Annotated in this window: 41 protein-coding genes, 2 tRNA genes, 3 rRNA genes and 1 CRISPR repeat array (1 of these 47 cut by a window edge); of the genes, 21 read left to right on the forward strand and 25 right to left on the reverse strand. The window is 59.3% G+C overall.

Going from position 1 to position 57,671, the window contains the following annotated elements; translation table 11 throughout:
• Positions 1-258: direct repeats of the CRISPR family, unit length 33 nt; unit sequence GTCGCTGCCCGCAGGGGCAGCGTGGATTGAAAC (it extends 4,544 nt beyond the left edge of the window).
• A gap of 108 nt (positions 259-366) precedes the next feature.
• From rrf to PW792_14155, 5 genes are all read right to left on the reverse strand, one after another.
• A 5S ribosomal RNA gene (gene rrf, locus PW792_14135) occupies positions 367-483 on the reverse strand.
• Between the two features lie 164 nt (positions 484-647).
• Positions 648-3,593, reverse strand: a 23S ribosomal RNA gene (locus PW792_14140).
• Between the two features lie 347 nt (positions 3,594-3,940).
• Positions 3,941-4,016: transfer RNA gene (locus PW792_14145), tRNA-Ala, on the reverse strand.
• Between the two features lie 35 nt (positions 4,017-4,051).
• Positions 4,052-4,128 (reverse strand) — tRNA-Ile (locus PW792_14150).
• 286 nt (positions 4,129-4,414) lie between these two features.
• Positions 4,415-5,918, reverse strand: a 16S ribosomal RNA gene (locus PW792_14155).
• Together the 16S, 23S and 5S rRNA genes with 2 tRNA genes alongside form the textbook arrangement of a ribosomal RNA operon.
• A 1,026-nt stretch (positions 5,919-6,944) precedes the next feature.
• Here PW792_14155 and PW792_14160 point away from each other — a divergent pair.
• The 5 genes from PW792_14160 to PW792_14180 all read left to right on the forward strand — a co-directional run bounded on the left by PW792_14160 (position 6,945) and on the right by PW792_14180 (position 21,841).
• The gene (locus PW792_14160) at positions 6,945-8,861 is read left to right on the forward strand and encodes a hypothetical protein (protein MDE1163064.1); all 1,917 of its coding nucleotides are present in this window, start codon (positions 6,945-6,947) and stop codon (positions 8,859-8,861) included.
• Complete coding sequence (locus PW792_14165) at positions 8,858-11,254, forward strand: VIT domain-containing protein (GenBank protein ID MDE1163065.1); 2,397 nt, start codon at positions 8,858-8,860, stop codon at positions 11,252-11,254. Before PW792_14160 ends, PW792_14165 begins: the two co-directional genes overlap by 4 nt.
• Positions 11,238-18,665 (forward strand): hypothetical protein, encoded by a 7,428-nt coding sequence (locus PW792_14170; GenBank protein MDE1163066.1) that lies wholly within the window; start codon positions 11,238-11,240, stop codon positions 18,663-18,665. Before PW792_14165 ends, PW792_14170 begins: the two co-directional genes overlap by 17 nt.
• Positions 18,662-20,422 carry a hypothetical protein gene (locus PW792_14175; GenBank protein ID MDE1163067.1) on the forward strand — a complete coding sequence of 587 codons (1,761 nt, stop codon included), beginning with the start codon at positions 18,662-18,664 and terminating at the stop codon, positions 20,420-20,422. Before PW792_14170 ends, PW792_14175 begins: the two co-directional genes overlap by 4 nt.
• 156 nt (positions 20,423-20,578) lie before the next feature.
• Positions 20,579-21,841 carry an APC family permease gene (locus tag PW792_14180; GenBank protein ID MDE1163068.1) on the forward strand — a complete coding sequence of 421 codons (1,263 nt, stop codon included), beginning with the start codon at positions 20,579-20,581 and terminating at the stop codon, positions 21,839-21,841.
• Positions 21,842-21,904: 63 nt separating this feature from the next.
• Here PW792_14180 and PW792_14185 read toward each other — a convergent pair whose 3' ends face one another.
• Complete coding sequence (locus PW792_14185) at positions 21,905-22,435, reverse strand: inorganic diphosphatase (GenBank protein MDE1163069.1); 531 nt, start codon at positions 22,433-22,435, stop codon at positions 21,905-21,907.
• A 214-nt stretch (positions 22,436-22,649) separates the two neighbouring features.
• On the opposite strand from PW792_14185, the gene PW792_14190 reads away from it, so the two are divergent.
• The 8 genes from PW792_14190 to mqnC all read left to right on the forward strand — a co-directional run bounded on the left by PW792_14190 (position 22,650) and on the right by mqnC (position 31,199).
• Positions 22,650-23,372 (forward strand): outer membrane beta-barrel protein, encoded by a 723-nt coding sequence (locus PW792_14190; protein MDE1163070.1) that lies wholly within the window; start codon positions 22,650-22,652, stop codon positions 23,370-23,372.
• An 81-nt stretch (positions 23,373-23,453) separates the two neighbouring features.
• Positions 23,454-24,494, forward strand: coding sequence for a uroporphyrinogen decarboxylase (gene hemE / locus PW792_14195; protein MDE1163071.1), 1,041 nt, complete (start codon positions 23,454-23,456; stop codon positions 24,492-24,494).
• 176 nt (positions 24,495-24,670) lie between these two features.
• The gene (locus PW792_14200; protein ID MDE1163072.1) at positions 24,671-25,444 is read left to right on the forward strand and encodes a hypothetical protein; all 774 of its coding nucleotides are present in this window, start codon (positions 24,671-24,673) and stop codon (positions 25,442-25,444) included.
• A 79-nt stretch (positions 25,445-25,523) separates the two neighbouring features.
• Positions 25,524-26,525, forward strand: coding sequence for a ferrochelatase (locus PW792_14205; GenBank protein ID MDE1163073.1), 1,002 nt, complete (start codon positions 25,524-25,526; stop codon positions 26,523-26,525).
• A 93-nt stretch (positions 26,526-26,618) separates the two neighbouring features.
• Positions 26,619-28,100, forward strand: a complete 1,482-nt coding sequence (gene hemG, locus PW792_14210; protein ID MDE1163074.1) for a protoporphyrinogen oxidase — start codon at positions 26,619-26,621, stop codon at positions 28,098-28,100.
• A 530-nt stretch (positions 28,101-28,630) separates the two neighbouring features.
• Positions 28,631-29,269 carry a PadR family transcriptional regulator gene (locus PW792_14215; GenBank protein ID MDE1163075.1) on the forward strand — a complete coding sequence of 213 codons (639 nt, stop codon included), beginning with the start codon at positions 28,631-28,633 and terminating at the stop codon, positions 29,267-29,269.
• Positions 29,270-29,446: 177 nt separating this feature from the next.
• Positions 29,447-30,130 carry a hypothetical protein gene (locus PW792_14220; protein MDE1163076.1) on the forward strand — a complete coding sequence of 228 codons (684 nt, stop codon included), beginning with the start codon at positions 29,447-29,449 and terminating at the stop codon, positions 30,128-30,130.
• A 22-nt stretch (positions 30,131-30,152) separates the two neighbouring features.
• A complete protein-coding gene (gene mqnC, locus PW792_14225; GenBank protein MDE1163077.1) occupies positions 30,153-31,199 on the forward strand; it encodes a dehypoxanthine futalosine cyclase in 1,047 nt (348 codons plus the stop codon).
• Between the two features lie 76 nt (positions 31,200-31,275).
• Here the strand turns inward: mqnC and PW792_14230 are convergent, their stop codons facing one another.
• The 4 genes from PW792_14230 to PW792_14245 form a co-directional block, all read right to left on the reverse strand.
• Positions 31,276-31,692, reverse strand: a complete 417-nt coding sequence (locus PW792_14230; GenBank protein MDE1163078.1) for a type II toxin-antitoxin system VapC family toxin — start codon at positions 31,690-31,692, stop codon at positions 31,276-31,278.
• Entirely contained in the window at positions 31,693-31,944 is a 252-nt protein-coding gene (locus PW792_14235) for a type II toxin-antitoxin system Phd/YefM family antitoxin (protein ID MDE1163079.1), read from the reverse strand.
• 46 nt (positions 31,945-31,990) lie between these two features.
• Positions 31,991-33,490 carry a glycosyltransferase family 2 protein gene (locus tag PW792_14240; GenBank protein MDE1163080.1) on the reverse strand — a complete coding sequence of 500 codons (1,500 nt, stop codon included), beginning with the start codon at positions 33,488-33,490 and terminating at the stop codon, positions 31,991-31,993.
• Positions 33,491-33,757: 267 nt separating this feature from the next.
• Positions 33,758-34,273 (reverse strand): hypothetical protein, encoded by a 516-nt coding sequence (locus PW792_14245; GenBank protein ID MDE1163081.1) that lies wholly within the window; start codon positions 34,271-34,273, stop codon positions 33,758-33,760.
• Positions 34,274-34,421: 148 nt separating this feature from the next.
• Between PW792_14245 and PW792_14250 the strand changes: the two genes are divergently transcribed.
• Positions 34,422-35,063, forward strand: a complete 642-nt coding sequence (locus tag PW792_14250) for a trimeric intracellular cation channel family protein (GenBank protein MDE1163082.1) — start codon at positions 34,422-34,424, stop codon at positions 35,061-35,063.
• 69 nt (positions 35,064-35,132) lie between these two features.
• Here the strand turns inward: PW792_14250 and PW792_14255 are convergent, their stop codons facing one another.
• Complete coding sequence (locus PW792_14255) at positions 35,133-36,128, reverse strand: hypothetical protein (GenBank protein ID MDE1163083.1); 996 nt, start codon at positions 36,126-36,128, stop codon at positions 35,133-35,135.
• Between the two features lie 235 nt (positions 36,129-36,363).
• Between PW792_14255 and PW792_14260 the strand changes: the two genes are divergently transcribed.
• The 3 genes from PW792_14260 (at position 36,364) to PW792_14270 (ending at position 38,427) form a co-directional block, all read left to right on the forward strand.
• Positions 36,364-37,371 (forward strand): hypothetical protein, encoded by a 1,008-nt coding sequence (locus tag PW792_14260; GenBank protein ID MDE1163084.1) that lies wholly within the window; start codon positions 36,364-36,366, stop codon positions 37,369-37,371.
• Between the two features lie 82 nt (positions 37,372-37,453).
• Positions 37,454-38,143 carry a YggS family pyridoxal phosphate-dependent enzyme gene (locus PW792_14265; GenBank protein MDE1163085.1) on the forward strand — a complete coding sequence of 230 codons (690 nt, stop codon included), beginning with the start codon at positions 37,454-37,456 and terminating at the stop codon, positions 38,141-38,143.
• Positions 38,140-38,427, forward strand: coding sequence for a DUF167 domain-containing protein (locus tag PW792_14270; GenBank protein MDE1163086.1), 288 nt, complete (start codon positions 38,140-38,142; stop codon positions 38,425-38,427). The genes PW792_14265 and PW792_14270 overlap by 4 nt, the downstream gene beginning before the upstream one ends.
• Here the strand turns inward: PW792_14270 and PW792_14275 are convergent.
• The 3 genes from PW792_14275 to PW792_14285 all read right to left on the reverse strand — a co-directional run bounded on the left by PW792_14275 (position 38,424) and on the right by PW792_14285 (position 40,651).
• Complete coding sequence (locus PW792_14275; protein ID MDE1163087.1) at positions 38,424-38,648, reverse strand: hypothetical protein; 225 nt, start codon at positions 38,646-38,648, stop codon at positions 38,424-38,426. The two genes, PW792_14270 and PW792_14275, sit on opposite strands and share 4 nt — an antisense overlap.
• 9 nt (positions 38,649-38,657) lie before the next feature.
• Entirely contained in the window at positions 38,658-39,932 is a 1,275-nt protein-coding gene (locus tag PW792_14280) for a glycoside hydrolase family 28 protein (GenBank protein MDE1163088.1), read from the reverse strand.
• 98 nt (positions 39,933-40,030) lie between these two features.
• The gene (locus tag PW792_14285; GenBank protein ID MDE1163089.1) at positions 40,031-40,651 is read right to left on the reverse strand and encodes a TetR/AcrR family transcriptional regulator; all 621 of its coding nucleotides are present in this window, start codon (positions 40,649-40,651) and stop codon (positions 40,031-40,033) included.
• 69 nt (positions 40,652-40,720) lie between these two features.
• Here PW792_14285 and PW792_14290 point away from each other — a divergent pair, with 69 nt between their 5' ends.
• Positions 40,721-42,379 carry a DHA2 family efflux MFS transporter permease subunit gene (locus PW792_14290; protein MDE1163090.1) on the forward strand — a complete coding sequence of 553 codons (1,659 nt, stop codon included), beginning with the start codon at positions 40,721-40,723 and terminating at the stop codon, positions 42,377-42,379.
• Between the two features lie 106 nt (positions 42,380-42,485).
• Here the strand turns inward: PW792_14290 and guaA are convergent, their stop codons facing one another.
• The 7 genes from guaA to PW792_14325 all read right to left on the reverse strand — a co-directional run bounded on the left by guaA (position 42,486) and on the right by PW792_14325 (position 51,817).
• Complete coding sequence (gene guaA / locus PW792_14295) at positions 42,486-44,057, reverse strand: glutamine-hydrolyzing GMP synthase (GenBank protein MDE1163091.1); 1,572 nt, start codon at positions 44,055-44,057, stop codon at positions 42,486-42,488.
• Between the two features lie 171 nt (positions 44,058-44,228).
• Complete coding sequence (locus PW792_14300; protein MDE1163092.1) at positions 44,229-44,399, reverse strand: hypothetical protein; 171 nt, start codon at positions 44,397-44,399, stop codon at positions 44,229-44,231.
• Between the two features lie 46 nt (positions 44,400-44,445).
• Positions 44,446-45,372: a hypothetical protein gene (locus PW792_14305; GenBank protein ID MDE1163093.1), complete on the reverse strand. Its 927-nt coding sequence runs from the start codon at positions 45,370-45,372 to the stop codon at positions 44,446-44,448.
• 7 nt (positions 45,373-45,379) lie between these two features.
• Entirely contained in the window at positions 45,380-47,947 is a 2,568-nt protein-coding gene (gene leuS, locus PW792_14310; GenBank protein MDE1163094.1) for a leucine--tRNA ligase, read from the reverse strand.
• Between the two features lie 115 nt (positions 47,948-48,062).
• Positions 48,063-48,836 (reverse strand): hypothetical protein, encoded by a 774-nt coding sequence (locus PW792_14315; protein ID MDE1163095.1) that lies wholly within the window; start codon positions 48,834-48,836, stop codon positions 48,063-48,065.
• A 148-nt stretch (positions 48,837-48,984) separates the two neighbouring features.
• Positions 48,985-50,925: a CocE/NonD family hydrolase gene (locus PW792_14320; GenBank protein ID MDE1163096.1), complete on the reverse strand. Its 1,941-nt coding sequence runs from the start codon at positions 50,923-50,925 to the stop codon at positions 48,985-48,987.
• Positions 50,926-50,956: 31 nt separating this feature from the next.
• On the reverse strand, positions 50,957-51,817 hold the full coding sequence (locus PW792_14325) for a deoxyribonuclease IV (protein MDE1163097.1): 861 nt from the start codon (positions 51,815-51,817) through the stop codon (positions 50,957-50,959).
• A gap of 135 nt (positions 51,818-51,952) precedes the next feature.
• On the opposite strand from PW792_14325, the gene PW792_14330 reads away from it, so the two are divergent.
• The 3 genes from PW792_14330 to PW792_14340 all read left to right on the forward strand — a co-directional run bounded on the left by PW792_14330 (position 51,953) and on the right by PW792_14340 (position 54,309).
• Positions 51,953-52,468 carry a hypothetical protein gene (locus tag PW792_14330; protein MDE1163098.1) on the forward strand — a complete coding sequence of 172 codons (516 nt, stop codon included), beginning with the start codon at positions 51,953-51,955 and terminating at the stop codon, positions 52,466-52,468.
• Between the two features lie 114 nt (positions 52,469-52,582).
• Positions 52,583-53,023: a DUF6526 family protein gene (locus PW792_14335; GenBank protein ID MDE1163099.1), complete on the forward strand. Its 441-nt coding sequence runs from the start codon at positions 52,583-52,585 to the stop codon at positions 53,021-53,023.
• A 191-nt stretch (positions 53,024-53,214) separates the two neighbouring features.
• Positions 53,215-54,309, forward strand: a complete 1,095-nt coding sequence (locus PW792_14340; protein ID MDE1163100.1) for a hypothetical protein — start codon at positions 53,215-53,217, stop codon at positions 54,307-54,309.
• Between the two features lie 146 nt (positions 54,310-54,455).
• Here PW792_14340 and PW792_14345 read toward each other — a convergent pair whose 3' ends face one another.
• The 4 genes from PW792_14345 to PW792_14360 all read right to left on the reverse strand — a co-directional run bounded on the left by PW792_14345 (position 54,456) and on the right by PW792_14360 (position 57,381).
• On the reverse strand, positions 54,456-55,319 hold the full coding sequence (locus tag PW792_14345; GenBank protein ID MDE1163101.1) for an SDR family NAD(P)-dependent oxidoreductase: 864 nt from the start codon (positions 55,317-55,319) through the stop codon (positions 54,456-54,458).
• An 88-nt stretch (positions 55,320-55,407) separates the two neighbouring features.
• Positions 55,408-55,974, reverse strand: coding sequence for a TetR/AcrR family transcriptional regulator (locus tag PW792_14350; protein ID MDE1163102.1), 567 nt, complete (start codon positions 55,972-55,974; stop codon positions 55,408-55,410).
• Positions 55,975-56,050: 76 nt separating this feature from the next.
• On the reverse strand, positions 56,051-56,467 hold the full coding sequence (locus PW792_14355) for a secondary thiamine-phosphate synthase enzyme YjbQ (GenBank protein MDE1163103.1): 417 nt from the start codon (positions 56,465-56,467) through the stop codon (positions 56,051-56,053).
• Between the two features lie 71 nt (positions 56,468-56,538).
• On the reverse strand, positions 56,539-57,381 hold the full coding sequence (locus PW792_14360; GenBank protein ID MDE1163104.1) for an alpha/beta hydrolase: 843 nt from the start codon (positions 57,379-57,381) through the stop codon (positions 56,539-56,541).
• Positions 57,382-57,671 lie beyond the last annotated feature (290 nt).

The following is a 57,671-nucleotide window of genomic DNA, read 5'->3' on the forward strand; positions in this document are numbered from 1 at the left end:
AGTATTCGCGCACGCAGATCGCCGTCGCTGCCCGCAGGGGCAGCGTGGATTGAAACAAGCGGGCCGACCTGCGCCAGCACTTGCGCCGTACCGTCGCTGCCCGCAGGGGCAGCATGGATTGAAACCTGTGGGCTGGCCTGCAGGCAGAAGCCCGCGAAAGTCGCTGCCCGCAGGGGCAGCGTGGATTGAAACGAAGAGAACGGCGCGGATAAGAGTAAAGCCCAAGTCGCTGCCCGTGAGGGCAGCGACCTGACCGCCGCGAATCGCTAATGATAGTGAGGAGAAGGGCTCTACAGTTCAGTGTGGCGTGGTGGGGGATTTCAGGCGCAGAAAAGCCCACTCCGAGGAGTGGGCTTTTGATTTTAATGCCGGCGATCACCTAATCTCCCACACACTTACGCGTGCAGTACCATCGGCCCAACGAGGCTTAACTTCCGTGTTCGAGATGGGAACGGGTGGGACCCTCGCGGTAAACTCACCGGCAAACTTAGAAAGAGCAGCGGAAACCCGCGCGGTCTTTCACAACTGAATAGATTGAGCAGACATTTACCTAATTTTTTGCGTATTAGCTATATCTCTATAACTACAAAGCTTGTCATTGTTGAATGTCTCAGAGCAGCAGCGTTATGCTGCGCAGAGTAAATTCTATGGACAAGCCGAACGGGCGATTAGTACTGGTAAGCTGCATACATTGCTGCACTTCCACCTCCAGCCTATCAACCTGGTAGTCTTCCAGGGCCCTTCATTTCCCTTACGGGTTGGGAGATCTCATCTTAGAGCGTGCTTCCCGCTTATATGCATTCAGCGGTTATCACAACCGAACTTCGCTACCCAGCCGTGCCATTGGCATGACAACTGGAACACAAGAGGTTCGTCCATCCCGGTCCTCTCGTACTAAGGACAGCCCTCTTCAAATCTCCTACGCCCACAGCAGATAGAGACCGAACTGTCTCGCGACGTTCTGAACCCAGCTCACGTACCGCTTTAATAGGCGAACAGCCTAACCCTTGGAACCTTCTACAGCTCCAGGATGCGATGAGCCGACATCGAGGTGCCAAACCATTGCGTCGATATGAACTCTTGGCAATGATCAGCCTGTTATCCCCGGCGTACCTTTTATCCGTTGAGCGATGGCCCTTCCATACAGAACCACCGGATCACTAAGGCCTGCTTTCGCATCTGCTCGACTTGTAAGTCTCGCAGTTAACCACACTTATGCCTTTGCACTCGACGGTCGATTTCCAAACGACCTGAGTGTAGCTTCGCGCGCCTCCGTTACAATTTAGGAGGCGACCGCCCCAGTCAAACTACCCGTCTTACAATGTCCCTCTTCCAGATAATGGAAGTAGGTTAGGATCACAACAATCGCAGGGTGGTATCTCACCGTTGGCTCCTTCAAGTCCGAGAACCTGAGTCTCAAAGCCTCCCACCTATCCTGCGCAGCAATTGCCGTAACCCACTGTAAAAGTATAGTAAAGGTGCACGGGGTCTTTTCGTCTAGCTGCGGGTAACCGGCATCTTCACCGGTACTACAAGTTCGCCGAGCAACTCGTTAAGACAGTCGAACGATCGTTACTCCATTCGTGCAGGTCGGAACTTACCCGACAAGGAATTTCGCTACCTTAGGACCGTTATAGTTACGGCCGCCGTTCACCGGGGCTTCAGTTCGCAGCTTCGGCTTGCGCCTAACCGCTCCCTTTAACCTTCCGGCACCGGGCAGGAGTCAGCCCCTATACGTCGTTTTAGACTTTGCAGAGACCTGTGTTTTTGTTAAACAGTCGCCGTTCGCATTTCACTGCGGCCCACCAGAGGTGGGCGACCCTTCTCCCGAAGTTACGGGTCTAATTTGCCGAGTTCCTTAACAAGCCTTCACTCGAGCGCCTTTGGATATTCTCCTCGTCTACCTGTGTCGGTTTGAGGTACGATTCCCAACGTTTCTCCTTAGAGGTTTTTCTTGGCACCATGAAATCATCTGCTTTCCCCAATACAGGGTACTGTTTTACGTCTCACGGTTAAGAATCTCCGGATTTGCCTAGAGACTCCCGCTTCACACGTATCAAACCACATAGCCATATGTGGTCCAGATTATCCTTATGCGTCACCCCATCGTAATAACGACTCGTTGGGAGGTCCGGAATATTAACCGGATGTCCATCGCTTACGCCTTTCGGCCTCAGCTTAGGATTTCGCCTAACCCTGAGCAGATTAACTTTACTCAGGAAACCTTAGACTTTCGGCGGGGAGGGTTCGCACCTCCCTTATCGCTACTTATGCCGGCAGGGTCTCTTCTCTAACCTCCACGTATCTTCTCAGTTACGCTTCAATGATGTGAGAATGCTCTCCTACCACGCACACATGAATGTGTGCATCCGCTGCTTCGGTATACTGTTTTAGCCCCGTTGTATTGTCGGCACCGGACCTCTTGACCAGTGAGCTATTACGCTTTCTTTAAAGGATGGCTGCTTCTAAGCCAACCTCCTGGCTGTCTGAGAGTTCCGACTTCCTTTCCCACTTAACAGTAATTTGGGGACCTTAGCAGGCGGTCTGGACTGTTTTCCTCTCGACTGTGAAGCTTAGCCCCCACAGTCTGACTGCCGTGTATGTTGTGATTGGCATTCGAAGTTTGGTTAGATTCAGTAAGCCGGAAAGCCCCCTAGTCTATCCATGTCTCTACCACCAATCCAATTCGCACGACGCTAGCCCTAAAGCTATTTCGGAGAGAACGAGCTATAACGGAATTTGATTAGCCTTTCACCCCTACCCTCAGCTCATCCGAGCTTTTTTCAACAAACACCGGTTCGGTCCTCCATTAGGTGTTACCCCAACTTCAACCTGGCCAAGGGTAGATCATCCCGCTTCGCGTCTATTCCTGCCAACTTAACGCCCTATTCAGACTCGCTTTCGCTGCGGCTCGCTCACGCTTAACCTTGCTGACAAGAATAACTAGCCGGCTCATTATGCAATAGGCACGCGGTCAGACATTCCTCCTTACGGAGGCATAGTCCTCCCACTGCTTGTAGGCACACGGTTTCAGGTACTATTTCACTCCCCTCTCGGGGTTCTTTTCGCCTTTCCCTCACGGTACTGGTTCACTATCGGTCAGAAACGAGTATTTAGCCTTACGGGATGGTCCCCGTGGATTCAAGCAGGGTTTCTCGTGCCCCGCCTTACTCAGGTACCAGCTTCGAGTCCAGATCAATTTCGCCTACGCGCCTGTCACGCTCTATGGGACCGCTTTCCAACGGTCTTCAGCTATCGACTGGATTGGTAACTCTACTATTGCTGGCCCTACAACCCCCGAGATACCGAAATATCACGGGTTTGGGCTATTCCGAGTTCGCTCGCCACTACTATCGGAATCGAGGTTTCTTTCTACTCCTAGAGGTACTGAGATGGTTCACTTCCCTCCGTTCGCTTGCGCTCACCTATGTATTCAGTGAGGCATAACATGGGTTTACCATGCTGGGTTTCCCCATTCGGAAATCTCCGGATCAACACCTGTGTGCGGTTCCCCGAAGCTTATCGCAGCTTGCCACGTCCTTCATCGCCTGTTTCTGCCAAGGCATCCACCGTGCGCCCTTAGTAGCTTGACCATAGAATTTACTCACACACAGCCTTTCGGCCGCTGCAAGCAAACTATGTTTATAATTAGTCCGCCTTTGTTAGTCACCCCTTCGGAGGATTAGCCCGAAGGAACTAACGAAAATTATCTAAAGACACTCAACTATGATTGAATCAATCAGTTGCTAGCGCTGAACCTACCAACGCATACTGATTGCTCAGCCTTGTAGTTATATTTACCCAATCTATTCAGTTGTCAAAAATCGTCGGGTATCGCAGATGCAATACCTACGCGCCCTGAGGCGCGCCTGAGCCAAGCTCAAGAACCAACATCCGAAGATGCTCGATCTTGTTCTTGTCACAAAACCTTTAGAGAGAATGGTGGAGCTGACCGGGATCGAACCGATGACATCCTGCTTGCAAAGCAGGCGCTCTCCCAACTGAGCTACAGCCCCATTCCTGAATCAGTATACCTGATTCGTACGAGATATGGTGGGCCTGGATAGATTCGAACTATCGACCTCACCCTTATCAGGGGTGCGCTCTAGCCAACTGAGCTACAGGCCCGGCTCGCTAAAAGCTTTCGCCTTAGCAGCTTGCTCTGCAGCCAGGGTTCGAAAACCACTGGCGCTTGAGCTCTCTCGAAGGTTTTCGAGGACACAGTTGAACGTGCGAACAAGCTACGCTTATTCTGACCATCGGTTTTGATGATACGTAGACTAAAAGAAGGTTGAGTTCAGACTCTGTATCAGATCCGAAGATCCTCAACAGGTGCCTGGCCTCGTTATCGACTCAGCTTTCGCTGCCTGCAATCGCAGGACGTCGAATCACTTACCAGGATGGTCTCTTTTAGAAAGGAGGTGATCCAGCCGCAGGTTCTCCTACGGCTACCTTGTTACGACTTCACCCCAATCATGAATTACACCTTGGGCGGCTGCTCCTCTTGCGAGTTAGCGCACCGACTTCTAGTACAACCCACTTTCGTGATGTGACGGGCGGTGTGTACAAGGCCCGGGAACGTATTCACCGTGGCATGCTGATCCACGATTACTAGCGATTCCAGCTTCATGGAGTCGAGTTGCAGACTCCAATCCGAACTGAGGCCGACTTTTTCCGATTAGCTCCCCCTCGCGGGTTTGCAGCGGTTTGTATCGGCCATTGTAGCACGTGTGTAGCCCTGGACATAAAGGCCATGAGGACTTGACGTCATCCCCGCCTTCCTCCCCGTTATCCGAGGCGGTTCCGCTAGAGTGCTCAACTAAATGGTAGCAACTAGAGGTAAGGGTTGCGCTCGTTGCGGGACTTAACCCAACATCTCACGACACGAGCTGACGACAGCCATGCAGCACCTATATACAGACCCATTGCTGGGAGACCCTATTTCTAGGGGTGTCCTGTACATTTCGAGCCCAGGTAAGGTTCTTCGCGTTGCGTCGAATTAAACCACATGCTCCACCGCTTGTGCGGGCCCCCGTCAATTCCTTTGAGTTTCAGCCTTGCGACCGTACTCCCCAGGCGGATTGCTTATCGCGTTAGCTTCGACACAGCAGGATTGGGTACCCGCTACATCAAGCAATCATCGTTTAGGGCTAGGACTACCAGGGTATCTAATCCTGTTTGCTCCCCTAGCTTTCGCGCCTCAGCGTCAGTAATGGTCCAGTGAGCCGCTTTCGCCTCAGGTGTTCCTTCCGATATCTACGCATTTCACCGCTACACCGGAAATTCCACTCACCTCTCCCATACTCAAGCCCGACAGTTTTCGATGCAGGCTATGGGTTGAGCCCATAGATTTCACACCAAACTTGTCAAACCGCCTACGCGCCCTTTACGCCCAATAATTCCGAACAACGCTTGCCCCCCTCGTATTACCGCGGCTGCTGGCACGAAGTTAGCCGGGGCTTCTTCTATAGGTACCGTCATTATCTTCCCTATCGAAAGGAGTTTACATACCAAGATATTTCATCCTCCACGCGGCGTTGCTGCGTCAGGGTTTCCCCCATTGCGCAAAATTCCCCACTGCTGCCTCCCGTAGGAGTCTGGACCGTGTTTCAGTTCCAGTGTGTCCGTGCGCCCTCTCAGGCCGGATACAGATCATCGTCTTGGTGGGCCATTACCCCGCCAACTAACTAATCTGCCGCGAACTCCTCTTTAAGCGCATTGCTGCTTTGACCCGTAGGTATTATGCGGTATTAGCCTCGGTTTCCCGAAGTTATTCCCCACTCAAAGGTAGATGATTCACGTGTTACTCACCCGTGCGCCACTTTACTTAGGAACCGAAGTCCCCTTTCTCGTGCGACTTGCATGTGTTAGGCACGCCGCCAGCGTTGATTCTGAGCCAGGATCAAACTCTCGTTTAATCTTGGTGTGCACAGCCTTTAGGACGGAGGTCCGAAGGTTTCTGTGCGCCTCTACTCGCTCGAAAAGGAGTAGAGGTTAAAACTAGTGAGATTGACTCAACCAAAGTTACGTCATCTCACGACTGGCACGTTCAACCATGTTGTCAAAGATCCTAAGTACTCTCGCCTAAGCGGGCACTTTTGGATCAAGGACGAAGTCGGGCAAAGCCACTGACTCGTGTCCTCGAACTTGATGCGCTGTATTGTTGACAGTGGGAGAGGATTTTAGCGTTTCAGCAGGTCAACTTCACCGCTTCGCCTTACCTCGTCGCTTCGTCTTGCGCGAACTTCTTAAGAGTATCGAACTCTCATTCGCTTGTCAACCGCTTGTTTTTCTCGTCTTTTAACCCATACTCCGGGCCAGCTCCTGCTGGTTTCAACCCGGCCCTCAAGGCCTTCCAACTCGATCTCGCGCTAAAAGCAGCGAAAAAGCAATCAACACACGCAACGCTTCTACAACCTAAAGACCATACAGCCACAAAATGACTGCGGAGCACTAAGCCCCTTTCTAAATTACAGTGCTTGGGTTTGAACGGCTGGCTAAACTTCAGCTCTTACTTTCCGTAAAACGCTTGGACTGCGCTCCGACCGGCTCTCGTCTCACAAGACTCGAACGCGAAGCTTGGTGCAACTTCCTAAGAGTACAGCAGACTTTCGTTTCTTGCAAGTCCCTGTATTCCTTCGCACCGAGGTTGACTTGATGTCGCCATCGCCTCAACCACTTGAATGACAATAACAAACACCTACGCCGGTCGCAACCATGAACCTGTGGAAGACGCGGTCAACACCCTATAAACACTGGATGAAATTGTTCCTTCCCGTCACATTTTCCCTGTCGGACAGCGATTCCAGGCTCAAAATTCAGCAGCTTTCGTCTGCAAACTAGACGCCTCTATATAGAGAGGGTCCCTCGTCTCGCTATCGAAGCCAGCCCTATGGCTGGGCATGGTAAGTTTGGTTCCAGTTGTCCGGGAGCAGCTTTTCCTTGTGCGCAAGATAGCCTTTTATCTGTCCGCGGCGTTCCTCCTTGTAGCCCTTGTCCTGGGCAGCATGCTGTTTCGCCGTGTGAACTCAACGCTACGGGCCTCCCGCTCACGGGCAGCACTAAAAGATGATCTGCCGTTCAGCCTGCGTCCCTTTACTCATTCAACGGCTCCGGCATTTGAGCAAACAGGCTTCTCTTCTACAGCGACGGCCGTTGTGGAACTCTCCGGCAAACTCTATATAGCCAGCCCCTCCGGTCTGGCCGTTTACGACACGCCCTCGGCCCCCCCAAGGCAGCTTCGTCTTGGGATCGATTTGCCTCCAGAGCGAATCACTGGCCTGGCCGTAGCGCACCTTCGGGGCCACCCTGCTTCGCAGGTGCTTGGCATTACGAGTGGCGCAGGGCTGCTACTCTTCGACACGAACGCTCCTCCTCAACAGCTACTTGCTGCAGATCCGAGCTCTCGCACCCTGACAGCTATCCTTCCACTCGCCACTGGTGATCTTCTGCTCGGCACGCAACACGCTGGCGTTTTACTCTTCGACGGCACGCACCTGCGACGCGTCTCCCCCGCTACCAGCCATCTTGACGTTACGGCCCTGGCCGGCAATGAGACAGAGTTCTGGATCGGCACGCGCAACCAGGGGCTACTCCACTGGCACTCAGGACAACTCACCACACTCAATAAGGATGGCGGCCTGCCTGACAACACCATCCTCTCTATGGCGGATACTCCGCGGGGACTCTTCGTCGGCACTCCGCTTGGCGTCGCAGAGATCATCGGCGACCATGTGAGCCGCCAGCTTGCACGAGGCCTCTTCGCTTCTACCCTCTCCGTCAATCAGAACTCGCTGGTCATCGGCAGCCCCGAGCAAAGCCTGCTCACGGTCCCCCTGGCGGCACATGCTGTCGTTACCGGAACGCCGCTAGAGGCAGCCACTCTACTTCCGACGCCGGACGCGGCCTTCGCGGTTAGTCAAGGCAAACTCCTGCGCGCGACCAGCGCGGGGCTCTGGCAAACGGTGCTCACTCTTCCCCCGGGAGGCCTGAGCGACAGCGACGTCACCGCCCTGAACTTCTCCACCGATGGCCGCCTGTGGATCGGCTACTTTGACCACGGCCTTGATGTGCTGGAGCTCAGCACGCAACGTGTACAGCATCTAGAGAACGATCACCTCTTCTGCATCAACCGCATCGTCAACGATCCCAGCCGCAGGACGGTGGACGTAGCGACAGCGAACGGGCTTGTGCTGCTCGATGCAGCAGCCCGCCCTCAGCAGGTGCTTACGCGGCAGGACGGCCTCGCCTCCGACCAGATCACCGACATTGCCTTCTCCGCCGATGGGCTCACGCTGGCGACTCCTTCAGGCCTTACGGTGCTGACACCCTCTGGAGCGCAAACGCTTTCGAGCTTCAACGGTCTGGCGAACAACCACGTCTACGCGCTCTCCGCCGATCCGGCGAGCACGTTGCTGCTGGCTGGCACGCTGGCGGGAGTCTCCGTCGTCGACCACATGAACATCGCCTCTACGCTTTCGTTGCAAAACTCTGCACTGCCGCGGAACTGGATCACGGCCATCGTCCGAACCAGTGCAGCTGAAGCTCCTCCACGCTGGCTCGTTGGTACCTACGGCGGCAGCGTGGTCGAGGTGGATGCGCAGGGGCATGTGACGAAAGCCAACACGCCTGCACCCGATGCCGTCATCAACCCCAATGCCATGCTCGCAACGCCAACCCATCTATTTGCAGGAACGTTGAGCCAGGGACTGCTCGCTTACAACCGCAGCACGCAGCACTGGACGCAGATTACCAACGGCTTACCTTCGCTGAACGTCACCGCTTTTGCATCTCATGGTGGCGAACTCTATATCGGAACCACGAACGGCATCGTCCACGTGCCGGAGCAGGACCTTCCATGAACCGTTTCCCTTGCGCACTTCTCTGCCTCGGCCTCGCCACACTTGCCTCGACCGCAAGCGCGCAGTCCGGCGTGCTGCTTCCACTGGACCGCGAGACCTCTGACCCTACGGTGCTTTCCCTTGAAGAGATGAACGTCGACATCACCATCGACGACGGGGACGCTCGCGTCTACATCACGCAGATCTTCTCCAACCACACGAATCGTCCACAGGAAGGCAACTATACCTTCGCCCTGCCGACCGGCAGCACGGTCTCCGACTTTGCGGTGTGGGACGGAGCTGTCCGAATCCCCGCCGTCATCCTCGAACGGCAACGCGCCAGCGAGCTGTACAAAGAGCTGAGCAGCCAGGCTATCGACCCGGGGCTGCTCCAGGCAGGCGAGCGCGATGGGTCTGATCCCAAGGCCTCTTCCACGTTCACAGCGCGCATCTCGCCGGTTCCGGCCTACGCCACCAAGCGGGTCGAACTTGAGTACCACCAGAAGCTTTCCGTCGATCGGCTTGCCGAGTACTTTGCACTGCCGCTTGCGCCAGCACAGTACGGCCAGCAGACTGCCGCTCACTTTCAGATCCATCTCCGTCTGCACTCAACGATCGCGTTCCAGAACCTCAGCTTCCCCAGCAAGATCTTCCCCCTGAAACTCACCAAACAGGATGCACACGATGCCGTCGGTGAGTTCTCCGGGACAGCGCTTCCATTAAGTGAAGATTTTACCGCTAGCTGGAAGCTCGATGCCTCTGCCGCAAATGCGCTGACGATTACGACCTTCCGCAATCCACATGCAGCGCTGCCCTCTCCCGGAGACAGCGCACCCGGCAAGGCAGAATCAGCGCCGGGCTTCTTTCTCGCGCAAACGCTGCTTGCGCCGACTGCGGCGACATCAGCGGTCACAACGCCGCGAAACATCGTCCTGCTCTTCGACAACTCGCTCTCCATGCAGTGGGACAAGCTTGAGCGCAGCTACGGTGCACTCGAAGCTACGCTGTTGAGCCTGACTCCGGCTGACCACTTTTCCCTGCTGCTGTTCAACCAGGATGTGACGAGTTACAAGCCGCAACCTGTTGCCGCGACGCCCGAGGCCGTTGCACAGGCGCTTTCTTTCGTGAAGTCCAATCGTCTGCGCGCGGGTACGGACCTCAGCAAAGCGTTGACGGCGGCACTGGCCCAGGCCACGGGGCCGAACGCCAGCCTCTATCTTTTCTCCGACGGCAACTCTGACCGCGGAGCCAGTGTCCTGACGCGAAAGATTGCAGCCGCTTATAACGACGCGTGGACACACTCCGCGGCGCATCCGCGCACAAACATCTTTGCCGTAGGAGATGATGCCAACCTGCCGTTGCTGCGTCTGCTTGCAAAGCATGACGGCTTGCTCGAGAACGTTCTTTCTTCTGAGCCGATACAGCCGAAACTCTCCGCGTTTCTCGCGCACAGCGTCACGCATCCTGTTTCAGGACTGACGCTTTCCGCATCCCCGGCGAACGCCATCCACACGGTGTATCCGCTCAGCGAGCAGGTGTACGAAGGCTCGCGAGCAGCGTGGGTAGGAGATTATCTGCAACCCAAGAAGCATGTGGAGTTCCTGGCACAAGCAGTCAACGGGTTGCACGCAGCGGTAAAAGCCAACCTTCCGGCGGAGTCTGCAGAGCACCCTGAGCTGCCAAGGCTCTGGGCCCAGGCCCGGGTCGATGCCCTGCTCGCGCAGATCGCTCGTGATGGCGAAACTCGCGCAGCCATTGACGAGATCATCGCGCTCTCGCGCCGCTATAAGTTCGTAACGCCTTACACCTCCTTCCTCGCAGCGCCGCGCTCGCTGCTCAGGCCACGCATCATCCGTCCAGGCGACCCAGTGCTCCGCATCCATACGGACCCCGCGATCACCTCCGTCATCGCACTCTTTCCCTTCGGACTCACGCAACCGCTCCGCCACCTGGCCAGCGAGGACCAGCAGAAAGGCCCCGACGCGGATCGCCTCTGGGAGACACGCTTTCTAGCGCCCGCCGATATGCACGATGGCACGTATGCGGTGCGGCTCATCCTGCGCGACAGCCAGGGCAATACCTACTCTGAGCAGAAGAGCTTCGTGATCGCGGCGACTCCGCCGGCAGTTCGCATTCACCTGAGTCAGACGAAGCTTCACATGGGCCAGCTTGTCCCGCTGCAGGCCGACGCCACAGCCTCCACACGGCTGCTCATTGCCCGCCTTACCCATAACGGCGCTGCAGGAACGCTTGCGACAGCAGAGCTTCGGTGGAGCCCGCACGCGAAGACCAACGCCGGAGAGATTCGCATTCCCTCGACGCTTGCACCCGGCACCTACACGCTCTCCGTAACGGCAGAAGATGTTGCCCACAACGTTGGCTCCCAGGAGGTGCACGTTGAACTCCTTCCCTAAGCCCTTCCTTCGCAAAACAACCAGAAGCAAGATCACTCGCGCGGCATTGCTTGCCTCCGCGACAGCGCTGGCGGCAACGGCAGTCGTTGCTCATGCCGATTTTCCAGCGTGGATGCAATCTGTCGTTTCGGCTTCCGCCATCGAAGACGCGCTCTTCCGCGCCATGCAGATTCCACACGCGCGCACGCTGTATCCGCGCCCTCCTGCAGAGGCCAAAAAACATCTCGACTCCTTACTCTCTTCCAAGTCCAACGAGGCAGAGCTCTACGCTCTACGCGCGCACACCGAGGAGCAGGCTCTGGACTTTTCCGGGGCGGAACGCGACTGGAAAGCTTTCGTCGAGCACTCCGCCAGCGGCCAGGCGAAGATGTCTGCTCGCTTCGAACTGGCCAGCTACTACGAACGCCGCAATCAAGCCGAGCCGCAGATTGCCGCACTGGAGGCAGCAGCGTCAGAGCCGTCGCCGGCAACAGAGAGCTTTCAGAAAGCCGATACACAAGCCGCGTGGCACGCCTACGAACGCGCCCTCAGCGCAGCCCGCACGCAAGGACTCGGCGACGATGCCCTTATCGCGATCCATCGCGCACGCATCGCGCGCTACCCGCAGGAGCCCGCTGCCCGCGCAGCCTTGCTCAAAGAACTGCTGCGAGCGCAACGCTTCGCCGACGCGCAACAACTCATCGACGAGTACAAAACGGCTTTCCCCGCAGACACGTCCTTCCCTCTGCGTGCCTCGGCGTTGCTGGCCTTTGACCAGAACACTCCAGACGCGACTCAGCGAGCGCTGGCCCTCTTTGATCAGAGCTTCGCGCCGCTATGGGATGCCACGCTGGTTCAGTCATACAGCGATCTCCTGACCGCGACCCACCACACGCATGCCGCCATCGCAGACGCACGCGCGCGCCTGCTGAAGAACCCTGACGACCTTCGCTCCGCCGCGCTGCTCTTCGATCTCTTTGCGCAGAGTGGAAAGCTCGACACGGCCATCAACACGCTGGCGCAGTACGCCTCCTCCAAGCAGCAGCGCAAAGCCGCCTGGACGCCCGACGAGCTTTACACCTTTGCCACTCTTCTGGACCGCGCCCATCAGCCAGCCGACGCCGCCCGCTTTGCCTATGCGCTGGCATCCTCGCAGGGCAAGCTAAGCGGCAACTCCGCCACGCCTGAAGAAGCAGGTCTCGCAGCCCTGATTCACCTTCTGCTCGCGAACTCCGAAACGCCTATCGCCCTTGGCTCCGGCAATCTTTCCATCCTTTTCGATATTGCGCAGACCGACCGCGGCCCCGGCTATCTGAACGGCGTACTTTCGCTCTGGATGAACTCCGTGAGCCCGGCGTCGGAGTTCCGCAGCGAAGAGGCACAGGCTGTGCCTTACTTCCATCGCGCCAAGGCAGCGGAGCTGCTGCAGGTCCTGGACACGCGCTTCCCGCAATCTTCACAACGTGCCGAGCTGCACGCTGCTCTGATCCACGCCCTGCAGATCTACAGTCAGGACGATGCCGTTCTGCAGCAAGGCAAGCAGTTTCTGGAAGACTTCCCGCAATCCCCTGCACGGCTGGAGATTGCGCTGACGCTCGCGGACATCGATGCTCGCAAGAATGACACGAAGAGCGAGTTCGCGCTCTACGACAAGCTTCTCGCTGAACTCGGAGCCAAGCTCAATGGATACCCGCTGACTGCGGCAAGCAGCGCGTCGCAGACGTCTTCGACAGCAGACGCAAGCCCCATCGAGACACCTCCCGCACAGGGGATCAATCTCTCCGCGCTTCAGCTGGAACAGTCACTGAACGTTCCTGTCGCCACACCTGCAGCCGTGGCCATCGGCCAGCAGTACAAGAGTGTGCTCGACCGATACCTGTCACGTCTGACATCAGCAGGACAGATCGCAGCGGCGCTCGAGTTACTGCGCCACGAGTTGGACCGCAACCCCAATGATCCCCAGATGTACGAACGCCTGGCAGAGTTCCTGCAACAGAACAATCTTGCCGATCAGCAGGAAGCGGTTTACCAGCAAGCGATCTCGCGCTTTGGAGGAACGGGTTTTTATGACAAGCTGGCACGCTTCTACCTGCGCCAGCGCAAGCAAACCGAGTTCGACGCGCTCAGCCGCCGGGTCGTCGATATCTTCCGTGGCACAGAGCTTGAGAGCTACTTCGCGAACGTCAATCGCACGTGGCCGCAGGAGTATCTGGAACTCAACATCTACGCACACGAGCGCTTTCCGCACGATCTCGTCTTCGTCCGTAACCTGCTCAACGCCTATCAGACAAGGGACACCGCCGACTCCACCGCATACGAGGTGCTTCTGCGCCAACACTGGCAGGACACCAACGACCTGCACAATGCCTTCTTCGAAATGCTGAGCCATAGCGGTCGCATGGACGACGAGCGCAGCCAGTTGCAGGCCCTTCTGCCCAACGCGAAAGCTGCATCCGAAAACCCTGCCGCCGCACGGGAACTCGCCGAGATACAACTGTGGCAATCGCACTTCGAGACCGCAGCTCCACTGCTCAGCCAGCTTGCAGACCAGTACCCCGCAGACATTTCCGTCGGAGAACAGGCCGTGAGCGTCTTCCGCTCACTGGCGTATCTTGATCCGCAGCAAGTCCAGCGCGCTGCAACGATCGCACAGCATCTCGTTCTTGCTGAACCAACAAACCTAGACCGCCTGGCCACCGTCGGCGACATTTTTGCGGACTCCACGAACCCCAGCCTTGGGCTCGACCCGGCAAAACAGATTGCCCAGGCAGCGCCGTTCTGGCAACGCATGCCCTCGATCCAGCCGGGCATACCTGACGGCTACCTGCAAGCCGCCACCATCTTCTGGGACTACTTCCAGTTTGACGACGCTCTTGGACAAATCAACGCCGCGCGAGCCCACTTCCACTCCCCTTCGCTTTACGCCTATCAAGCTGGAGCAATCTATGAAAACCAGCATGACGAGAGCAAGGCAGTTGCCGAATATGTAGCAGCAGTCACCGCTCCTGACGCCACAGAAACGAACAGCGCAGAAGCGCGTCAACGCCTGCTCACTCTAGCCAATCGACCTGTCACCGCAGCACTGATAGAAAGCCTTACAGCACAGGCAGTGGCTTCGAATCCGACGCTGGCAAGCTTGTCCTTGCGCGCTGATGTTCTCACCGCAAAAGGCCACGCCGAAGAGATTGCAGAACCTACCACCCGAGCCATTGCGCAGGCTAAAACCTCAGCACAGCTCGCAGAACTCGCTTCCTTCGCCGCGGACCACACGCTCCCTGCACTTCAAGTTGACGCGCTGCAACGCGAAGCCAGCCTCACCACCGACCCAGCCGAGCGAATCGTGTTGCAGTATCAGGTTGCAGGTCTCTACGTTGACCAGCACGACACAGCAGCAGCACAACGAGTCATCGACACCACGTATGCAACGAACTCCAAACTCATCGGCGTTGTCCGCTCCACCGTCGATTTTGATTGGAACCACGGTCAGCAGGCACGCGCGGTCTCCATTCTGCTGGAAGCTTCCCACGCCGCCAATGCCACGCTGGCCCATGACTTTCTCCTCGAAGCGATCGACAAGTCCAACCACAGTGGCGACTACGCAGGAGCTCGCAAACTACTGCAGCCGCTGCTGGCTGCAGATCGTTTCAATCCGCTATATCTGAATTTGCAAGCGCAGAGCTTCTCTCTTGCCCATGACGACGCCGGGGTTCGCGATCTCTACGTTCAGACCTTGCAGGCGTTGAAGGAGTCCACGTTTGCGGCTCCGGAAAAGCGGAACAAGACCGCTCTCTTCCGCCAGAGCCTTATCCCTGCGCTAAGCAATCTCAAGGATTACCCCGCGGCAATGGAGCAGCACATCGCGCTGCTCTCTGCGTTCCCGGAGGATGCGTCGACGCTGCAGAACGCGATCTCCTATGCGCGTGAACACCATCGCGAAGAACAGTTCCTCAACTTCCTGAAGCAAACTACCGTAGCCTCACCGCGTGACTCCCGCTTCTTCATCGACCTTGCGCAGGTTGACGTTGCGTTCGGCGATAACACCGGCGCACTGGACGCGTACAGCAAAGCGATTGCGATCCGTGCAGACCGCTCAGATCTCTTCATCGCACGCGCAGAGCTTGAAGAACGCTCGCAGAACTACGACGCGGCCTGCGCCGACTACGAGCGCATCTTCCATCTCACCTATAACGATCCGCAGTGGATGGAGAAGTCCGCTCTCGCGCGTGCCCGACAGGGTAAGCCTGACCTGGCCGTAACAGCGTTGAAGGCCGCCTACCTTGACGGACGCAAACCGACAGCCGCAGCAAACTTCACCGTCGCCCGGCAGCTTGCTGACTGGAATCTCCTTCCCCAGGCCAATACCTTCGCCGCAAAAGCAGTAGAACTGGCTGGCGACGATCTTGTCGCCGGTTGGCAGTACAACAGCGATGCTCTCTTCTACGTCACGCTGCTGGCCCGCCAACGCAGAGCGGCAGAGGCCATCGCCACCGTCACGCACCTGCGCGACAACACGATCTCGGCTTCGTCGTTCTCTCCTCACCTGCTTGCCGAGCAAGCCGGGAAGCAAGGCATTGCAGCCGTTGCAAACGCAGAGTGGCGCCGCCGTCAACTCGAGGCGCGTAAGCAGGCTGCGATCAGTACATACGCTGCCTCCATTCGCACAGTCGCCGAAGTTGCCGCTCGCCTCTATACGCCGGAGGAGCAAACGACCTTCGCTACCTGGCTTGATGGCGAGTACAAGAAAACCGACACCGACGCCCGTGTGCACATCTGGATCCCCGCCGCAGCAGCAGCCAACTTTAAGGGCCGCGAAGCTGCGTGGAGACGCGACATTCTGCTTCATGCCGGAGGCGATACCGCCGCAGCGCAACTCAGCCAGTACAACGACCTCGAAGTCTCGCGCATGAACTTTGCGTCACTCGCCGAAACGCTCGATACGTACGCCGCGCAGCTCTCCCCCAGGGATCAGCCCTCCGTGCTGTCCCTTGCCGCCAAGGCGTGGAAGCAGGCCGCAAATCCTCAACGAGAGGCCGCAGACCTTCAGACGTTGGTGGTTCGCCACAATGAGCAGGCGATGCAAGAGCGTCTCTTCGAGCTTTATCTCCACGGCGACACCTCCGCGCTTATCGCGCTGGCAGGAAGCTCGAACCGCGGGCTGGCCGATGCGGTGACAAACTTCACGTTGGCCCATGGCGAAGCCAAACTCACCATGCAGGCGCTTGCTGCTATTCCGAACCGTAACCCGGTGTGGCACTCCGCCACCAGAGCCCTCGCAGGCATGTATCTCGACCAGGATCCTGCGGCAACGACAGCATCGTTCGACGCCGCACTCGGTTCACAGAGCATCGAAGCCCAGTTGGCGCATCATCCTGACAAGCAGCAGCAGTTGGTGGGCGAGCCGTGGTTCAACTACAGTTCGCGCTTCGGCCTCTTCCTTGCGCTCAAGCCGCAACCCGCGCATGAGTCAGAGGACTTTATCCCTGCAGTTCTCGAACAGGCCCCATCTGACCCTGCCAGCTATAACGCTTTGGCAGGGACGTATCTTGAGGCGCACAACCTTGCCGCCGCCATCACGGAGTACCGTCATGCGCTCGAGTTAGCTCCCGAAGACCCAACGCCGCTCGCCTCCATCGCCAGAGCCCAGATGGAAGCTGGCCACCGCGATGAGGCATTGAGTACGTATCGAGAGGCGCTGAGCTTGCTACGCGCTCTCGTCGACACTCATACGGTTCCAGAAGCGTTCTGGACGACCTTCGCAAGCATCGCTTCAGACGCTGACGCCTACAAGCTTGGCAATGATCTGCGGCCGAGTATGAATGCAGTGCTCGTCGCCTATCTCCGCAAGAATGGCACCTATCGCGCGGAGGAGCTGCTCCAATCCGCCTGGGATTCGAGCTCCAGCCAGGATTCGCAGAGCGCCATGACATGGATACTGGCGCTCATTCATGAGATTCCGGCAGACGAGCGCTACACCGAGCTCGACTGGGTCAACGCCACGCTGCCGCTATCGAACGCGCAAAAGGATTTGCTCTTCCGCACGCAGCTTGCGTTACTCCGCTCTACCAACGCCTCCTCTCAGTCGTATCAACTGCAGACGCTTCTGCATACGTACGCCCTCTGGCTGCTGAAGCAGCACCGTACGGCGGATGCGGCTACACTTCTCCAAACTGTCGCGGCTGCGAAGCGTAACGACGACAACATTGCAGACGCTTTCCTTCTGCTGGCCGCACAACAATCCAATCTGCCCGCACTCCTTGAACGCTTCCTCACCTCGCCTGCAGACGCGCCCTCTCTGAGCACGCTATCGAGCACCGCAAATACGCTTCGGCTACAGAAGGACTACGCGAACGGCCGCCTGCTGCTCGAGTTTGTCTTCGCACGCAAGCTTGAACAAGGGGAGATCGAAGATGCGGACTACCTCGCACTCGCGCAATCCCGCCTGGACAACAACGATCTTCCGGCGGCCCTTTCGCTCCTGCATACCTTCACTGACCAGGGCGACTTCTACGCGAACCTCGATCAGGCGGCCTCTCTGCTAGAGCGTTCTAACCGGCCTGCCGAGGCGATAGCGTTCCTGAAGCCGCTCGCACAAGGCTCTCCGTGGAACGCCGCGACACAAATACGTCTGGCGAACGCGCTCAAAGCCTCCCACTCTAACGAAGCAGAGACGACGCTCACCGCCGTCGCCGCCAACCAGCAGTCTCCTTACGAGCTTCGAGCGGAAGCCGCGCTTTCTCTCAGCAGCCTTTCCAAGGCGAAGCACTTTGAGGCCGCCGAGCTTACATGGCTCGCCTCCTCCAACCGCTCTGCCGCAGAGCTGCCCGCAAACTTCGTTTACGCGCGTTTTATCTCAACGCAAACTGCCGCACCGGACAAGGTCATCTCCGTACTGCGCGAGACCATCCTCTCCGCCCCCGCTTCGATAGGCGAAGCCATCCGGCTACGGCTCTTCCAGGCCTACGCAAGCTCCGGGCATAACTCCGCAGCGCGAACAGCCATTGAACCGGTGCTGAGCGCTCATCCTTCGCTGCTGACAACGTCAACGACAAGCGACTCGGACGACAGTACCGCCAACGAAGACACCACGACCGCCGCTCCAGCGAGCCCAACGCTCGCTGCGCTCGCCAACCCCTTTAGCTTCGAGTCGCAAATCACGTCACCAGCCGCTCAAGCAGAACTACTTCTTACGCTGGCTGAGGTCGATCGCCAAACCTCGCAACCAAGCCTCGCGATCCGCGACCTGCAGGCAGCACTGGAGCTTCCCCTGAGCGCAGCAAGAGCCAGCAAAATTCGTGCACAGATTGACGAGCTGCAAGCAGCCGAAGAGCTCAAAAACCTGAACATCGAACGGCGTCCGGTCATCCAGCCGTCCGTCACGCAAACCGCCTCCGTTCGCCCCCGCCTGACCGCACTTCCCGAGGTCCGCCAATGACGCCTCTACGCCGCATCACGCTCTTCGCCCTGCTGCTCGCAGCGGCTGCCGGAATCGGCTACGCCGCGTTCCAACTCACGGTTGCGCCCGCTCCTTCGCTGACGAGCTACGCACCTTCCGGAGCGCTGCTCACGATCGAGTCGCCAGACTTCTCTTCCCTGCTCCACGCCTGGAACCACTCTGCCGAACAGCAGCGCTGGCTGAAGAGCAGTGATTACGAGTCCTTCTCTCGTTCGCGTCTCTTCGATAGGCTTTCCGACGCTCAACAGCAGTTCGCCACCGTCGCGGGCCTTCCCCCGGACACACAGTTCCTTCAGGCTGTCGCGGGTTCGCAAAGCCTCTTCGCCTGGTACGACATTGGCAAGCTGCAGTTTCTGTACATCACACGCATGCCGCCAGGAGGAGCCGAGCACACGCCGTTGCTCGCACTCCGCGACAAGTTCCAGCAGCGTCAGGCGGGTGGCGTCACCTTCTACGTCCGCTCCTCTGCGGATGCCGCATCCGGGGACACAAGCGACGCCTCCTCCGATACAGGTGCTGCGAGCACCGATGAGCACACTGTCGCGTTTGCCGTTCGAGGAGAGTACCTTCTGCTTGCCACCCGCGAGGACCTGCTGGCATCAGCCCTTGAGCAGATGGCGCACCCCTCAGCCCACACGCTCGCCAGTGATCCCTGGTACGCCGAAGCAGTCGCCGAAGCCAAAGAAAAACCGGGCGATCTGCGCCTTGTGCTCAACTTGAAATCCGTAACGCACTCACCCTACTTCCAGAGCTACTGGGTGCAGCGGAACATCACCGAGATGCGCCGTTACAAAGCCAGCGTCAGCGATCTTTATCGCGGCGATGGAGTCTTCCGGGAAGAGCGTTTTCTTCTCAAAGCGCAGGACACGCAAAGCACGCAGGATGTCGACCTATCCCCGGTAATGCACTTTCTTCCTGTCGGCGTGGTGTATCGCGCGGTAGCGGCACCCACTACCGCCCAGGTGCTCGCGGAGCTCAATGACAAGCTGCTGAAGCGTGGCGCAGCCAACATCGAAGACACGCATATCGCGCCCGTCGCGGCACAGAGTGTTCCGATGGCCGGTGACGCGAACGACTTCGACAACCGCATCGACGCGCCGGAAGCCCAGTTCTCGCAGCCAGACGCCACAACGCTGCAGCCGTTGCTCGACCACGATACGCCCGTTGCGATGCTCTCCCTCTCTTCCGCCGCAGCACTCGGGGAGCGCAAGCAAGGCCTCTTTCAGACAGTGCAAACCGGCGTCGTTCTCAGCATGAACAAGCCCTGCGATGCAGAAGCCTGGAAGCACGCCCTGACCACAACGCTCGCTCCACGCATCTCCGCCAATGAAGAGTCCTTGCATTGGAGCGCGCAATCCAAAGACAGCGCACAGTGGTTTCATCTCGACGGCCCGTTACCGCTCGCCTTCGCAGCCCAGGGCAACAACTGCCTCATCGCCTCCGACGACGCCTCTTTGCTGGCAATGCTCTCCGCTCCCTCCGGCTCCCATCCTGAGGCGGTTACGGCCAGCGTTGCAGCAGGTTTCTCCCACGAAGCGCAGAAAACGCCCTTGCGTAAACTTCTCGCGCGTCTCGACGGCAGCAACGGCTCAGGCGGTCAACCGTCCTTCTTCTCAGGCAACATGGTCAGCCTTAGCAAGACCTTCTCCACCCTGCAGAACGAGACGTTCACGGAATCGCAAAGCTCTCCGACACTGACGCGCCAGACCGTCACCTACGTATGGCGAAAGCCTTGATGCAGGATTGCTCCTAAATTTTCTCCGCACGAGACGCGATTTCCATTACATTCAACAATCGCGTCTCAAATTATTTCGGAGGACATTTCAATACCCAAGACCAACCGCACCAGCCGCAAGCTCCGCCTGTTCCCCCTCGTCGCCGCCACGTATTTCATGGTTTCCGGCGGCCCTTATGGCCTTGAAGACATCATCGGTCTCGCAGGCTTTCGCTGGGCGCTTCTGCTACTCGCCATCGTCCCGATCTTCTGGAGCCTGCCCACCGCGCTGATGGTCGGCGAACTGGCCTCCGCCATTCCCGACGAAGGCGGCTTCTACATCTGGGTCACGCGCGGACTCGGTCGCTTCTGGGGCTTCCAGGAAGCCTGGCTCTCCCTTGCAGCCAGCGTCTTCGATATGGCGATCTACCCTACGACCTTCGCTCTCTATCTAGGCCACCTCTACCCCTCGCTCACGGCGGGGTATCGCGGCCTTGCGCTCAAACTCGCCATCGTCGCCATCGCCACACTCTGGAACCTACGCGGAGCCGCCGCGGTCGGAGAAGGCTCTGTCGGCATGATGTGCGTTTCGCTCGCGCCGTTCGTTCTGCTCGTCGCTGCAGCGCTCTGGAAGACGCTACACGGTGGCGTTCACCTCAGCGCAGCAGGCAGCCCGGTGCTGCAACACGACCTGCTCGCCGCCGTTCCCATCACGCTCTGGAATTACATGGGATGGGACAACGCCTCCACCATCGCGCAGGAAGTGGAAGAACCGCAGCGCAACTATCCGCGTGCCATGTTTACTTCGGCGATCGCAACGATGTGCGTGTACATGATTCCACTGGCGGCCATGTGGGCCGTGGGCATCCCGGCAGAACGCTTCTCCACGGGCGCCTGGACCGATGCCGCCAGCCTGCTCGCGGGCCCCGCTCTTGCCTTCGCGGTCGTGCTTGCCGGTTCGCTCGACGGCCTCGGAACCTTCAACGCACTGACGCTGACGCTGACCCGCCTGCCCTACGCCATGGCCGAAGACGGCCTGCTGCCTCGCGTTCTCACTCGCCGCCTGAAGAACGGCGTGCCGTGGGTCAGCGTCCTCGCCTGTGCGACCGGCTGGGCGCTGGCGCTGGGGCTCACCTTCGAGCGCCTCATCACCATTGACCTTGTCCTCTACGGCGCGGCGCTTCTGCTCGAGTTCGCCGCGCTCATCGCTCTTCGCCTGCGCGAGCCAAACCTTCTACGCCCGTTCCGTATTCCAGGAGGCTTCCCCGCCGCCTGCCTCCTCGGCGTTGGCCCGCTCGCGCTCATCCTCTTTGCGCTGTACTCCGCCCGCGAGGAAAAGCTCGCAGGCATCCCAGCTCTCCTCTTTGCGCTGCTTGTCGCTCTGGCCGGGACCGCAACCTACGCCCTCTTCGAGCAGCCCTGGCGGAGACGAAAAGCCTGATCCAAACACAAACAAAGACGCCCACGAATCGCTCGTGGGCGTCTTTGTTGCAGTTGAAACCGCTTACTTCTTGTTCTTCTCGATGAAAGCCTTCTGGCTCTTCACCACCAGTTCGCGAGCGAACTGCGCGTCGCGCCAGCCCTTTACTTCCACGGTCTTGCCTTCAAGGTCCTTGTAGATCGAGAAGAAGTGGGTGATCTCCTTCAGAATGTGCGGGTAGATGTCCGAGTAATCGTAGACGTCCTTGTAGCGGGGATTCGCGGAACCCACGCACAGAACCTTCTCGTCGCCTTCGCCGCCGTCGATCATTTCGAGCGCGCCGATCGGACGAACTTCCTGCAGGCAGCCCGGGAAGCTGGGTGTATCCACCAGCACAAGAACGTCCAACGGATCGCCATCATCGCCCAGCGTCGAGGGGATAAAACCGTAGTCGCCCGGGTAATGCACCGGCGAAAACAGGTTGCGGTCCAGCTTGAAGACGTGCAGTTCCTTGTCGTACTCGTACTTGGTTACACCATCGGCCGGAATCTCAATCACGGCATTGACAAGTTCAGGAGCCTTCGATCCGACGGGCAATTCAAGGTAATTCGGCATAGCTGCGGATTCCGTTCTTCTTAAATAAGGTCTTTTTGCAGTCCCTTGCACGAGCAAAACAACGCTTCAAGGCAACGAGAGGCAACCCGCATAGTCTACATGGGCTTTTCTTCCCACGAAACCCGGGTGATGTTTCAGGCAGCCGAATAGCGCCTTTTAGGAATCCTATGCGATTGAAGGCATTCCAGAATTATCAGGAAGTCAGGTCGCCCCTATGAAGAAAAGAACGCTCCCCTCCACGGTCGCTCTCCTCCTCGCCGCGCCTTTTGCACTTGCCTGCTCCTGCTTGCCAGCCCATGCGCAGAGCGTCTTCACCGCGGAAAAAGGCGCAGACATCTTCGTCTTTGGCGGATACACCTATCTCAAACCCGATTACGGCCCGGACTCCGTACACAATAACGGCATCACGCTCGGCGCGGACTTCACGCGTTACTTCAGGTGGCCCGTCACCCCCTCGATTGAGGTGCGCTACACCCACGCGTCAGGCCCTGTGGTGAACGAGCACACCTTCTCCGGCGGCCTCAAGGTCGGCAAAACCTACCGGACACGCTTCCACCCGTACGCCGACATCCTCGCCGGTCTCGGAGGAGTTCACTACGTCACGCCTCCCGTACCCGATTACCCCGACGACACCGCCCTCGCCATCACATACGGCGGCGGAGTCGATATCGACGTTCTCGACAACTGGGCCGTCAAGGCTGACTTCCAATCCCAGCACTGGAATCTAGGGAAGAACGCCACCATCAAGCCAGATGGTGAGGATTACACGCTCTCGCCCCTTGCCTTCACGATTGGCGTCAGCTATCGCATCCCGTTCCATTCCCGGGTTGGTTCCGGCGAACACCATGCTCGCGCAGAAAGAGCCCAGCGGTCGAAAGCAGTCCCGCCCGCTCCTGCAGAACCAGCACCTGCTCCAAACACCCAGCAGAATCCATAAACGACCTCGAGACTGCCATGATGCGATAGCCTAAGGGGGATGGCCGGTTGCGTCCTACACGCAGCGAGCCTCCTTTTACCTATGTCTTCTTCACGATTCGTCCGCGCCTGCCTGCACCTCCCTGTCGACCGCACGCCCTTCTGGTTTCTTCGCCAGGCCGGCCGCTACATGCCTGAGTACATGGCCGTGCGCAAGAACCACACGCTGCTCGAGATCTGCCGCACCCCCGAGATCGCCGCCGAGGTGACCATCACCGCTGCCGAACGGCTCGGCGTCGACGCCGCGATCATCTTTGCCGACCTTCTGCTGCCGCTCACGCCCATGGGCCTCGACTTCGAGTTCGTCAACGGCGAAGGCCCGGTTGTCCACCAGCCCATCCGCACCCGCGAACAGATCGAGAAGCTGGACACCACCCGCGCCGCCGAACTGATCTACGTCGCGCAGGCTATCGAAAAGGTCGCCAAGCACTTTGCCGCTCCGCGTGCCGATGGCGACCAGCTCGGCATTATTGGCTTCATCGGCGCCCCCTTCACGCTTGCAAGCTACATGATCGAAGGCGGCGGCTCGCGCAACTACATCGAAGCCAAGAAGCTCATGTACGCCACCGATGGCGGCTGGCAGCTGCTGATGGAAAAACTCATCACCGTTCTCGTCGAGTACGCGCAGCAACAGGTGGACGCCGGTGCCGACGTCATCCAGATCTTCGACTCCTGGGCAGGCGCACTCTCCGTCAGCGACTACCGAGACTACTGCCTCGCCGCGACTACTGAACTCGTGCGCCGCGTCCAGGCGATGGGCGTTCCGGTCATCTACTTCGGCGTCGACACCGCCTCCCTGCTGCCCACCATGAAGCAGACCGGCGCGGACGTGCTCGGCCTCGACTGGCGCACCCCGCTCGACGAAGCCCGCAAGACGCTCGGCCCGAACATCGCCGTCCAGGGCAACCTCGACCCCATCACGCTCTTCGCGCCACAGGAAGTCATCGAAAGCCGCGTGAAGGAAATCCTCGCGCTGAACGCGGGTCACCCCGGCCACATCTTCAACCTCGGCCACGGCATCGTCCCTGCGACGCCCGTCGATAACGTCATCTTCGTCGGCGAGTTGATCAAAAAGCTTGGTTAGACGCATTGAATTGTTCGTAGTGAGTCGCTTGCTGGCAAAATTCAGTAACTTCCTTCAAGAACAACAAATCACTCGTCTTACTTAGAAATATTTGCATCCCGGCAGTGCGTTTTGCATGGTCTTTCGTCCTAAACAGCGGAAGGCCATCCACAACCCATGCTTCACGGAGATGCAAAATGCACCCACTCAACACACGACGTACTCTCGTCGTCGGCATAGGCACCACACTGCTCTGCAGCCTGCCTCTGCTCGCCCAAGCGAAGAACCAACCAGGGACTCCATGCAGACCGTTCACCACGCCCTCAGAATGCGCGCAGTGGCGAGTCGATCATGAGGTAACGAAGACAATCTTCCTCACAAACGCCACACAGCAAAACGATGAGAACGAAATCATCGTGGCCCTTCGCAACATGATGGATCCGAGCATCAAGATCTATCTCGTCGTCAACCGTGGCGCGATCGTGCTGCACGCTCTGCCCGAAGAGATTGCCGAGGCTGAGAAGCTCGTGGCCGACCTCAGCAAACCGCACAAGCAGTTTCGCCTGACGTACACGGTCAACACGCTTGAAGGAAAGAACCGCAGTTCGAGCGAGGTGTATACCCTCGTCGCAGCGGACGGACAACGCAGCACGGAGAAGCAAGGCAATAAAGTGCCCGTCATTACTGGCTCGAAAGACGGAGAGATGCAGTACACCTATCTCGACGTGGGTCACGCACTGGATGCAACGATCTCCGCCGATAACGGCAATGTCATTTCCCTGCGCACAAAGGTCGAGGTCTCTTCCGCCGGGCCAACGGCCTCCATGCCGACGGAGCCGACGATCCACCAGACCGTGATCGAAGGCAATATGCTGTTGACGCCCGGCAAGCCCCTCATGCTCGGCTCTGCAGAGGTCGAAGGTACGCATCAGCACATCGAAATCGAAGTGCTTGCTACCCCCATCGACTAACCGCAATCGGTCAGCGGTGCGATTTGCAACCCTGCAAGTCGCACTGCTTTCCCCCATGTGAGCGGTACGATAGAGATTGATGTCTCACGCGATTCTTCTCCTTGCTCACGGCACTCCCGACACACTCGACCAAATGGCCGAGTACCTTGCCCACGTCACCAACGGCCGTCCCATGCCGCAGCATGTCGTTGAGGAACTGCAGCATCGCTACGGCGAGATCGGCCTGCGTAACGAGCCGCTACCCGAAGGCCCGCCGCTCACTCGCTGGACGCTGCTGCAAGGCAAGCTGCTTGAGCAGAAACTCGGCACGCGCGTCTACGTCGGTATGCGCAACTGGCATCCCTTCATCGCCGATGTCGTCGAGCAGATGAAGCAGGACGGCGTCACCAGCGCCACCGTCCTCTGCCTCGCGCCGCAGAACTCGCGCACCTCCACCGGTCTCTACCGTCGCGCGCTCGACAAGGCCCTCGACGGAGCCTTCCCCTACACCTTCATCGCGGGTTGGGCTACGGAGCCAAAGCTCGTTGAAGCCTTCGCCGCAAAGCTCTCGCCGGCGCTTGATGCTGCCCGCGCACAGCATCCCGGCAATGTGCCTGTGCTCTTCACCGCGCACTCCGTTCCTTGCCGCACCATTCGCGCCGCCACCGAAGAGCAGGCCGCAGAAGGATCCAACCGCCCCGGCGCGCACACTCCCGCCGAAGGCCTGCAGAACTACGGCGCCGCCACCGAAGGTGACCCTTACCCCATCGAGTGCAAAGCCACCGCAGCAGCCGTCGCCGCCCGCCTCGGGCTCACAGACGACGAGTGGTTCTTTGCCTTTCAGTCGCAAGGCATCGCAGGCGCTCCGTGGATCGGCCCAACGGTGGAAGACACGCTCACCGCGCTCGCCGAGGCCGGCCACAAAGCCGTTGTGCTCCAACCCATCGGCTTCCTCTGCGACCACGTCGAAATTCTCTACGACATCGACGTCAACTTCCGCGAGTTCGGCAACACAAAGGGTATCGCCGTCAGTCGTCCCGAAAGCCTCAACGATTCTCCTGTCCTGATCGAAGCCATCACCAAGGTGCTCGCCAGCCGATAGCTTGCAGGCATCTAGCTTGCAGGCATTGCGAAAGCACCTTCGCTGTGCGCCTCGTCACATCACGAACGACAGCACCTCCGTACACTGGAACCCATGAAGAGTGTTGCTATCCTCGGAGGCGGAATTTCCGGCCTCGTTGCCGCCTACGAATGCCAGAAGCTCGGCCTCGACTGGCATCTCTACGAAGCCTCCGACCGCCTCGGCGGCATACTCCAGACCACGCTCCTCGATACTTCCGAAGGCCGTTTCGTCATCGAAGGCGGACCTGACGGCTGGGTGACCGAGAAGCCCTGGATGCGTGAACTCGTCGCCGAGCTAGGCCTCGAAAGCGAACTCATCTCTTCGAAGGACGCCACGCGCAAGACCTACATCCTGAAAGACGGCACGCTCCAGCCGATCCCCGATGGCATGCGCATGATGGTGCCCACTAACCTCGCCGCGCTCGAAGACTCACCGCTCTTCACTGCCGAAGGTCGTCGCGCCTACGCCGAAGAGATCACGCGAGCGGAAGAGCTCAAGGCCTCCGCGCCACAGCACGACGAATCCGTCGCCGACTTCGTCCGCCGCCACTTTGGTAACGAGGTTCTCGACACACTCGCCGCTCCGCTGCTCTCCGGTGTCTTCGGTGGCGACGTCCATAAGCTGAGCGTTCGCGCCGTCATGCCGCAGTTCGTCGCCATGGAGCGCGAGCACGGCTCGCTCATCACGGCCCTGCAGCAGAAGCAGCAGCAAACGCAGCTCCGCAGCACCGGGGTGCAGTTCTCCAACAGCCTCTTCACCAGCCTCCGCAACGGCATGGGCTCGCTCGTCGATGCACTCGTCGCCACGCTCCCCGCCGAGCGCCTGCACCTCAACCGTCGTATCGACGGTCTCCAACTCGCTGACGAAGAAGAGTGGACGCTCTTCTGGCAGGATGGTACTCGCCAGCAGGCGACCACCTGCGAACAGCTGATCGTCGCCACCTCGCTCGACAGCGCACGCAAGCTTCTCGCGCCGCTCGATCGTGTGCAAACTACGTTGCTGCCCAGCGCAGGAAGCTTCTCTTCCCTCATGCCCACAGCCGCCAGCTCCGCCGTGCTCGCCGCGTTCACCTGGCCCGCAGAGCTCGCGCAGCAGTTTGACGTCCCCAGCGGCTTCGGCTTCCTGGTTCCACCGCAACTAAGCCCGAAGCCCTACACGCTGAATCCAGCACCCTCTCTTCTTGCCTGCACGTTTGTCGATCAGAAGTATCCCGAGCGCGTCCCCGAAGGCGCACGCATCCTCCGGGCCTTCTTCGGTGGAGACGCTGCGGCAAACCTCATGTCTGCGTCAGACACAGCCGTAGCCACCGCCGCGCTCGCGCAACTCCGCAGCATCCTCGGCCCGCTCCCCGAGCCGACGCATACGGAGGTTCGCCGCGTTCCACGCTCGCTCCCGCAGTACGAAGTCGGTCACCTCGAACGCATCGCACAGCTCGACGAGCTTATCGCCGCCTGCCCCGGCCTGCATGTACTCGGCAACAGCTACCGCGGCGTCGGGCTCCCGGACCTCATCCGCGACGCACGCGCCACTGTCCGCAGCCTCGGCAACAACTAAGAGCACTCGCAGCTACGCACGAACTCAGGCCAGTGCCGCAGCAAACCTCGGGCTCTCCATGGCTCGAGTCGCCTCCTGCAGCAAGACACACGCCATGCAACAGCTCTCAGAAACCGGTTGACTGCCTCGCGAGCCGTCCGAACACGGTCAGCCGACGCTCCCAGGCTGCGCCTGCGCCACAAGCCGAGCTTCGGGCGTCCAACGCTTCTGGTTTCGACCGCAGGCACTGCCGCCGAAGAGCTTGACTGCCGCAGATTCAGGTCGATCTGCTCGCCCGCTTCATCGTCAAAAACAAGCAGTGGAGCGCCTGCCTGGCCGAAGGCCTCTGCCCGACAAGAGTTCTGACCTTTTGCCCCCGTAGCCACCCGACTATAGCCCTGACATGCCGTCACCAATCTGAAATCAGTGTTTGCCATTCTCAATTTTTCCCTGACAAAACAAGAAACGATCGCAGGAACCAACTTGCATCTTTTTCGTTTTCGATATATCTAAGATATATCTTTCGAAGTATCGAAAGAGGAGGTACAACAATGTTTCATCCATTCTTTACTGATGACGCCCCCCGCCGGCGGCACGAGCGCGGCGAAGGCCGCCGCGGCTTTGGCGGGCGCGGCGAAGGCAGCCCCGAAGGCTTCGGCTTCGGCAAACTCTCCGAGCGTGGTGAGCGCGGCATGCGCCACCCCTTTGGACACAAAGGTGGCGGGGGCCGCGAGCGCATGTTCGACTCCGGCGATCTGCAACTCGTCATCCTCAAACTGCTCGCCGAGCGCCCGTCGTACGGCTACGAACTCATCAAGGCCCTCGAAGAACGACTCGCAGGCGGTTACGCGCCCAGCCCGGGGGTCGTTTACCCCACGCTGACCATGCTCGAAGAGCGCGGCTTCGCCGAGGTGCAGCGCACTGAAGGTAACCGCAAGGTCTACGGTATTACCACCGAAGGCGAGGCCGAGCTCACGGCTAACAGCACTCGTGTCACGGCCATCTTCGAGCGTCTGGAGAACCGCGGTCGTCGCTTCGGTCGCGAACGCTCCCCCGAGCTGATGCGCGCCATGGGCGACCTGCGCGAGTCCATCGGCGCCCGCATGATGCGTGACAACCTGACGCCGGAGCAGGCGGCAAAGATCGCCGAAATCATCCATCAGGCCGCCCGCAACATCGACAGCCTTTAACCCGTATGGAGCGCAGGTGGCGCCGCCTGTACTCCGTGCGCTCAGCTTTCCCGTCCATCGTTGCAGCAATACTTCGCGCTCGACCGCCTCAGGGCCGGGCGCGCGGTCGTCTAAAGCAGCAACCTCGGGCATCACCCAACCCTCGCGCCCGCCTCACCGTAAAGGCTTCCCGGCACGATGGCTCGCTCGATTCTTCGCATACTTCCCCGCATATTCCGCGTCTTCGCTTTCGCTTTTCTCGTTCTGCCCACGTTTCAGGCGTTTTCCCAGGCGACGTCCGCTGGCCGCGAAATCCCCGCGTCACACGTCGACGTCTTCCTGGCCGGAACGCTCACGCATACGGGCTTCGTAGGCTCGAACAAGGCGCTCACGGGCGGTGCCAGCCTCTCTTTCCGGCACATCTTCACCTTCGAGCCAGCCCTTGAAGTGCGGGCCACGACCTCGCTATTTAACAGCGATACCGTTGCCCGCGAGCGCAGCTTCCTCGTCGGTCCCGTGCTGCGCCGCCGTATCGGCCGCTTCGAGCCCTACGGCGACTTCCTCTGGGGCCGCGGCACCATCAGCTACCCCAGCGACTACAGTTACGACGACACCATCTACGCCCGCACCGCCGACTCCATGCATGAGTTCGGTGGCGGCATAGGTTACCGCCTCAACGACCTCTGGTCGCTCAAGTTCGACATTCAGCAGCAGCTTTGGAGCGTTCCCGTCATCACCAGCGGCCACGCCTACGCGCGCTCGGCCTCCTTCGGCATCACCCGGCGCTTCGATCTGCACCATCACGAGAAAGAGCGCGTCGATAAGAACGATCCGAAGTGGCACAAACTCTGCGACGACCACCCTCTGCTCTGCCAGAAGTAGTCGGCAGCGGTAAACTATCTGCATGGGCATTACCCGTCAGCAAGCGCTCGATTGTTTCGCCTCCGACGACCTCATCGGCATTGGCATGGAAGCCGATGCTCTCCGCCGCAAACTGCACCCGGACGGCGTCGTCAGCTACATCATCGACCGCAACATCAACTACACGAACTTCTGCACGGAGTACTGCACTTTCTGCGCGTTCTATCGTCCGCTCAAGGGCAAACTCGCCAGCGAAGGCTACATCCTCGAGTTCGACACCATCTATGACAAGGTTCGCGAGACCGTTGAGATGGGTGGCACCGGCGTGCTCATGCAGGGTGGCATCCACCCCGACCTCAAGATCGATTGGTTCGAACGCCTCTTCACCGGCATCAAGACGCGCTTCCCGCAGATCTGGCTGCATTGCCTGTCCGCGTCAGAGATTCTCGCGATTGCCGAGTACTCCGAGCTTGATCTCCGCACCACGATCGCTCGCCTCCGCGACGCGGGCCTCGACTCCATCCCTGGCGGCGGCGCAGAGATTCTTGACGACGAGGTTCGCGCCCGCATCGCTCGCCTGAAGTGCCGCACTGAAGACTGGCTCAGCGTGCATCGCACCGCGCACTCGCTCGGCATGCGCACTACCGCGACCATGATGTTCGGCGTCGGCGAGAACATGGAACACCGCGTCAATCATTTCGAGGTCGTCCGCCAGCTTCAGGAAGAAACCGGCGGCTTCACCGCCTTTATCCCCTGGAGCTTCCAGCCGAACAACACGGCGCTCGGCGGCCGCGGCTGGGACGAAGCCACCTCAGTCGAGTACTTGAAGACACTCGCGATCAGCCGCATGTACCTCGACAACATCGAGAACGTGCAGGCAAGCTGGGTAACGCAGGGCCTCAAGGTGCTGCAAATGGGCCTCCGCTTCGGCGGCAACGACGTCGGCTCCGTGATGCTTGAGGAGAACGTCGTGAAGGCTGCGGGCACATCCAACTGCACGACCGAAGAAGAGCTTCGCCGCATCATCCGCGACGCAGGCTTCAGGCCGGTACAGCGCGATACACTCTACCGCACGATGTTCCTGAACTAGTTCAGAGCAGAGACAAAACAAATGAGGATGCCAGCCCGGCGTCCCCTTTTGCTTTTGGGCGTGGAATAAGATTTCGTTAACGACTCCAAGGATTGATCACACGGACTGGAAGATCTGCCACATCGCTTTCATTCCTAGTCACAAAAACAAGCCCTTGGACCGATGCGGTGGCCGCAAGAAGAGTATCTACAATCGGTCGCGAACGCTGAGCTGACCACGTGCCCCACAGACGAGCTATCCGTTGATCAATTCCAAGGATACGGCTCGCAAATTGCGATTCCAGACCATCGATCCAATGGTTTAGCTCAGCGGACTTCGCAGGATTGGTTCTCTCGATCTTCAACGCGCCCTTCCTGAGCTCGCCTACAGTCAAAACACTGAGGTAGATGCTTTCGAGTGGCAGCGACTGAAGAAAGGAAATCACTTCCTTCGCAGGTTGGGCTCTCGATCGTTCAGAGATCACGTTTGTATCGAGAAGATAAATTACGCCCATCTACAGCTCAATCTCGCGACCGAAGTCTACATCGCGATCCACGTCAAAATCGTCTATTTGCGGCATAGACAGCAGATAATCACGCAGATCAAGCTTCGTCTTCTCGGCCTGCAAACCACGGTATTGCTCAATCGAGATCACAACCGCCTTCTCAGCACCATGCTTGGTGATGATCTGCGGTCCCTTGCTTTCGGCATCCTCGAGAAGTTCGCTCAAGTGCGCCTTCGCTTCTTGCACCTGCCAGGTAGCCATACGCGCCTCCTCTGACCAGAATTTCACCGTTCTAGTCAGAACGCAACTAAATTCCCACCGGATACGGCTTCTCGTGCATCTCATCCCCGTGGCTGCCCCGGCGTTCAAACAAACCCTGGAACAGGCTTAGCAGGCCGGTGTACCAGTAGCCCAGCACGAACAACAGCAGGAACGGCACAGTGAAGTAGTTCTCCGTCGAAATTGCGTACCAGACCGTCATCGTGAAGTAGCAGCCGATGGCGATCTCGATCCACGGGATGATGCCGAGGCGCTTGCGGTACTTTTTCGCCTGCGACTTCTCGCCCTTCTTCTCCACGCGGTACTTCGGCGTTCGCGCAAACGCGCTCTTGATGCCGAACAACGCCTCCAGTACGGCCTTCGTGTTCGTGATCGTCAGGCCCACGCCCAGCGACATCAGGAACGGCACATAGAGGAAGGTCTTCCACCATGTCTTCGGGAAGAGCTCCTTCTGGCTGACGAGGTAGAACGTCGAGACCGACGCCGTGGACGCCAGGAAGAGTGGCAGATCGATCAGCACCATTTGCAGCGGCCCCTGCCATGAGCGGATGATCATCGCGGGCATCAGCAACGTCGACAGCACAATCATCAACGGATAGCTGATGTTTGCTGTCAGGTGATACCAGGCCTCAAGCTTCTGATGCTTGCTGATGTCGGACTTCAGAATCGTGGGCAGTGACTTCTTCGAGACCTGAATCAGGCCCTTTGCCCAACGAGCCTGCTGCGTCTTAAACGCCGTCATCTCGATCGGCAACTCGGCTGGGCACTCCACGTCCTGCAGATACTTGAACTTCCAGCCCTTCAACTGTGCGCGATAGCTAAGGTCGGTGTCCTCGGTAAGCGTGTCGTGCTCCCAGCCACCGGCCTCGTCAATCGCCTGACGGTTCCACATACCCGCCGTGCCGTTGAAGTTGAAGAAGACCCCTGCGCGCGAGCGACCGCCGTGCTCCAGCACGAAGTGGCCATCGAGCAAAATCGCCTCCACCTGCGTCAGGAAGCTGTAATCGCGGTTCAGATGCGTCCACCGCGTCTGCACCATGCCCACCTTCGGCTCGGCAAAGTGGTGCACCACGTCCATCAGCCAGGTTGTCGGAGGCACAAAGTCGGCATCGAAGATCGCGACAAGTTCGCCGCGCGAGGTCTTTAGACCGTTCTCCAGCGCACCCGCCTTGTAGCCGTAGCGGTTGGTGCGATGGATATAAAGAATCGGCTGCGGCTCCAGCCCTTCCGTGCCTGCCGCATAGCGAGCGACTACCGCAGCGGCGACTTCCTTCGTCTCGTCGGTCGAGTCGTCCAACACCTGAATCTCGTAGCGGTCGCGGGGATAGTCCATCCGGCAGCACGCGTCGATAAGACGGTCGATCACATACTGCTCGTTGTAAATCGGAAGCTGCACCGTGATGAACGGAAGCTCTTCCTCGGTGTACCGCATCGGCGGCTCGCCGGACTTCTGTTCCTTGCGCTTGTTGCGGTAATACAGCCACACCAACTGGTAGCGGTGAATGCCGTAAAACGCCAGAATCACCATCACGATGAAGTACGGAACCAGCAGCGCGATATCGAACGCGTTCCACCGATACTCGCCGTGGAAGTTATAGATCTGCGACGTGTAATGGGTCTTCCAGTAGTACTTCAGGCCATGCGGATTGGCGAAGAACAGAGCGGCGGCGGTGATGAGGTTGAGCAGGGCGTCGGCTCCGGGAAGAGATCTAGGGGACGTTCTGTATTTTACAAGCGCAAAGAGGCCGGGGACGCATATATCAGCGTCCCCGGCCTCAACGTGGTCAGCCTTCGCTTAGTAGCCCGGCCCAGCGGCCAAATCCAGCACATCCGCCACCAGACGCGTGAGCGGGTTGTAGGTCACAACGTAGCCGTCGTAGTAGCCATAGCGATAGCCCGGGGGCAGCGGAGCGTAGCCCGAGTAGTAGCCCGGGGGAACCGGACGAATCGCATAGCCACGCGGAATGCGATATCCGCGATAGAAATTCGGGCGTCCGGCGCGTCCACGCCACCGCATCGCTTCGCGGCCGTAGTAGTTGTTCCAGTGGCCACGGTCGTTATTCCAGTTGCCGCCAGGACGTCCTCCGGGGCCTCCTCCAGGACGACCACCACCACCAGGACGTCCACCGCCGCCACCGCCCGGATGGCCTTGACCACCGCCCTGATGACCGCCGCCATTGTTTCCGCCGCCCTGATGTCCGCCGCCACCGCCATGATCGTTATGCTGCGGGCCCTGTGCCAGCAAAGTCGATGCTCCAAGCATCATGCCGGCTGAAAGAACCAGGGCTGAAAGTTTCGTGCACGTCTTCATGCGTTGCTCCTTGTCGTTCTGCTGAACGGTCGTGCTGTTGGCCGCGTTCACCGGGGAAAAGGCCTCCCGATTTCTTCGCAGTGAGTGACATCCTACCCGTCCACCATTTCTCTGTCACTCACAAGCTTTCGGATACCATGGAAAACTCATGTCTCTCGCCGCGCCACGCATCCGCTCCTCGCACGTCCTTCTGCTCTTCGATCTGCTCGCCACGCTGCTGGTGGCGCTCGAGGGCAGCAGCGCAGGCGTGCTCGCGCATCTGGACTTCTTCGGTGTCCTCGTCGTCGCGTTCGTCTCTGCGCTCGGCGGCGGTATCGTACGCGATCTGCTCATCGCCGCCACGCCACCAAACGCGATCCGCGACTGGCGTTACGGCGCCACGGCCCTGCTCGGCGGAGCCATCACCCTCATCAGCTTCCAGACACTGCAGGCCTTCCCCCACACCCTGCTCATCACGCTCGACGCCGCAGGCCTCGCGCTCTTTGCCGTCGCCGGTGCGGACAAAGCCCTCGAATATGGCGTACCGCCGCTGATTGCTGTGCTCATGGGAGCGACCACCGGTTGCGGCGGCGGAGTCATTCGCGATCTCCTACTCAACCGCGTCCCGGCGGTGCTCAACTCCGACGTCTACGCCACAGCCGCGCTCGCCGGAGCAATCATCGCCGTCCTCATGATTCGGAACGGGTTGCCGCGCGGCTGGTCCATGGCGTCAGGAGCCATTCTCTGCTTCGCTCTGCGAATGACAGCCGTTGCTCGTGGCTGGAGCCTGCCGCACGTCGCTGGTTACTGAGTGGCCCAACGCCAGCAAACGCAAAAAGCCCGCCATCACTGGCGGGCTTTTCCATTGATAGAACGAGACTTAGAAGCGAATACCGAACTTCACAGGAATGTACGTCGTCTCCAGCGAGTTTTGCGGGAAGCGGTTCCACGTCGGATTATTATCCAACGAATCGTACGAGTCCGTACGTCCGTCAGCACCTGGGCGGAAGTTGTTGAAGGTGTGCACGATGCGGCCTTCCGCATAGAGCTTCGTGTTCGAGAAGTGCGACAGCTTGTACGTCAAACCGAAACCACCGCTCGCACCAATCGAGTTGCTCGTGTAGTTCTGAATCGTCTGGTTCGCCGTGTACGAGTAGCAGTAGTAGTAGCAGTCCTCTGCAGCGACAGGAACGAAGAAGCTCGTTTCCTTATGGTAAAAACCTGCACCCATCACGAAGTATGCCCCAACCTTTTCCTTCTGGTAGAAGGTATAGCGTGGGTTCACCGTGAACGACCAGATGTGCGTGTTGCCGTCGATGCCATAACCGTTCGTCGGATCGCCGGTGAAGGAGTACGAGTACGCATTCAGCGAGTTCCCCGTCTGGCCGAAGTTGTCGTAGTCAAACTGCAGGTCAACGGCGAGCTTCGAGGTGAAGTTGCGAGTCACACCGGCCTGGAAAGCCCAGCTCGTCTTCAGGAAGTTCGACTCGTCCGTAATCGGGGCCGTAAAGCCAACACCGGCGAAGAAGCCCCAGCGCGGCGTGCCGTCCGTATTGCGGTTCGAACCGCGGTAGCGCGGGCGACCCGTGCGGCTGCCATACTGCATCGCGTTCATTCCAGGCAGGAAATCCGAATGGATGTTCGCAGCGACTTCGTTGTCCGCAGAGCTCGAAGAGAACGTCGCTTCTTCAGCGCTGTAGGTCTTCGGCTGCGCCATGTCCAGTGTCGTCAGCTTGCTGGAGGTGGCAGTCGCTGTTGCAGCGGCTCCCTCAGTGGTTGCGCTCTGTGCCATGCCGATGCCTGCGCCCGCGCAAAGCATTCCGACAACAGCAACAGTCTTCACGGCCAATCCTGTAAAAAACGTCTCAGTACGCATTCTTCTTGACTCCTTTGGGCGGTGTTCCCCGCCTGCCTTAACCCCACTGCGGACACAATGTCGCGCCGCAGTCGTGCGTCAGCTAAAGCTTATCTAATGAGACGAGCCAGATGGACATCTGGATGCACCCCGAAATATCGGCTTGTTCGTAATACGAGCGACCCTGCGAGCATCTATGCTCTTAGAGGCTGTGCCTGCTATCCGGAATCAGACCGTTACACGAAAGGTTCCCCCTTTGCGTTTTTTCTCGTCAGCGGTCCGCACGATCGCCCTATGTACCACCGTGGCTGGGTCTTCGGCTTTTCTGCACGCCGAAAGCGCCTCCCCTGCCGCGATGCCCGTGCCTTCTGTCGCGACCTTTCCTGTTCCTCAGTCTGATAGCGCGTGGCTGATGCCTGCAGCGTTCAGCACGTCGGCTGGCAGCGACTCTTCCCTGCCCGACGATCCCTCTGTCGCGCTGTTTGGCGACCCCGATGGACAACAGTCGGCCGATAAGCCGACTAAAAAGGTTGATCCGAACCACTCGCTGACCTGCGAAGGCTGCGATGTGGACGCCAACGGCAACCCGATCCCGCTAAACCGTCAGCAACCGCACCGCATTCTCGGTTTCATGCCAAACTTTCGTTCGGTATCGGCTGGCGCAAAGGTGCACCCCCCGGGATGGGGCTATAACTTCCACGTAGCCACACGCCAGGCGTTCGACTACTCGTCGTTCATGTTCCTCGTTCTCACCTCTGTCACCGCCGAAGGCATGGATTCCCATCCTGCTCTGGGCAAAGGCGTTCCGGGCTTCTGGGCATATACCTGGCGTGGCTTCCTTGATAAAACGGACGGCACCTATCTTTCGGCGTGGCTCCTGCCCTCGCTGCTGCACGAGGACACTCGCTACTATCCGCTCGGCGCAGGCCACTCTGTCCTGACTCGTACGATGTACGTGATCTCGCGCCAGGCCGTGGCCAAGACCTACGGCGGCCATGACACACCAAATATCGCAGGCCTGGGCGGCAAGGTGCTGACGCAGGTCATCTCACGCACCTACTATCCGTCGAGTGCTGCTGGATTCAGCACTCTGGCAACGAAGTTTGGCTACTCCGTAATGCGCGACGTCGGCTTCTCCGCCGTACGCGAGTTCTATCCCGACATCGCGGCGCACTACGTACGCAGGCATCGCGAAAAGGCCGCAGCCATGGCCGCTCGCGACGCGGCAGACGCAGCCGGATCGCATCCCACCACACAGCCGTAAAAAGCTGATCGAAGCACCCAAGGTACGGCTCCGGCCGTACCTTTCTTCTGCCTTCTCAACGACACGAACTAAGATCGAAGCTGTGAGCCTTATCGCTGCCAACCTCGAACGCGTTCGCAACCAGATTGCCGACGCCTGCGCCAAAGCCGGTCGCCCTGCCAGCGACGTCAACCTCATGGCCGTCTCCAAAACGCACCCCGCGGAAGCCGCACTCGAAGCCATTGCGGCCGGGCAGCGGCTCTTCGGCGAAAACCGCGTGCAGGAGTTCGCCAGCAAGCGCGACGCGCTCGCCGCCACCGACGCTCAGTTTCACCTCATAGGCCCATTGCAGAGCAACAAGACGACCCGTGCCGCAGAGATCTTCCACGCCTTCGACGCGCTTGACTCTTTGCGCATCGCCGAACGCCTGGACGCCACCTGCGCCACGCTCGACAAGAAGCTTCCCATCCTCATCGAGGTGAAGCTTTCGCACGAAGACACCAAGCATGGCCTTGCACCGGAAGAGCTCCCCGCGCTGCTCGACGCTGTCGCTGCGCTGCCGCAACTCGAGCTTCGCGGTCTGATGACCGTCCCGCCGTTCAGCGATGATCCCGAAGAGGCTCGCCCATACTTCGCGCAACTGCGCGCACTCCGCGATCAGAACATCGAACGGCATCCCACGCTGCTCGAACTCTCCATGGGAATGAGCCACGACTTCGCAGTCGCCGTGCAGGAAGGCTCCACCACTGTTCGGGTGGGCACAGCCATCTTCGGCAAACGCGAGTACGCATGAGTTCTGCAGAAAGCTGCACCCTCGCGTTGCGCATCCAGCCCGGAGCGAAACGCACAGCGGTGCTTGGGCTTTATGGTGAAGAGACAATTCGCATTGCGCTGAACGCTCCGCCGGTCGACGGCAAAGCCAACGAGGCGCTGATTCGCTTTCTGGCCGAAACGCTTGCTCTCACACGTTCCGCCGTTGAAATCCTCAGCGGCCAAACCGCACGGACAAAGCTTGTTCGCCTGACGGGAGTTTCGCTGACCGCAGTGCGCGACCGCCTACTTGCCAACAGTCGCTAGTCGTCGTTCTTGCCGCCAACCCACAGCGTAGCCAGGCCTACGACCATCGCTGCGGCACCGCCTCCGAACAATCCTGCCATCAGCGCGGCCAACTGCACCTGCGCCGGTGGAGCCTTCCTTGCCTGTGCTCGATGCGTTGTCCACGAAAGCGTCCACCACCCGACGCCGAAGAACGCTACCAACACCAGCAAAATCCGCCACACCGGCCCACGTGAAGTCATTCGTCTCCCTTACCTGCTTTGCCCCATCTTTGTGATCGTTGCGGTCGGGGCCTTCACAACGCCTTCGCCACCACCAGCAACCGTCACAGTTACATCATCGAACAAAGCATTGGCATACGCCACTCGCATCGGCTTCTCCGAAGAAATGTGCACGTGCTTCAGCACAATGTTCTTGATGGGAGCCTCAGGCAGACCGACGATGCCGCCACCCTCCTCCGAACCCGTCGCCGTCACATCGTCAAACACGATGTCGTGGAAGAACGGCGTCAAGCGTCCCACGGCTTCGGTTTTCACTTCGCCCTGCGGAAACGCCTTCGGATAGTACGCGCTGACGAGGATCGGCATCTTCACGTCCTCCATCTTCACGTGCTTGAAGACAATGTGCGAAACATCGGCGCCGCGGTCCCGATTGGCCTTAATTCGCAGGCCATTCCCCGTGCCCTTGAAGGTGATGTTTTCCGCCACAATATTCTGCGCGCCACCGGCAATCTCGCTGCCGATCGACAGCCCGTGCCCGTGCAGGAACGTGCAGTCGCGAATCACTACATTCTTCGTCGGCGCATCCGGTCCCGGCGAGTTCACCATGCCGCTCTTGATCGCAATATTGTCATCGCCAACGTCAGCCAGCACACGCTCAATCAGCACATTCGTCGAGCTAAACGGATCAATCGCATCCGTATTCGGCGAGTGCGGATCAGCTAGAACCTTCACATCGCGAATCACAATGTTATTCGAGTAGTACGGAACAATCTGCCAGTACGCCATGTTCTGCACTGTCACGTTTTCGATGAGGATTCCGTCGCAGTGGTCAAATACCAATCCGCGCGGACGCGTGTTCTCGCTGCCCAGCAACCCTGCATCTTTCGTTCCACGCACGGATTCCCACCAGGTCTTGCCGTTGCCATCGATCACGCCGCCGCCATTGATCGTGATGTGCTTCGCGCCTTCGGCGGAGAGAAACGCCTGGTAGCCAGGGGCCTTGAACTCGCGCTTCTTCGGATAATCCGCGTGGTCCGGCGAGCCCAACAGCGTTGCCCCCTTCTCGACATCGAGCGTGATGTTGGACTTCAGCATAAGAGGAGCCGAAAGAAACGTGCCGCCAGCAATCTTCACCGTGCCGCCTTTGGCTGCCGCACAGCTATCAATCGCCTTCTGAATGGCCGCCGTATCCTTGGTCACGCCATCGCCCTTGGCTCCAAACGTGCGCACATCGCATACTTTCTGCGCCTGAGCCACGCCTGCTGCCATCGCTATTACTGCCGCTGCTGTCACTACACGCTTCATACCCGTTACGCCTCCTGAAAGCTGTCAGACAGCCATGCTACACGCGAGGCCGCGTCTTTGGCTTCAAAAGACAGAGGAACAGCAACTTTGGCAAGCAGCTATCGTTTGGCGAGTTTGGCGTTCACACCGATATAAGGGAGCACCATCGCCAGAATGGCTTCGGCATCCTGCTCGGAGCTGCGCGTGGACTCGCCATACATGCGCCGCTCATTCATGCCGCGCACCATATCCATCAGCGCCCAGGCCAGCGAAGTGTAGTCGCGATCCGCTAGCTCACCATCGCGGACTCCTGCGGCAAGAATGTCGATCATTTCTTCTACCGAAGCACGCACAATCGTGTGAGTCTGCTTGCGGAAGCGCCGCTCTCGACCCAGCGTTGCAAGCAGGCGATACAAGTCCGGGTAACTGATCCAAAAGCTCATCCGAAAAGTTAGAAACGCTCGCAACCGTGCCGCTACGCCCTGAATCTTCTCAATCGCCTCTGCGCCCTGCTCCGTTTGTTGTGCAATCGCGCGCTGCACCGCGGCCTCATACATCGCGTCCTTGGACGAAAAGTAGAGATATAGAGTGCCCTTCGCCAGACCTGCCTGCTCGGCAATATCTTCCATGCGGGTCTGCGCAAACCCCTTCTTTCCAAAGAGCTTTAGCGCTGCATCGAGGATCTCCGCACGTCGGAACTCAGTCAGCACCTGACGACGTGATTTGGGCTTAGCGGGCATGAACAAAAAACTACCATAGGTGAATCGCAACGGGGGCAGGTAAACTCTAATGACTAGAAAGTCATTTTTATGACCACAGAGTCTGATACCTACAAATCCGAAGAAGCCCTCGCTGCGTCCGCTGCCGAGTTTGAGCCTGGAGTACGGCTAGAAACGGCACCTGAGCCGCGCCTCTTCAACCCCTGGATCATCGCCCTGGTCGTCACCATGGGTACGTTCATGGAGGTGCTCGACACCTCCATTGCCAACGTCGCGCTGCCGCATATCGCCGGCTCGCTCTCTGCCTCGCAAGACGAAAGCACCTGGGTTCTCACCTCATACCTCGTCGCCAACGCCATCATCCTGCCCATCAGCGGCTGGATTTCTTCTGTCATTGGGCGTCGCAACTTCTATCTCGCTTCGGTCATCCTCTTCACCATCTTCTCGGCGGCCTGCGGTCTGGCTCCGACGCTGGCGATGCTTGTGATCTTCCGCGTGCTGCAGGGCCTGTCTGGCGGCGGTCTACAGCCTTCAGTACAGGCGATCCTTGCCGACACCTTCCCCGGGGAAAAACGCGGCATGGCCATGGCGGTTTACACGGTTGCGATTCTTTGCGCGCCGGTGCTTGGCCCCACGCTCGGCGGCTGGATTACGGACAACTACTCCTGGCGCTGGATCTTCTACATCAACATCCCGGTCGGTCTGCTCTGCGCCTTCTTTACGCGCATGGTGCTGCATGACCCTCCACACCTGGTCGCCTCGCGTAAGGCGATGAAGGGCAAGCCGCTCAAGATCGACGGCGTCGGACTCGGACTCATCTCCATCGGCCTGGCGTCGCTGGAAATCGTGCTCGACAAGGGCCAGGAACTTGACTGGTTCGGCTCCGCCTTTGTCACCTGGATGGCCTGCATTGCTGTCGCATCGCTCGTCGGCGCTGTTATCTGGGAGCTGCGCGTCAAGAACCCGGTGGTCAACCTTCGCCTGCTCGGTGAGCGTAACTTCGCCACCTGCTGCGCGATCGTTCTGGCGCTCTACACCGCGCTCTACGCCTGCACCTTCCTTCTGCCGCAGTACATGCAGCAGATCATGGGCTACGACGCGACTACGGCAGGCATCGCTGTATCACCCGCTGGACTGGTGACTATGGCCGAGGTGCCTATCGTCGGCTGGCTGCTGAGTAAAGGCACGGACGCGCGCAAGATGATCGCCCTCGGCCTGGTGACGATCACCGTAGCCACATGGTGGCTCTCGCTGAGTAACCAGTACGTGGCCGAAAGCAACTTTGTCTGGCCGCGCGTGCTGCAAATCATGGGTCTCGGCCTTACGACGGTACCGCTCAGCACCATTATGTTCCGCTTCCTGGCGCCAGACCAGAGCAGCAATGCTGCAGGTCTTTACGCTCTGGTGCGTAACGAAGGCGGCAGCATCGGCATCGCCATCTCCAGCACCTTCCTGCAACGCACGGCGCAGACGCACCAGGCCTACCTTGGCGCGAATCTGACCCCGAGCAACGAACAGGCCATCGCTGCAGCAACAGCCATGGGCAGCGGGACGGCTATGGCGATGCACGACAAGATGCATATGGGCATGGCCCTGCTCTATCAGAAAACGATGGTAGAGGCCGAAATCCTTGCCTATATGGACCAGTACCGTCTCTTTGCGTACATCCTGGCCTGCACCATTCCGCTGGTGCTTCTGCTGAAACGGCCTCCGAAAATCGTGGGCAAAATCGAACTCGACGTGCATTAAACAGCTTTTCCCAGGAAGACAAAGCGGCCCTCATTCCAATCAGGATGAGGGCCGCTTTGTTGTTGGTTCTGCGTTGCTGCCTCTACGTGTTTCGATCAGCAGGAGCTTACTCCCACTCGATTGTTCCCGGTGGCTTCGAGGTGATGTCGTACACGACGCGGTTAATGCCCCGCACCTCGCTGACGATGCGCGAACTGATCTTGCGCAGCACGTCATACGGCAGCGCGGCCCAATCGGCGGTCATGCCGTCTTCACTTTCCACCGCGCGGATCGCGCAGGTGTACGCGTAGGTGCGCTGGTCGCCCATCACGCCAACGGTCTTGACCGGCAGCAGTACCGCAAAGCTCTGCCACACCTTACGGTAGAGACCCGCTTTGCGAATCTCGTCGACGCAAATGGCGTCGGCTTCCTGCAGAATCGCCACACGGTCCGGCGTCACTTCGCCGAGGATGCGGACAGCCAGGCCGGGGCCGGGGAAGGGCTGGCGTTCGAGAATCTCTTCCGGCATTCCGAGATCGCGACCGATGCGGCGAACTTCGTCCTTGAACAGATCGCGGAGCGGCTCAATGAGCTTCAGCTTCATGTCTTCCGGCAGGCCGCCAACGTTGTGGTGCGACTTGATGACGTGCGAGGGGCCGTGAACGCTGGCCGATTCAATCACGTCGGGATACAACGTTCCCTGCACCAGCCACGCAATCTCTTCGCCGGAAGACTTCTCTGTGTCGAAGATCGTCTTCGCTTCATCGTCGAAGACCGCGATGAACTCGTTGCCGATGATCTTGCGCTTTTGCTCCGGATCCGTCACCCCAGCGAGCTTCGAGAGGAAGCGCTCTGAGCTATCGACGGCGACGAGGTTGAGGTGAAGGTCTTCGCGCATCGTGCGCTGCACTTTGGTGAACTCGTCCTTGCGCAGCACGCCGTTGTTGACGAAGATGCACGTCAGGCGGTCGCCAATAGCCTTTGACACCAGCACGGCTGCGACGGAAGAGTCGACACCGCCGCTGAGCGCGCAGATGGCGTGCCCGGTGGGGCCGACCTGCTCCTTGATGCGAGCGACTGTCGTCTCAATGAAGTGTGCGGGCGTCCAGTCCTGCTGCGCGCCGCAGATATTCACGACGAAGTTTTTCAGCAGCTCCATGCCCTGGCGCGAGTGCGCGACCTCGGGGTGAAACTGCACCGCCCACATGCGGCGATCTTCATCGGCGATAGCGGCAACGGCGTTCGGTGTCTGGGCGACAATGCGGAAGCCCGGAGCGAGCGTCTCGGCGTGATCGCCGTGCGACATCCACACCTCAAGCGTTTCCGGAAGCCCGGCAAACAGCGGCGTCTGGTCCAGCACGCTGACCTCAGCGTGGCCGTACTCGCGGGCTGCAGCGGGAACGACTTTGCCGCCGAGATGGTGCGTCATGAACTGCAGGCCGTAGCAGATGCCAAGCAGCGGAAGCCCCGTGGCCAGTACGGCAGCATCGGCCTTTGGTGCGGAGTCGTCGTAAACACTCGACGGGCCGCCGGAGAGGATGATGCCTTTGGGCTGAAGCTCCAGGACTTTTTCAAGCGGAGTTGTGCAGGGAAGAACAACAGAAAACACGTTGAATTCGCGGATTCTGCGCGCGATCAACTGCGTGTACTGCGATCCAAAATCAAGGATGACGATGGTAGAGGTTGTCGGCGTGCTCACGCTTCCAGTGTATCTGCCCTTCGAGGCTTCGATCACCCCCGTCGGCGATCATCGCTTCCCGCCCAAGCAACGCGGCGGAAACCGCACACAGGCACGGGCGGTAGAGCACGCCTTCAACCGCGCTCAATCAGGCCGAAACCGCCGAATCTTCGCGCCTGAGACGCCTCGTTGCTAGCTGGGATCTTTGTGGCGCGTGGAACTCACCGCGCCCATCACGCCTGCGCCCAGCAGAACGATACCGATCGCCGCCGTCCAATGCGACGGCATATGTGCCAGATGGCAAACGTACACCACGCCAGCAATCAAGATTGCGGTTCCCAGCAGATACAGTCCGAATGACATCTCTCACACCTCCGCATAAGCAGCTATGGAAGAGTGAGATGCAGAATCAAGCGGTCTCGTCCAAAGCAGCTTCGCAAACCTGCACGTAGGCGGCGAAACGCACGCTATGGAAGTAATCCGAGGCGAGCATGTAGAGCACGGCCATCGCGATCCACCAGTTCTGCAGAAACTCCTGCGTTGCGATGGTCGCAAACGGCAGCGGGCAGGCCGAGAAGGTCATCGCCAGCACCACCAGTGCGATCTTCACGATGCACATGACGAGGCTGATCTCCAGTACCTCAGAGCGCGCAAGCTTGCTCGTTACAGAAGCCCGCAGACTGCCTCCCAGGCTAGTTCCGTGCTGCGCGTTCCAGGCCAGCGCCAGGGACAGCGGCCAGCTTAGAGTGGCCCAACCGACAAACAGCGCCAGCGAAAACACGATCGAGACAGCGAGGAAGACCAGCACGTCCGGCTCTGCTCCCAGCGTCGCTTTGGTGGTTAGTTCGTGGTGCGCCACCGCAAGCACTACGCTAGCCCATAGCGCCCAGCAAAGTAGTACACCCAGCGAACGCATCAGGCGGAGGCAAAAGACCAGAGCGAGCCGGGTCTTCGACGCTGCACCCAGCAGCCGCTTTGCAAACAGTACCTGCCCGATAGCCCCGACAGCGCACCACCACAGCATGGACACCGTGATGAACTTCGCCAGCACCGGCTGCGCGAGATCGAACAGCCGGGCGGAGGTTGCTCCCAGCGTTGATGCCATCTCGGCCGGGTGGAAGAACGTCATCGTCCCCCATTGCGCCCAGACCTCGGCCAGCACATCGCTATGCTGCTTGCCGAAGAGGTAGACCACCAGCATGATCGGTCCGCCAGCGATCCACCGCCACGCCACTTCCAGGGCAACCAGCGAAGGCCGCTTCCATACACTCGCCATCACGCCGACGAACGACTGCGTGCTGCGCTTCTGTTTTGCGACCTGCCCTGCTGCTGCCATTTCGTGCCTACTTCACTACCAGGTTGACCAGCTTGCCCTTGATGACCAGTGTCTTGACGATCTGCTTGCCTTCGAGGCGCTGCTGAACCTTTTCGTCCGCCAAAGCCGCAGCCTTGATAGCTTCTTCGTCTGCATCTGCTGCCACTTTGACGACGACGATGAGCTTGCCGTTAGCCTGCACGGGCACTTCCAGCTCGCTTTCCTTCGCCAACTCAGCGTTCGCCACAGGCCACGGCGTCGTCAGCACAGAGCCCTGACCGCCGAGCATCTCCCACAGCTCTGCGGCAACGAACGGAGCAAACGGCGCGAGCATCAGCGTCAAGGAGCGGAAGATCTCTGCTACCGTCGCTGGAGCCACATCCCCCGCATCGATCGCGGCTTCCGCTGCCGAAACTTCGTTCACCAGGATCATGATCGCGGCGATGCAGGTATTGAAGTGCCAGCGGCCGGAGAAGTCTTCGGTGATCTTCGCAATCGTCTGGTGCAGCGTGCGCAGCAGCTTCGCGCCTGTGTCGCTTTGTGCGGCAAACGCCGAGGCGGCGATCTCATCCCCGTGTGCGTGCTCCGACGAGGTCACCATCGGTGCGAACTTCACGGCAAGGCGATAAACGCGGGCGAGGAAGCGCGCTACACCGGCGACGCCCTCTTCCTGCCACTCCAGATCACGGTCCGGCGGCGCCGCAAACAGCGCGTACATGCGCGTAGCGTCGGCACCATAGCGAGCGATCATCTCATCCGGGCTAACGACGTTGCCCTTGGACTTCGACATCTTCGCGCCGTCTTTGATCACCATACCCTGCGTAAAGAGACGCTCGGCGGGCTCATCGTTCACAATCAGCCCGAGGTCGCGCATCACCTTCGTCCAGAAGCGTGAGTAGATCAGGTGCAGAATCGCGTGCTCGACGCCGCCAATGTACTGGTCGATCGGGAACCAGTACTTCGCCTTCTCCACATCAAACGGAGCACTGGAGTTGTGCGCGTCCGTGTAGCGGTAGAAGTACCAGCTCGAGTCCACGAACGTGTCCATCGTGTCCGTCTCGCGGCGTGCGGGCTTGCCGCACACCGGGCACGGCGCATTCACAAACTCCGGCACCTTGCCGAGCGGCGAGCCGCCCTCCTGCGTGATCTCGATCTTCTCCGGCAGCAGCACCGGCAGTTCGCTCTCCGGGACCGCCACCGCGCCATGCTCCGAGCAGTAGATGATCGGGATCGGCGTGCCCCAGTAACGCTGACGGCTCACTCCCCAATCCTTCAGGCGGAACGTCGTTGTGCGCTTGCCAAAGCCCTTCGCCTCGGCGCGCTTGCCCATCTTTTCCTGAGCTTCGAGCGCAGGCTCGCCACTCCACTCACCGGAGTTCACCAGCACGGCTTCGTCTTCTGCGATGTACGGCAGCGCGAGGTCGCCGGTGTCATCCCCAGATCCACCGGAGTTCGCCGGAGCCACCACACGCTTGATCGGCAGGCCGTACTTGGTCGCAAACTCAAAGTCGCGCTCGTCGTGGCCCGGAACGCTCATAATCGCGCCCGTGCCGTAGTCGGCCAGGATGTAATTGGCCACCCACACCGGCACCGTCTCACCCGTGAACGGGTTCACGGCGTGCTTGCCGGTAAAGACACCGTGCTTCTCAATGTTGCCGATGTCGCCGGCTTCTTTCGCGGCCTGCTGCTGCGCGATCATCTCGTCAACGGCGTTGGCGAGCTCCACATCTTCAGTCGCCCACTGCTTCACCAGGGCATGTTCCGGCGCAAGCTGCAGCGAGGTCGCACCGAAGATGGTGTCCACGCGCGTCGTGAAGACCGTCGCCGAAGCGCCGCCTTCCACCGCGAACGTTACCTCTGTGCCTTCGCTCTTGCCGATCCAGTTGCGCTGCATCGTGCGCACCTTCTCCGGCCAGCCAGAGAGCTTGTCCAGGCCTTCGAGCAACTCATCGGCGTAATGCGTAATGCGGAGGAACCACTGCTCCATCTCGCGCTGCTCGACGAGCGTGTCCTCATGCCGCCAGCAGCAGCCACCGATGACCTGCTCGTTGGCCAGAACGGTCGCGCACTTGGGGCACCAGTTCAGCTTCGAGGTCTTCTTATACGCCAGCCCCTTCTCATACATCCGGAGGAAGAACCACTGGTTCCAGCGGTAGTAATCGGGCAGACAGGTCGCGAGTTCCGTATCATTCCAGTCGTAGGAGAGACCGAGGCGGCGCATCTGCACCTTCATCTGCTCAATGTTGCGCAGCGTCCACTCACGCGGAGGCGTGTTGTTCTTCAGCGCCGCATTCTCTGCGGGCAGGCCAAAGGCGTCCCAACCCATCGGGTGCAGCACATTGTGGCCGCGCATCCGCATGAAGCGAGCGAGCGCATCGCCGATGGAGTAGTTGCGCACATGGCCCATGTGCAACTGGCCGCTGGGGTAGGGCAGCATCTCCAGGCAGTAGTACTTGGGCTTGCCAGAGGTGTGGTCTTCCGCACGATAGAGAGCCGGATCGGCATCCCAGCGCGCCTGCCAGCGCGGTTCAATCTCTGCGGGGTTATAGCGAACTTCGTCGGGGCGCGCCTGCGCGTTATTTTCAACAGAACTCATACAGTTCCTATTGTACGGACGCTGGCAAGCCCCAGCCTATGACGGCGGACACATACCCCAAAAGGCCACGGCCACGGCTGAAGCCGTGACCGCGGAATATCTAAGCCCACAATGCTTACTCCTGCTTATCCGCCGCAGCTTCCAGCTTCTGCGCCAACTGCTTCAGAGACTCCGCACTCGTCTGCACTTTGTACCCCTGCGGAGCACGGAACAAAGCCGAATCGGGCTGCTCACGCAGCAGCTTCTCCAACTGCACGACACGCTCCCCGGTGCGAGGATCGGTCTCCTTCTGCAGCACAATCAGCTTCATCTCTTCGGAAGTCCAGACCTCGTGCGTCCGCGTAATGGCCTTATCGTTGCCGTTTTTCCCTGCCGGAATCACCACTGTCGTGCGCTTGCCCGTGCACGCCAGCCCGTCGATTATCTGGGAACCGAGGTCCTCGGTCGTTACATTCGGGTTCTTCTTTGGCTCTGCAGCTCCAAGGTTCACCGTCCGGCTCTGCGCCTTCGAGGTATCCGACAGCTTCGACACCGTTGCCACACGCGGCATGCCCTTCGGCCCACCCTCCGACCACACCGTAAACGTCCCGGCCACAGGGTCTTTTACGTAGACCAGCTTCATCTCCGGACGATCGTCCAACGCCTTCAGAATCCGGCTCTCCACACGCACGCGCCCCTGCGCATCGCGGTAGACCGAGTGGTGCCCATGCCGCTTCATCGTCGTTCCATCCGACAGAGTCTGCGTCACGCTCGTCGTCTGCACCGCCGAGTACGGCTCACCCACTACCGGCGGCGCCATCAACGCGCTCAAATGCCCACCCGTGGAGACAACGGTGTTCTGCGCCGCCACAGGAATCGCCAACGACATCGCCACGAAACAAACTGCCAAACGGCTAAGCACCACAAATCACCTCAAGAGAAAGCCCCACCAGTATCGGCTCGCACCCTTCCCACAGCAAGTAAATATTCATACTCGACGCAAGCAGAAGGGGCAGCCTAAGCCACCCCTTTTGCGCTCTACCCTATACGCGCTATCTTCACTCCACCACCGGAAGGCTGATGTAGCTCGCCTCTCCCGCCGTGTGCCACACCTTCTGCGTTGCCTTTTTGTAATCGCCGGGCTTCGCTTCAAAGATGTTCGGCACAAACGTCTGCGGATTGCGGTCATAGAGTGGGAAGAGCGTCGACTGCACCTGCACCATCAAACGATGGCCAGCCGGAATCGTGCGCTCCACCATCGGCAGCCCGAACGTGTACTCCAGCGGTTCGTTCGCCTTGATCGCCACCGGCTTCTCAAAGCTCGTCCGATACCGCCCACGGAAGATATCGATTCCCATCGGCAGTTCGTACCCATTCGAAACGTCTTCCTCATCCTCTGCCCCAGCCTCGCGGTCCGGGTAAACATCAATCAGCTTCACGACCCAGTCAGAGTCGGTCCCGCTCGTCGATGCCATCAGGTGGACCGTCGGCTCGCCCGAAAGCTTCATTGGGGTCTTCAGTGGCTCACTCACAAAGGTCAGGACATCCGGGCGACCGTCAACAAAGCGCTGGTCGGTGACCAGCCACGTACGCCATGCCATACCGTCTTTTTCCAGCACCGGCCGCGGACGATACGGCACCGGCTTGGCGGGATCGCTGACATACTCCGTAAACTTCTCCCCCCTGCCCTCACCCGCAGGAGCCTCAAAGCCCAGCTTGCCGTTTGCGCCCAGATAAAGCTTCTTCGTCGGCGTGCCGCAGCCCTGCTCGCAGCTCACCGGGAACGTCTGCAGGCTGTCCCAGTGGTCCGCTCCTGTGTCATAGATCCACACCGGCGGCGTCTTCGCCTTCGGTGCATCGGCCTTCAGATGCTGGTTAAAGAACGGGAGCAGAACATCCCGACGCCACTGCTCGGTCGTGTCCGCAGACCAGGTCATCGGCCCCAACGAACGTCCCGGGCGGTTCACCTGGCTGTGGAACCACGGCCCCATCACCAGGTAGTTGCGATCATTCGCCGTATCCTTCGGCTCCAGCGCACGATAGCTATGGATCGCGCCCCACATATCTTCCTGGTCATACAGGCCCTGCAGCCACATCGTTGGCACAGTCTGCGGAACCTTGGCAATCAACTTATCCAGCGCCTGCGCCTGCCAGAATGAGTCATACGCCGGATGCGCCTGCACGAACTTCCAGTAGGGAATCTGGTCGCCGCCCAACGCCTTGCCAAACTCTCCTGCGGAACCAGCCTTCAGGAACGCGGTGTACTCATCGCCCACACGTGGCAATGGCATCGCTCCGCCATCGCGATGTGCTGTCTGCCCCACGTAATAGTCGATGTTCACTTGGCGGAACGCACCGTAGTGGAACCAGTCATCCCCCATCCAGCCATCGACCATCGGGCTCTCAGGTGCAGCCACCTTCAGCGCCGGATTCGGATGCAACAACGCCATCACCACCGTGAAGCCTTCATACGACGAACCGATCATGCCCACGCGGCCGTTCGTCTCCGGAACGTTCTTCACCAACCAGTCAATTGTGTCCCACGCATCCGTCGTATCGTCCGCGCCTGTGTTGTTAAAGCCTGAACCCACCGGTGGAGGCGTCATTAGGTACGCGCCCTCAGAGTTATGCTTCCCACGCACATCCTGATACACACGGATATATCCGGCCTTCACAAACTCCTCGTCCGCCAGCGGCAACTCATCGATCAGGTGCTTCGCATCCACGCCGCTCGACCGTACATGCCCCGCTGCGTCGTAGGGCGTACGCGTCAGCACAATCGGCAAACCATGCTCGCCGTGCGGCACAAAGATTACCGTGTAAAGCTTTGTGCCATCGCGCATCGGCATCATCACCACGCGCTTGTCGTAGTCTCGCTCCACGGCAGGTGGCTGGTAGTTCTTCGCCAACTGGTCATCACCAATTCCCTGCTGCGCCACAGCGACCGGTCCCAGGCCGATCGCCATCAACATCGCCACACTTACCAGCGTCTTCTTCATCCAGCCTCCTCAGGCCTTATTCCTCTGCCAACTAACCCGCGCTCAACACTCGCAGCGTCATCACATTGCGCTCGTTGTCCCCATCTTCTTCCGACGGAGTCTCCGCGATAAACGCGGTATGCGCAAAACGCTCATCATGCAGCAGTCGACGAAACGCCTCAGCCCCGATCGACCCTTCGCCAATATGCTCATGCCGGTCGAGCTTCGATCCCATCGCCGCCTTGGCATCGTTGGTATGCCACACCTTCACCGCGGCAAAGCCCATAGTCTGCTCCACCTGCCGCATCGTCTCCGCATACCCTTCAGCCGACACAATGTCATACCCCGCGACATGGATGTGGCACGAGTCCAGGCACACCGCCACGGGTACACAAGGCTTCAGCCGATGCACCAACTCGGCCACCTGCTCCAGCGAGCCGCCGAGCGAAAACTCCGCGCCAGCCATGTTCTCCACCAGCACCTCGAACGGCGACCCAGCGAAGTCGATGCCCTCGACCGCCTTCTCCACGCCTTCCACCGCCAGCCGCAGACCTTCCTCGCGCGTCAGCCCCTTCCACGAGCCCGGATGCAGCACCAGTGCCTCAGCCCCCAGGGCCAACCCCTGCTGGACCTCCGCGCGCAACGCCGCCACGGACGACTCGCGCACGCTCTCCGTCTGCGAACACAGGTTGATCAGAAAGCTCGCATGAATCGCCAGCGGCCCCATGTCATGCTCCGCGCGCGCAGCTTTCAGCTTCGTCGCGTCGGCTTCCTTCACCACGCCGCTCTTCCACGTCCGTGGGCTGGAGCTGAAGATCTGCAGCGTATTCGCTCCCGCCGCCACTGCCCGGTCGACCGCCGTCCAAACACCACCGGCTGTCGAAAAATGTGCACCAATCCGCTTCTTTGCCATACAAAATCAAGCCTACCGCATCCTCTGCTCTCAAAAACTCCACGCGTCCCATGCTCCCCCAAAAGCACACAAGGGCACCCACCCCAAACATCCACAACACCCAGCCACACAAACACGCATCACATCATCAGAGCCATGAACGAAACAGTCCACGTCCACAACTCGATGCAAACCGGCTACACCTATACCCGCACCCGTCCCGCCGGAGACAAAAAAGACCACCCCGAGTTCCGCCCCTACTACACCCCGCTGCAGATGCTGCGCATGGGCGTCTTCGAAGGTCGCTACCTTGACCCCGCCAGCCACGAGTTCCCCGAATCCTGGCGCAAACACATGCGCTCCACCGTGGACGCCAAGACGAACTACTTCGGCGTAAAGTCCCGGCGCAGCCTCTCGGACTGGCGCGCCAACGGCTGGATCAACCCCGACGACCCGCGCGGCTGGTTCGAGTGGTACTGCCGCTACTACATGGGACGACGCCACGCCGACGACACCCGCCAGATCGCCCGATGGAAGAGCTTCGGCGCCCGCCACTCCGCCCAGGTCGTCAAGAACTCCCCCGCCTACGGCAACCCCGACCATCCCAACGCGAAAAAGCGTATGCGCCAACGCCAGGGACTGCTGCAATGGGGCCACGACCCACTCGTTTAGCCTCCGCAGATCGCGCTGCGATTACGGAGTAGCGGTGGCCTTTAGGCCACCGTTCCCAGCCACCACCCAAGAGGGCTTTCGCCCCGGCCCGACACCCCAGCTATAGTCAGACTCATGCCGCAAGAACAAAGCTTTCAGCACCACGCCAAGCTTGATCCACTGACCCATTACGTCCTCGTCCCCATCTTCTTCGTCAACATGATCGTCGCCACGGTCTGGGCATGGCAGCACCGCACCCACCACCCGCTGCACAACGCCTGGATGATCGTCATGGCGACCGCCCTGCTGCTGCTCACCGCCAAGCTCCGGTTCTACGCGCTCGGTAACCAGAACCGCATCATCCGGCTCGAAGAGCGCCTCCGCCTCGCGTCGCTCTGCACGCCCTCTGAACTCGTCGAACTGGACTCCCTCACCACCCGCCAGCTCATCGCACTCCGCTTCGCGTCCAACCCCGAGCTTCCCGCTCTCGCCCGCCGCGCCGTCCGAGAGAACCTCGAACCCAAAGCCATCAAGGCCGCCATCCAAAGCTGGCGCGCCGACCACCAACGCGTCTAGTGGAACAACCCCAACAGTCAGAAAACCCAATGGCCCGCTCCTGACAGTAACTCGTCACGAGCGGGTACAGTTTTCACCCCACCAAAGACATCTGCTGGGACGATTTACTACAAGCGAAAAGCAGGGGAACCTTATCCGCTCTTCAGGTGTCTATACCAGTGCTGCCGCACGTCTTGCGTTGGAGCCTACCGATGAGAATCTTCGCAAAAGAAGTGTGGGGTTTGCTCCTGTTGCTGTCTACGTTCTGCTGTTCCGCGCAGAAGGCAGCGCAACCACAAAACCCGACATCAGCGGTTCTAAAGGCATTTCAGACACACGATATCGTCATGATCGGTGAGATTCACTGGGACAAGCTGGAGTGGCAATGGCTTGACGCACTCGTTTCAGATCCGCGGTTCGCCGATCATGTCGACGATATCGTCATGGAGATCGGAAACTCGCTTTATCAGAAATCGGTGGATCGATATGTCGCAGGCGACCCCATCTCGACCGAGGACGTGCAGAGGGCCTGGAGAAATACTTTGGGCTTAGGGCCGCCTTCGCCGATCTATTCCGAGCTGTACAGAAGAGTCCGCGAAGTGAACATGAAGCGGCACGGCAAACACCAAATTCGCATTCTCTGCGGAGATCCCTACATTGATTGGGACAAAATCGAAACAGGTGAGGATATTGGCCCGTTCCTTGGACATCGCGACCAGTGGTACGCACAGGTCGTCAAGGACGAAGTGATTGCAAAGCATCATCATGCCTTGCTGATCGCGGGCTCGAATCATTTTTTTCGCGAGCCTACACGCCCGTTCCTAATCGAAAGAGCTTTGCAGCAAACCGGGGCAAAGACCTTCGTGATTCTCGCGGGAACGAATGCCATTGGAGGCTACGACGATCTTGATCATCGGTTCGATGAGTGGCCTGTGCCTTCGATAGCTACTACGCACGGAAACTGGGTAGGGGATTTGCCTGTGCTTCCCGTTGTGACGGGCGGAACTGCGACGAACTATTCTCCGCTCGAGCTGAAAGATGCCGCCGATGCTCTGTTATATCTGGGGCCTCGCGACCAACAGAGAGGCGTCCATGCTCCGCGCGCAGAGGTGGATGAAACAGCGTACGGAAAAGAGCTGATGAGACGCATGTCTCTTCTGCATTTCGCGCCTTACATAGCCGAGGCACATTCAGACCAACAGGAGCTGCCTCTGTTTCTACGGCCCGCCGCTAGAAAGGGTTCGTTTTCATTTCCAATCCCGCCTGGCATGGATACGCCGATGCCTCCGCGTCCGCCGAGTGAATAACTGCTCTATCAATTCAGGCGTCCGAATATTGGCACCGATGGGTCGGCTTAGCGAAAGGAACATTTCGCCAACATACGTCGGTAGCAAAACCATCTTTCGCAGCAACAGATCAGACAAGCCGGGCACGATGTGCCCGGCTTGTCTGACTAATGGTTCAACAGCCCAGGAATCTCCGGCGCATCCGCAAACACTGTCGAAAGCGTCAGCTCGCGGAACCGCTCTGCTTCTTCCGCGCGTGCCGTCTCAACGTTCTTCACACGCGACTCAGCATCTTTACCGAGGATCAACCGCTTCGGAACATCCTCAGTATTAGCGAGCTTCACCACCAGGTCTGCAATCTTCCTGGGGTCGCCTTCCGCCTTCCCGCGCACTGCGGCTAACAGCTTGTAAATAGCCCCCACAGAAGCTTCATACTCCGGCAGGACCTCCGGTGAGCCTTCGCCCGCGCGCTGTGCCCAGTTGGTACGAATGCCACCAGGCTCAAGCGTAGAGACCTTCACACCGAAGGGAGCCACTTCAGCAGCGACGGAGTCACTGAAGCCACCCACCGCCCACTTCGCCGCATGGTACGGCGAGTTCCCCGGCATAGCCATGCGCCCACCAATAGACGATACCTGGAAGATATGTCCGCTCTTCTGAGCGCGCATCACCGGTATTGCCGCGTGCGTCGTATACACAACACCAAACAAGCAGGTCTCCACGACATCGCGGAACTGTTCCGATGTCGTCTGCTCAAACGGCGCGATGAACCCATAGCCCGCGTTATTGACCAGCACATCCAGACGACCGTACGTATCCACGGCAGTTTGCACGGCAGCCTTAGCGGCGCTCTCCTCACGCACATCAAGCAACACAGGCGTAACACGCTTACCGTACTGCTCCACCAAAGAAGCCAACTCCTCCAGGCGCCGCGCTCCTGCAACGACAGCATCCCCTGCTGCAAGTGCAGCCTCTGCAATGTCGCGCCCCAAACCATTACCGCTTCCCGTGATCAGCCAGACTTTTTCCATGACGTCTTTCCTCCTAACCAAGTAGATTCAATAATGAGCAAGTGGTTGCTCATTTATTATGACAAAAACAATCAGACTATTGGCCTTGTCATTCCGCCATTCGCCAGAAGGCCTCAAAGGCCTGGTCGACAAGCTTGGCTCTCTGCCGTGGGAGTTTCGTCGTTGTGTCCATCACGGCTTCCTGCATCGCCATCATGGCAGAGGAAGCAAACCCCCGGGGCAGGCTCGCGAAAACTCCAACTTTTTCCAACTCGTCCATCGCTTGTTGAATCGTTTCACGTTCCGCCGCAAGACATTGCTTGGTCGCGTCCGTGATAAATGGCGAGAGGTTCAAGAGAACGGAAACCTTCTGTTCATCGGGCCTTTCCATCGCCCAGCGCAGATACTCCGTCCAGATATGCTGCGCCCGTTCGCGCAGTACGGCTTTATGCGGGAACCCGGCGTGAATACGCTTGTACGCTTCCGTCTTCAGTGCCAGATAAAGCTCATTAAACAGATCGCCTTTGGAGGGGAAATAGGTGAACAACGTACCTTCGGCCAGCCCGGCGGCTGCGGCAATTTTCGCCGTCGAGGCACCAAGCCCAGCCTTCGCGATCTCGTGCGCGGCCGCTTGCAGAATGGCTTCTCTCTTCTCCGGACTTCTCGCTCTAGCCATCGTTAACGATGCTACCGCAAGCCGCTCGCCTACCGAACAACTTCGAGCGCAGAAGAAATCGACACATCACAACGAGCTACTCGCCAATCAAGTGCAGCACAATCTCTCGGCGATGCGCATGAACGCGATGCTCAAACAGGTAGATTCCCTGCCACGTGCCCAGCACTGGTCGACCGTTCCTCACAGGGATCGATAGCTGTACCTGCGTCAGTGCAGTCTTCAAATGCGCGGGCATATCGTCTGCGCCTTCGTAGTCATGCTCATACGGCCCATCATCAGGAGCAATCTGGTCAAAGTAGGCCAGCAGGTCCGTCCGCACCGTTGGGTCAGCGTTCTCCTGAATCAGCAATGACGCTGAGGTGTGCCGGCAAAAGACCGTCAACAACCCTGTCTGCACCTGCTGACGCAGCACCCACTCATTCACCCCACCGGTGAACTCATAGAACCCCTTGCCGCGCGTCGAAATCTCCACACTATGCACTGCCTGCTTCACTCAGCCCACCTCTCCCTTTAAACATACGGCAGCGTTCACCAGATCAGGCGAACGCGGGATGCCAATATCGGCTACCTACGTTTATGCCCCAGCTCCGGCCACTGAGCCATCATCCACGTCGTGAACATCGCAGGCCATGCCGCTTCCTCGGGAATGCCAACGGACAACCCCGAACCATGCTCCCCACGCGCAAACAGGTGGACCTCTGCGGGTACGTGGGCGTTCTTCAACGCATCGGCAAACAATACTGCATTCTGCGGGCTGATCCTTTTATCGTCCATGCTCTCGAAGAGAAAGACCGGCGGCAGTGCAGGCGTCACATTTTCTTCGCCCGACAGACGATGCTGCAGCTCCGTCAACTCGCGCCCGGCGAACCCTGCCAGCAGATGTTTATACGAGCCCGAAGGCGGCACCGCCGCAGGGTTCATCGAGATCACCGGATAGCCAAGCGCCAACAGATCAACCTTCGCCGATGCCCGATCCACTTCATCCGTAGCCGTCGCACCAAACGACTCCTCAGGATGCAGAGCAAGCGTGCTCGCCAGGTGTGCACCCGCAGAGAAACCAAGCACCGCAATGCGTGCAGGGTCTATCCCCAACCGCCGGGCCTGAGTATGAAGCAGGCGGATCGCGCGTTGCCCATCCCACATAGGAATCGGATAACGGTAGCCGCCATCGTCCTGCACCAGTCGATAACGCAGCACAACAGTTGTGATCGGCAACTCTGACGCAAAGTACTCCGCAACCGGCCGCTGCTCTTTGCCATTGGTCAATCTGTCATAACCGCCACCGGGAATAATGAGCAGCGCCGGACGGGGCTCATGCGACGCACCACCAGCATGAAAAATCTGGAGGTAAGGCACATCACGGCAGGGGTCGTCCCCCATCGCTCCCGGAGCTCTCCCTGCCCACAAAGGAACTTCCGTCGGGTCAGAGGAATCAAAGCACGGATTCTCCCTGACCCCTGAAACGGCTTCGCGCCGGTGCCTCTGCGCCCAGAGCAACGGCTGCCCCACAAAAAGCAAAAGAACAAAAGCCACGTAGTGTCGCGACATAAAACCAGATCCCTTGAAGGCAGCAATCGAAAACTCGTATTCGTCAAAATCTCAAGGTCAACGGAAGGACCCTCTCTTCAACCCTCAGCGTCCAACGAAGTTGCCACGCAAGGCATGAACGTCTCGCATCTCAAGCGATCCCATCGAGA

It is taken from the genome of Acidobacteriaceae bacterium (assembly GCA_028283655.1).
Classification (GTDB): domain Bacteria; phylum Acidobacteriota; class Terriglobia; order Terriglobales; family Acidobacteriaceae; genus Granulicella.

Excerpts from the sequence above, each read along its gene's own strand:
- PW792_14245 (MDE1163081.1), bottom strand. The coding sequence starts at position 34,273 with ATGAAGACGTGCACGAAACTTTCAGCCCTGGTTCTTTCAGCCGGCATG.
- PW792_14235 (MDE1163079.1), bottom strand. The coding sequence starts at position 31,944 with ATGGCTACCTGGCAGGTGCAAGAAGCGAAGGCGCACTTGAGCGAACTT.
- PW792_14290 (MDE1163090.1), top strand. The coding sequence starts at position 40,721 with ATGACCACAGAGTCTGATACCTACAAATCCGAAGAAGCCCTCGCTGCG.
- PW792_14240 (MDE1163080.1), bottom strand. The coding sequence starts at position 33,490 with ATGGTGATTCTGGCGTTTTACGGCATTCACCGCTACCAGTTGGTGTGG.
- leuS (MDE1163094.1), bottom strand. The coding sequence starts at position 47,947 with ATGAGTTCTGTTGAAAATAACGCGCAGGCGCGCCCCGACGAAGTTCGC.
- hemE (MDE1163071.1), top strand. The coding sequence starts at position 23,454 with ATGTCTTCTTCACGATTCGTCCGCGCCTGCCTGCACCTCCCTGTCGAC.
- PW792_14305 (MDE1163093.1), bottom strand. The coding sequence starts at position 45,372 with ATGGCAGCAGCAGGGCAGGTCGCAAAACAGAAGCGCAGCACGCAGTCG.
- mqnC (MDE1163077.1), top strand. The coding sequence starts at position 30,153 with ATGGGCATTACCCGTCAGCAAGCGCTCGATTGTTTCGCCTCCGACGAC.
- PW792_14255 (MDE1163083.1), bottom strand. The coding sequence starts at position 36,128 with ATGCGTACTGAGACGTTTTTTACAGGATTGGCCGTGAAGACTGTTGCT.
- PW792_14165 (MDE1163065.1), top strand. The coding sequence starts at position 8,858 with ATGAACCGTTTCCCTTGCGCACTTCTCTGCCTCGGCCTCGCCACACTT.
- PW792_14280 (MDE1163088.1), bottom strand. The coding sequence starts at position 39,932 with ATGAAGCGTGTAGTGACAGCAGCGGCAGTAATAGCGATGGCAGCAGGC.
- PW792_14220 (MDE1163076.1), top strand. The coding sequence starts at position 29,447 with ATGGCTCGCTCGATTCTTCGCATACTTCCCCGCATATTCCGCGTCTTC.
- PW792_14200 (MDE1163072.1), top strand. The coding sequence starts at position 24,671 with ATGCACCCACTCAACACACGACGTACTCTCGTCGTCGGCATAGGCACC.
- PW792_14340 (MDE1163100.1), top strand. The coding sequence starts at position 53,215 with ATGAGAATCTTCGCAAAAGAAGTGTGGGGTTTGCTCCTGTTGCTGTCT.
- PW792_14270 (MDE1163086.1), top strand. The coding sequence starts at position 38,140 with ATGAGTTCTGCAGAAAGCTGCACCCTCGCGTTGCGCATCCAGCCCGGA.
- PW792_14330 (MDE1163098.1), top strand. The coding sequence starts at position 51,953 with ATGAACGAAACAGTCCACGTCCACAACTCGATGCAAACCGGCTACACC.
- PW792_14300 (MDE1163092.1), bottom strand. The coding sequence starts at position 44,399 with ATGTCATTCGGACTGTATCTGCTGGGAACCGCAATCTTGATTGCTGGC.
- PW792_14215 (MDE1163075.1), top strand. The coding sequence starts at position 28,631 with ATGTTTCATCCATTCTTTACTGATGACGCCCCCCGCCGGCGGCACGAG.
- PW792_14325 (MDE1163097.1), bottom strand. The coding sequence starts at position 51,817 with ATGGCAAAGAAGCGGATTGGTGCACATTTTTCGACAGCCGGTGGTGTT.
- PW792_14345 (MDE1163101.1), bottom strand. The coding sequence starts at position 55,319 with ATGGAAAAAGTCTGGCTGATCACGGGAAGCGGTAATGGTTTGGGGCGC.
- PW792_14205 (MDE1163073.1), top strand. The coding sequence starts at position 25,524 with ATGTCTCACGCGATTCTTCTCCTTGCTCACGGCACTCCCGACACACTC.
- PW792_14175 (MDE1163067.1), top strand. The coding sequence starts at position 18,662 with ATGACGCCTCTACGCCGCATCACGCTCTTCGCCCTGCTGCTCGCAGCG.
- PW792_14230 (MDE1163078.1), bottom strand. The coding sequence starts at position 31,692 with ATGGGCGTAATTTATCTTCTCGATACAAACGTGATCTCTGAACGATCG.
- PW792_14180 (MDE1163068.1), top strand. The coding sequence starts at position 20,579 with ATGGTTTCCGGCGGCCCTTATGGCCTTGAAGACATCATCGGTCTCGCA.
- PW792_14285 (MDE1163089.1), bottom strand. The coding sequence starts at position 40,651 with ATGCCCGCTAAGCCCAAATCACGTCGTCAGGTGCTGACTGAGTTCCGA.
- PW792_14335 (MDE1163099.1), top strand. The coding sequence starts at position 52,583 with ATGCCGCAAGAACAAAGCTTTCAGCACCACGCCAAGCTTGATCCACTG.
- hemG (MDE1163074.1), top strand. The coding sequence starts at position 26,619 with ATGAAGAGTGTTGCTATCCTCGGAGGCGGAATTTCCGGCCTCGTTGCC.
- PW792_14275 (MDE1163087.1), bottom strand. The coding sequence starts at position 38,648 with ATGACTTCACGTGGGCCGGTGTGGCGGATTTTGCTGGTGTTGGTAGCG.
- PW792_14350 (MDE1163102.1), bottom strand. The coding sequence starts at position 55,974 with ATGGCTAGAGCGAGAAGTCCGGAGAAGAGAGAAGCCATTCTGCAAGCG.
- PW792_14190 (MDE1163070.1), top strand. The coding sequence starts at position 22,650 with ATGAAGAAAAGAACGCTCCCCTCCACGGTCGCTCTCCTCCTCGCCGCG.
- PW792_14250 (MDE1163082.1), top strand. The coding sequence starts at position 34,422 with ATGTCTCTCGCCGCGCCACGCATCCGCTCCTCGCACGTCCTTCTGCTC.
- PW792_14320 (MDE1163096.1), bottom strand. The coding sequence starts at position 50,925 with ATGAAGAAGACGCTGGTAAGTGTGGCGATGTTGATGGCGATCGGCCTG.
- PW792_14185 (MDE1163069.1), bottom strand. The coding sequence starts at position 22,435 with ATGCCGAATTACCTTGAATTGCCCGTCGGATCGAAGGCTCCTGAACTT.